Below are 57,360 nucleotides of genomic sequence, written 5' to 3' on the forward strand. Positions count from 1 at the left end.
GGCAACCGGAAGCTCAGCCGGCGTCGGCGGTCGCGGCCGGCACCTTCACGCCATACTGGGCGGCGAAGCCCTCGAGCGCGCCCCAGGTGACGTTGTCGACCGGAATGCCTTCGACAGCGCGCTTCTTGGCTTCGCCCTTCTCGATGTCGGACGGCGCATAGACCTTCTGGCCGGGCTTGGCCGGCTGGGCGCGCAGGTCGGCGAGGAAGTCGCTGATGCGCGCGTCGAAGGCGGAGAGCGCCTGGAACACGGCCGGCGACAGCACGATGAAGAAATGGCCGATCTGGATCGGCTTGGAGAAGTCCGGGCCGTTGAACGAGGCCATCGTCTTGCCATGGCCCATGCCGGTGAAGGCCGAGCAGAGCAGGTCGACCATGCCGGCGAGGCCCGAGCCCTTGTAGCCGTAATCGGCGCCGCCGACCGGGGCGACCCAGACCGCCGCGTTGGCGTCGGTGGTGAACTCGCCCTTGTCGTCGACCGCAACCTCTTCCGGCAGCGGCTGGCCGGTGGCGCGGCGCAGGCCGACGCGGTTGAACGGGATCGAACTGGTGGCCATGTCCAGCACCATCGGATCCTCGCCCTCGACCGGAACGGCGAAGGAAAGCGGGTTGGTGCCGAAGAAGGCCGAGGCGCCGCCATGCGGGATCACCATCGCGTCGGCATGCGTCATGCCGATGGCGACGAAGCCCTTGGTCGCGGCATAGCGCGTGTAGACGCCGGTGGCGCCGTGATGGGTCGAACGGCCGACGGTCGCGACCGCCACGCCGGTCTTCTCGGCAAGCTTGGCTGCCTCGTCGATCGCGCGGTAGCTGGCATAGTGGCCGAGGCCGTCATCGGCGTCGACGTGGACGGCGGAAGCCGCCTTTTCGGTGACGGTGAGCGAGGGCGTCTTGTTGATGCGGCCGCCGGCGAGGCCCTGCATGTAGAACGGGATCAGGCGGACGCCATGCGTGTCGTAGGCGCGGGCCGAGGCGTCGACCACGGCGCGGGCGCAGGCTTCGGCGCTCTCGCGGTTCACGCCGGCTGCGGTGAACAGCTCAGCGACGAACGGTTCGACGTCACGGGCTGCGGCGCGAACGCCCGCGATCTTTTCCAGGGCCATTTTCTCTTCCTCGAGCAAGCGCAGAACCGGTAGCCGCCGGGTCGGCGTCAGGGTTCGCCAGATGACAATCCTCGGGATGCGCGCATGCCTTCGCGGGCCCGCGCAACCGCGCACCCTCGTCTAAGGCGAATCCGCTTTGCATTCAAACGATGATTGGCAGGGAAGGTATGGCCGACGCTGGGGAAGGTGCGAGAATTATGCGCGGTGGTCTGATTGTATGACAATTCGCCCACATATGGCGCGGCGCATCCGGGTGGGGCAGGGTCCTTCCGGCCGGAGGCGTCCGGCCGGAAGGGGCATTCAAGGGATCAGCGCAGCGAGTTGACCTTGTCCATGAAGCGCTTGACGCGGTCGCCGTCGACGGCGTTCCAGGTGTAGCCGTCGACCTTGAAGTGCGTGCCGATGACGACGCCCGAGGCGAAGTTGAAGATGTCGGTGACGTTGTCGATGTTGACGCCGGTATTGGCGAAGATCGGCACGTTCTTGACCGTCTCGGCGACCTTGCGCAGGTTCGACGCGTCGGCCGGCTCTCCGGTGATCGGGCCGGAGACCAGGATGGCGTCGGCGAGCGACGAGAAGACGGCGCTCTTGGCGCGCAGCTCGATCGGGCGCTGGTCGAGCGAGTGGGCGAACTCGGCGTTGATGTTGAAGAGCAGCTTCATGTCATCGCGGCCGAGATTGTGGCGCAGCCGCGAGGCCTCGGCGCAGTTCGGCTCCCAGATGCCCATGTCGGAGGCGAACACGCCCGTGAAGATCTCGCGCACGAAGGACGCGCCGGTGACGGCGCCGATCGAGACCGAGGCGATCGGATCCCAGAGGTAGTTGACGCCGAACGGCACCTTCAGCTCCGGCTTGATCGCCTGGACGATGGCCGACATGGCGGCGATCGATTCAGGCGAGCCCTTGAAGACGTAGGGGCGGTCGTTCTCGTTGCCGAACATGATGGCGTCGACGCCGCCGGCCTGCAGCTTTTCCACGTCGGCGAGGGCGTCGTCGATGAGCTTGTTCAGGCCACCCTTGGCGTCATAAAGCGGCGCACCCGGCAGGGCGCCGATATGCGACATCGAGATGACGACCTTCTTCTTGTCGCCGAAAAAGTCAAAAACCATGGTCTGCTCCATTGCGAGAGAAACGGGGGAAGGGTGAACCTCAGGGGGCGACGTGGACGTCGACCCTGGCGGCCTTGAGCGCCGCGGCGATTTCGGGGGGCGGCGGCGCGTCTGTGATCAGAACATCGATCTCGGTAAGCGGGGCGACATGCACCAGCGACATGCGCTGGAACTTGGACGAGTCGCACAATGCAACCTTCAGGCCGGACCGGTTGAGATAGACCTGCTTCAGGTCGACATCCTCGAACGAGTAGTCGAACAGCCCGCTTTCCGTCAGGCCGGACAGGCCGATGAAGCAGATGTCGAACCAGAGCTTCTCGAACTGGGCGACCGCCTCGGCGCCGCCGACGGAGAGTTCGTCGCGCCGGACCCGGCCGCCGGCGAGATAGACCTCGGCCTGGCTCGAGCCGAGCAGGGCGGCGACGCGCACGCTGTTGGTGAAGACCTTGGCATGAGCCCGCTCGCGCAGATGGTCGGCGATCAGATAGGTCGTGGTGCCGACATCGAGCGCGATGGTACGATGCGCCATGGAAAGGGCGGCGGCCGCGGCGGCGATGCGTTCCTTGGCTTCATGCTGGCGGCGGAGCCTGGCATCGAAGCTCGGCTCCTCGCTGTCCATCGATACGGTGGTGGTGCCGACGGCGCTGACAGCGCCGCCATGGGTGCGGATGAGCCGGCCGGCGCGCTCGAGTTCGACCAGGTCGCGCCGCACGGTCATGTCGGAGACCTGCAGCTGCGCCGCAATATCGGCGACCAGCACGGCTCCGGTCGAGCGGAGCGCGTCGAGGATGGCGGCATGGCGCATTTCCGGCAGGATGCGGGCGCGCGCCGCGGCGCTTGGATCGGGTTTCCGGCTGGTGATCGGCGACTGGGTCACTCAACTTCCCTGCATGTTTCCGCTGCCTTGCGGCGGCGGACGAGGCCGCGGTGGAGTCGCTTCATGCATAGCAGGTATATAAACAAATTCAAACACGATTCATGTTTTCTTGTTCGAACGTGTTGATGTTGACTGGCGTCGGAAATTTGAACAGAATTGTCACAAACCGTCGCTCCATAATTTTCTTATATTGTACAATGGGTTGGATTGTGGCTAGCGATGCCGTTCCGTTAGTTCGGGTAAAAAATAAACACGATCGCCCAAAAATCATTCTTGAGGCGTTTGAATTTGTGCGCATACAATCGGCTCGCTTGCGCTGGAAGGTGTCGGCCATGGGCCGGCAAATTGCGGAGGGCAGAACGGGAGCCGAGAGGTTCTCACCCTACGAGGGACGAAGATGGCATCCATCGAGCTCGATCAAGTATCCAAGATCTACGCCAACGGCGCCTACGGTGTGCGCGACGTTGATCTGAAGATCGAGGACGGCGAATTCGTGATTTTCCTGGGCCCGTCCGGTTGCGGAAAGTCCACCACGCTCCGCATGATCGCCGGCCTTGAAAGCATATCGTCGGGCGATCTCCGCATCGGCGGTCGCAGCGTCAACAACGTCGCCCCGCGCGACCGCAATGTCGCCGTCGTGTTCCAGAGCTATGCGCTCTATCCGCATATGTCGGTCTGGCACAACATGGCCTTCGGCCTGAAGATGCGCGGCGTCGGCCTCGCCGAGATCGACAGCAAGGTGGCCAATGCCGCCGAACTGCTCGGCCTCAAGCATCTCTTGCAGCGCAAGCCCGGCGCGCTTTCCGGCGGCCAGCGCCAGCGCGTGGCGCTCGGCCGCGCCATCGTGCGCGAACCGGAAGCCTTCCTGCTTGACGAGCCGCTCTCCAATCTGGACGCGCAGCTGCGCGCCGAGATGCGGCTCGAACTGGTCAAGCTGCATCGCCGCCTCGGTCGCACCATCGTGCATGTCACGCATGATCAGGTCGAGGCGATGACGATGGGCGACCGCATCTGCATCATGAAGGAAGGACGGATGATCCAGTCCGGCCGTCCGCTCGACGTCTACGCCAATCCGGCCGACACCTTCGTGGCGCGCTTCCTGGCGACGCCGCCGATGAATCTGATCCCGGCCGAGCTCGATCACGAGGGCGAGAAGCTGGTCGTGCGGATCGATTCCGAGACCAAGATCACCGTCCCCGACAAGCACTATCTGCCCTATGTCCAGAAGGCGGGCGGCCCGATCACGGCCGGTATTCGCGCCGAGGACATCTACGAAGCCCAGCTGCGGCCGGAATGGCAGCGCATCACCGTCAAGGTGGTGGCCGTCGAGGCTCTGGGGGCGGAAAACATCCTGATCGGCCAGCTGGGTCGCGACAAGCCGATTGAAATCCAGGCGCGACTGGGCCGGCATGTGTTCGCGCCGGTGGACTCGATGATCGACCTCTATGTCGACGCCGAGCCGATGCATCTCTTCGATTCCGAAACCGGCAAGGCGGTCGCGCGGCCGCCTCTGCCGGTCGGTCGCTAAGGCGAGGGTTCCATGCGCAAGTTCGGCCTGCATTTCGGTTTGATTCTGGCATGCGTGGTCGTGCTACTGCCGCCACTCTGGGCGCTGCGCACCAGCTTCGTGCCGGAATCGATGTCCTACAGCACGGAGATCCTCCCGGCCTTCACGCTGGACAACTACGCCGGCCTCTTCGCCAAGAACCGGTTCGGCACCTTCTATGTGAACAGCCTGATCGTGGCGCTTGGCTCGGTCATCGTGGCGCTGCCCTTCGCCGCCTGCACCGGCTACGCCTTCGCCCGGTTCCGCACCGGCGGGCGCTTCGCCCGCTTCGTCGTCCTGGCGACGCAGATGCTGCCGCCCGTGGCGCTGGTCCTTCCCGCCTTCGCGCTTCTGCGCGGCGCCGGCCTCACCAATTCGCTGCCCGGCCTGATCCTCGTCTATTCCGCGCTCAACCTGCCGTTCCTGACCTGGATCCTGATGGGCTTCTTCGAGGGCGTGCCGGTCGACATGGAATGGGCGGCGATGACGGATGGCGCCACCGCCTGGGGCGCCTTCTGGCGGATCGTCATCCCGATCTCGCTGCCGGGCCTTGCCGCCGCCGGCGTGCTCGGCTTCATTCTGTCGTGGAACGAGTTCCTGTTCGCCCTCGTCTTGAGCGGGCCGCAGACCGCCACGATCCCGGTTTCGCTGGCTGCCTTGCAGACATCGAATGGCGTGCAGATCGCCAAGGTTTCGGCGGGTGTGGTGCTGGCCATCCTGCCGCTCGTGATCGCGTCGCGTTTCATCCAGCGCTTCATCATTCAGGGATTGACGTTCGGCGGTGTCAAATAAGCCGCAAGGCACCCACCACCGGCACAATGAGGAGATAGTTATGACGCTGAAACGGATTCTACTCGCGGCCGCCGGTGCTGGCGCGCTGATGGCGACGGCTCCCGCCTACGCCGACGACATCGTCCTGCGCGCCCTCATGGAGGATGTGCCGGAGACGCAGATCATCGAGACGCTGCTGCCCGATTTCGAGAAGGAGACCGGCATCAAGGTCGAGTTCGAGAAGATCGGCTACCCCGACATGCACGACAAGCTCGTGTCGCAGCTGGTCTCGCCGCAGAGCTACTACAACCTCCTCGAGGTCGACTTCCTCTGGGCCGGCGAGTTCCCGGCCGCCGGCTGGCTCGCCGACCTGAAGCCCTTCATCGAGAAGTCGAACTACGATCTGAAGCCGTTCATCCCCTCGACGCTCGACCTGCTCGGCCGCACCGAGGACAGCCTCCAGATCCTGCCGATGTACAATTACTCGATGGGTCTGATCTACCGCACCGACCTGCTCGCCGATCCGAAGCTGCAGGAAGCCTTCAAGAAGGCGACCGGCAAGGAACTGGCGCCGCCGAAGACGCTCGCCGACTATGTCGAGATCTCGAAGTTCATGAAGGCGAATGCCGGCGTGGCGGGCGCGGCCATGCAGGGCCAGCGCGGCGACCCGAACAGCATGGAATTCTCCAACTACCTGTTCGCTTCGGGCGGCGCCTATCTCGGCGACGGCAAGAAGGTCGTGCTCGACAGCCCAGAGGGTAAGGTCGCGCTCGATCTCTATGTCGACAACATCAAGAACGGCGCCCAGCAGGGCGCACTGTCCGCCAATCTCGACGACACGCTGCGGCTAATGTGCAGCGGCAAGGCGTTCAGCATGGTCACCTACTGGTGGATGCTGCCGCAGATCGACAATGCCGAGAAGTGCCCTGATGTCGCCGGCAAGGTCGCTCTCGCCACCATGCCGGGCGGCCATGGCGAAAGCGGCGGCTGGGGCTGGGGCATTCCGAAGAATGTCAGCCCGGAAGAGCAGGAAGCGGCCTGGAAGTTCATCCAGTGGGTGCAGAGCAAGGACATCTCGGTCGCGCGCGCCCTGCAGGGCCACGCGCCGGTTCGCTCCGACGTCTACAGCGACCCGAAGGTGCTTGAGAAGTACCCCTACTACAAGGCGGCCGAAGAGATCGTCGCGACCGGCAAGTCGTTCCCGATCTTCGCTTATTCCGCCCAGTATGAAGACGTGCTCGGCACGCATGTCTCGCAGGCCGGCGGCGGCGAGTCGACCACGGAAGACGCGCTGAAGGGCGCGGCCAAGGGTCTCGAGGAACTGCTGGCCAAGTAGTCAGCCGAGTAGCCGGGGTCGTCCGGCCACTCAACGTGAATGCGGGAGCGCGCCGGGCGCGCTCCCGTTACCGGGCAACCGGCAAGGCTGCGCCTCGGCGCTCGACAGGCAAACATCGGACGGACCCTCATGACAGGCTGGATGAACTGGGCGCATCGCGAAGCGCGGACGGGGTGGGCTTTCGCCTCGCCAGGCCTGATCCTGCTTGCCGTCGTGATGGGCTTTCCGCTGGTCTATGCCTGCATTCTGTCCGTCTCGTCTTACACGCTGCTTAAGCCTGCGATCCTGCCGATCGTCGGCGTCGACAACTTCGCCAAGATGATGGCGAGCGAGCGGTTCTGGAACGCCACCTGGCTGACGGTGAAGTACTCGGTCATCACGGTGACGGGCGAATTCGTCATCGGCCTGGGCATCGCGCTGATGCTGAACCGCGTCGTCCGCACCAAGCCGATCTACTTCGCCATCCTGACCATCCCGATGGCGATGTCGCCCGTCAGCGTCGCCCTGATTTGGCGCATGCTGCTGCAGCCCAATCTCGGCATCGTCAATCACGTGATGGAAAGCATCGGCCTGCCGCGGCTCGACTGGCTCGGCTCGCCCGACCTGGCGCTCTGGACCATGGCCGGCATCGATATCTGGCAGCAGATGTCCTTTGTCGTGCTGATCCTGGCGGCGGGCCTTGCCTCGCTGCCGCGCGAGCCCTACGAGGCGGCCGAAGTTGACGGCGCGCTGGGCTGGCAGCAGTTCTGGTTCATCACCCTGCCGATGCTGCGCCCTGTCGCGGCGATCACGGTGATCATCCAGCTGATCAATGAATTCCGTACCTACGACTTGCCCTATGTGCTGACCAAGGGCGGCCCGGGTACCTCGACGGAAGTGCTGAGCTTCTTCGCCTACCGCCAGGCGTTTCTGGGTCTCTCGATCAACGAGGGCGCCGCCGCTGCGTTCGTGCTGCTGGTGATCGTGCTGGCGATGACAGTCATCTTCTTCGCCCTGCTGGAGCGCCGCGCCAAGGCGTAGGGATCTTCCTCTCCCGCGAGCGGGAGAGGAACTGCAGCCTCAGCCCTTCAGGCCGAGACCGTCATTGCCGCTGCCGCACAGCACGACGACCGTCTTTTCGCCGGGGGCGACCTTCACATGCCCGTTGAGCATGGCGGCCGCCGCAGTCGCGGCCCCCAGCTCCACGGCCAGGCCGGTGTTCTTCCACATCCATTCCGCGGCGAGGATCGGTTCTTCCTCCGGCACCAGCACGAGTTCGTCGACGCAGCGCTCGATGATCTCGAAATTGATCGGCGCCGTGGCGCGCGCCGCCAGGATCGGCACGTTGGTGACGACGTTCTCGATCATCACCGGCTTTCCGGCCTTGCGGGATTCGTAGAGCGTCGGGCATCCGGCGGCTTCGACGCCGACGATGCGCACGCCGGGTTTGCGCTGCTTGATCGCCTCGGCGATGCCGGCGATCAGCCCGCCGCCGCCGATCGAGATCACCACCGTATCGACATCCGGCATGTCCTCGAGAATCTCGAGGCCGATCGTGCCCTGGCCGGCAATCGTCGCCTCGTCGGCGAACGGGTGGAGCAGGGCGCCGCCGCGCTCCTCGGCCAGCTTGCGCCCGTGCTCCCAGGAGAGATCCCAGAACGCGCCGACGACATGCAGCTCCGCGCCATAGGAAGCGATGCGCTGCCGTGCCAGTTCGGTCGAGGTGGTCATGACGCAGATATTGGCGGGAATGCCGAGCTCCTGGCCGGCATAGGCGATCGCCGCGCCGAAATTGCCGCCCGAGGCGGTGACCACGCCGCGATGGCGCACCGCTTCCGGCAGAGACAGCACCGAATTGAAGGCGCCGCGCGCCTTGAACGAGCCGGACACCTGCAGGCATTCCGGCTTGAACCACAGCTCGGCCGCGTCGCCCTGGCGGCGGGACGGGGCTGCCGGCACCAGCGGGGTGCGGCGGACATGGCCGAGGATGCGGGCGGCGGCGTCGGTATAGGCGGAGGGCTGCATGGGATTACCGTTTTCGAGAAGCGGAGGCCAGGGCGTCAGCCCTTGACCGCGCCGGCAAGCATCGACTTGCCGATATAGGGATAGGCGAACAGGCCGAGGATTAGCGGCGGCAGGATGCCGATCGTCATGGCGGCCGCCGTCGGACCCCATTCGATGCCGCGCGAGGTGACGAAGAAGGTGGCGCCGACCGTCACCGGCACCGCGTTCTTGGTGGTCAGGATCAGGCCGAACAGGAACTCGTTCCAGCTGTAGATGAAGGAGAGCAGGAAGACGGCGAGCATGACCGGCCGGCTCAGCGGCAGCACGACATGCCAGAGCGTCTTCCACATCGAGGCGCCGTCGATCTTGGCCGCGTCGTCGAGTTCGCGCGGCACGTCCTGCACGAAGCCGACGAACATCACCAGGGCGATCGGGATGTTGATGATGCAGCTGATCAGCGCGAGGCCGATGCGCGTGTCGAGCAGGCCGACCTGCTTGTACATGAAGTAGAACGGAATCGCGAAGATGATGAGCGGCAGCGCGCGCAGATTGGTGATGACGGGCAGCAGCCAATTGCGACCTACGCCCTGGCGCACCATGGCGTAGGCGGCCGGCAGCGTCAGCATGATGGCGAAGAGCGTGCCGATGGTCGCGATGAAGACGCTGTTCATGATGTAGTGGACGTAGTCGACATTCGGCGAGGCAAGTACGGTCCGGTAGTGCTCGAGCGACGGCGAGAAGATCCACTTCGGCGGATAGGCGTTGATGTCGGCATTGGTCTTGAACGAGGTCAGGACGGTCGACAGGATCGGGAAATTGACCAGCAAGGCGACGGCGACGAACACCACCCAGCGCAGGGCGTGGATGACGCTGTCGAACCGGCTGCGACGCGAGACGATCATGTCAGCTCCTCCGGACCACGAGACGCATCGCCACCACGATCAGGGTCAGCGACATCAGGAGCAGCAGGATCGAGACGGCGACCGCCTCGCCCAGCGTGTTCTGCACGAAGAACAGCTTGTAGATGTAGATGCTGATCGAGGTGGTGAGGTTGCCGGGGCCGCCGCCGGTAAGCACGTAGATGTGGTCGAACACGCGAAAGCTGTCGATGAAGCGGACGAAGAGCACGATCACCAGCGCCGGCTTCATCATCGGCAGCAGGATGTGGAACGTCGAACGGAAGCCCGTGGCGCCGTCGACGGCGGCAGCCTCTTCCAGTTCGTAGGAAACCGTCTGGCGCGCCGTCAGCAGGATCAGGAAGGCGAAGGGCGTCCACTGCAGCACTTCGATGGCGATCACGGTCTTGTAGATGTTGCCGCGGCCGAGGAAGTTCACGGCATAGCCCATCATTTCGAGATAGACGGGCACGGCGCCGGTGAATTCGTTGAGGATCAGGCGGTACATGACGCCCATCAGCGCCGGCGACACCATCATCGGAAGCATCAGGATGGCGGTCATCCAGGGCCGCTTGACCAGCAGCGGATGCAGGATGAACACAAGGATCAGCGCGGCGGCGACTTCCAGCGCCGTGCAGATGACCGCGAATTGCAGTGAAAAGCGCAGCGCCTGCCACATCTTCGGATTGGTGACGGCGGAGACGTAGTTCTCCACGCCGACGAAGCTGCCGAGCATGTTCTGGAACGAGACGTCGCTGAACGAATACCAGAGATTGATCAGCGTCGGGAAGCCGAGCAGCGCGCCCAGAAACAGACAGAGGGGGACGAGCAGGGCACGCGCCGAGGCTTGCTCCTTGGTCTCGAAACTGGCGTAGGACATGCGGGCTCCTGGGCGCGGAGACTGTCGCGGAACGCCCGCGACAGTCTGTGTTCACCGGGCGGGAATTACGGGGCGAAGGCCTTCTTCATGTCGGCGACGACATTGGCGATCGCTTCGTCCTGCTCGATCTCGCCGGTCCAGTAGCCGGTGAAGTTCTCGGCCATGTTGGTGTAGATCGCCAGCGCCTTGGCGCTGGTGGCGCCGTCCATGACGAAGCCGTACTTGGCCGCATGCTCGCCCATCAGCAGCATTTCCGGCCGGTCGCCGGCGATCTCGGCCATCAGCCCCTCGGCGAGCGGCGGCGAGCCGCCTTCCTTGGCATAGAGCTTCATCGGCTCGGCCGTCGCAAGCCAGGCAAGGAACGCCTTGGCCTCGTCCTGCTTGGCCGAGTTCTTGTTGATGCCGAGGCCGAGGCTGTGGAAGTGGGTCTTGGGCCCTTCCGAACCGGCGGGCTCGTGGCTGAGGCCGAGCTTGCCGGCCACTGCCGGATACTTGGTGGCGTCCTTGAATTCCGGGACGGCGGCATTCCACTGCAGCATGAAGGCCACCTGGCCGGCGCCGAAGACGCTGTTGGCCTCGCCATATTCATAGGTCGAGCTGTCGCCCGGCGTCGCCTCGTTGTCGGTGATGATCTTGTAGATCTCGAGGCCGCGCTTGTAGGCGGGCGAGTCGACTGTGATGTTGCCGTCCTTGTCGCGCCAGTTGCCGCCGTTCGAGGCGACAGTGCCCTGCCACAGCATGATGTTGTAGAGCAGGTTCTTCATCTGAAGAACGGTGCCGTAGCGCGTCGGGCTGTCGGGATTGATCGACTTGGTGAAAAACAGGGCCGAGGCGATGAAATCGTCCCAGTCCCACTGGTCGGCCGGCTTCGGCGAAAGCTTCTTGCCGAGGATCTTCTCCGAGATCTCCTCATACTTCGCCTTCCAGGCCGGATCGGTGTTGAGCTGGTCGATCAGGTCGTTGCGGTAATAGAGGAAATGCAGGCTCAGGTCCGTCGGGATGCCGTAGGTCTTGCCTTCATATTTCTGCGTCTCGATCGAGTTCTTCGAGACGACCTTGTAGACGTCATCGGTGACGAGATCGTCGATCGGCGTCATGAACGGCGCATAGAGGCCGACGTCATAGGTCGCCGTCAGCATGACGTCGAATTCCTTCGAGCCGGCGGCGACGTCGGCCAGCATCTTCTCCTTGAAGCCCTGCTGGCTGAAATAGATGACCGAGGCCTTCGAATTGTTCTTGGCGCCCTCGGTCGAATTGTAGAGGTCGAGCACCTTGCGGAAGGCGGACTCGGCCGGTTCGCCCGGCCATGCCAGGATGGTGATGTCGGCGAGCGCCGTGGTTGCGGAGAGAGCGGTCGCGAGCATCGCGGCGCCGGCCGTCAGGAATCTGGATCTCAACATGTCGTTCCCCGTTGCTGGTCTCTGGACTTGCATGCGCCGTGCCGACCCCGGATCCGGCGTGCCGGTCTTCTGCGAGCCGGTCTGCCGGTGGGGCCGTTCTGGCCCGGCGGTGGAATTGATTATTCTATAGTTATAGAATTGAATTCATTACAACAGAAGCCTACCATTGTGACCTGCCGGGTCAAGGCCCGGGATGCACGAACTGTCACCGCAGAGGCCTCCGCGATGCCCCGCCGCCTTCCGCCCGCCTCGACCCGGCCGTCCTTCATGTGCTGCGCCGGCTCATTCGAAGCGGGCGAGGTTCATCAGGCAGTCGCCCGATTGGCTGTGCGTGTGCAGGCGCCGGGTCAGCACGATGCCGCCTTCCTGGAAGCGCAGCACCTGCGGCTCCTCCAGCGGCCGTTCCAGGTCGTGCAGCCAGCCGCAGATGTCGCCGGCCGCGACCGTGTCGCCGATGTCGACCGCGGGCTCGAACCAGCCTTCGCGCTCGGCATAGACGAACAGCGACTGTCCGCCGGTCGAGAGCACCACGGTCTCGGGACCGCGATCGTCGTCGAGATAGAGGATCGGCCGGCTGGTGATGCCGAGTGCCTGCAGCAGGTTGTCGACGGCGCGCTGGGTGACGGCCATGCTCGCCTTGGTGGCGGTGGCGCCGCCGCCGAATTCGCCCGACAGCGCGATGCAGCCGGCCCGCAGCGCCGCCGCCATCGAGGTCGGCGAATCCGGGCCGTTGTCGGCGATCATGCCGTAGGGCAGTCGCATCGACCGCATCAGCTCCAGCCCGCGCGCGTAGCGCTCGCCATCGCCGAGCCGCTCGATCAGGCTGCAGATCAGGTGATCCATGCTGGTGCCGCCCGAATGCAGGTCGAGCACGACGTCATGGCGCGGGAAGATCTCGTGCTCGATGAAATGCGCCATGCGCTGCGTCGGGCCGCCGAACGGATTGCCGGGAAAGGCGCGGTTCATGTTGCCGCCGTCGAAGGGCGAGCAGCGCTTGGCCGCCATCACGGCCGGCGTATTCGCGGCGGTGAGGATGGTGAGCGAACCGCGGATGTCGGAAGCCTCGATCAGCCGCGTCGCCTTCAGCAGCGTCAACTCGCCTTCGTACTCGTCGCCATGGTTGCCCGCCATCAGCACCAGACTCGGTCCATCGCCGTTCCGGATCCGGCAGACCGGCATCTTGATCTGGTAGTAGGGCGAGCGGTCGATCGAATAGGGGAAGCTGAAGAAGCCGACCTGCTTGCCGTCCTGGTCCCAGGATATGTCGGAAAAGGCACCCGTATGCATTCTCTAGATCCTTCGTGATTCAAGCCTTGGCGACGTTGCGGGCACGCGCCCGTTCCGTCGCGATTTCCAGAAATTCGTAAGCCCGCGGTGGCCGCTGCCATCGCTCCTTCAACCCTGAGCGAGAGCCGAGACGGACGTGCGCATCGAAGAGGGACTGCACCTGGTGATGAGTGGCGGCGGCGGGTTCGACCTGACCGACGCTTTCGACTGCAATGTGTTTCTGGTCGGGGCGGAGGACGGCTGGTTGATGTTCGACGCCGGCGCCGGCCGCGATCCGGATCTCGTCTTCGATGTCCTCGCCGGTGACGGCATCGATCCGGCCAGCATCCGGCATCTGCTCCTCACCCATGGCCATGCCGACCACTCCGGCGGCGCGGCGGCGCTGCGCGAGCGGCTCGGGCTGGCGGTCCACGCGGGAGCCGCGACGGCGGCGATGGTCGCCAAGGGTGACGAAGAGGGCATCAGCCTCGGCAAGGCGAAGCGAGGCGGCGTCTATCCGCCCGACTACGCCTATCGCGCCTGTCCGGTCGACGGCGTCTGGCAGGCGGACGAGGTGCGGCACTTCGGCGATGTTTCGGTCCAGCTGATCGAGACGCCCGGCCATAGCCGCGACCACGTCTCCTACCTCGTCACGACGCCGCGCCGAAAGATGCTGGTTGCGGGCGACGCGCTGTTCCATGGCGGCAAGGTCGCGATCCAGGACATCTCCGACTGCGACGTCGGCGCGATCTGCGAGACGGTCCGCAAGCTCGCGGCGATCGAGTTCGACACGCTGCTGCCGGGGCATCACGGCTTCACGCTGAAGGATGCGCGGCGGCATGCCGATCTTGCGCTCCAGTGTGTGAACCGTATGCAAATCCCGCCCTCCATCATCTGATGCCCCGCTCGGCGAGGCGTGTCGTGTCAGCTTCCCCGCATGCCGCCGAAGATCATCGCCGACATGCCGCCGTCGATGGTGATGGTCGAGCCGGTGATGAAGCTCGATCCGCCTTCGGCCAGGAAGACGGCGGCGGTGGCGACTTCATCCGGCAGGCCAGGGCGGCCGAGCGCCACCTCGTCGCGCACCTCGCCGGCGAGCTTCGGCTCGCTGTAGCCGGTATTGTTGCCGGTCACGTCGACCGGCCCGGGCGCGATCATGTTGGCGAGGATGCCGTATTTGGCGAGGTCGACCGCCATGGCGCGGGTCAGCATCGCGACGCCGCCCTTGGCGGCGACATAGGCGGCGGCTTCCGGTTCCGACAGGAACGAGTTGACCGAGCCGATGGTTATGATCCGGCCGCCCTTGCCGCCTGCGACCATGGCGCGCGCGGCGGCGCGGCAGGCGAGGAAAGTGCCGGTCAGGTTGACGTCGATGTAGCGATCCCAGTCCGCGTCGCCGAGATCGACGAAATTGCCGGTGCCGCCCTTCAGCGCGCCGCCGGCCACGAGAATGTCGAGGCCGCCGAGCTTCGCGACCGCCTCCTCGGTTGCCGCGCGGATCGCGTCGCGGTCGGCGAGGTCGCAGGCGATCTTGATGACGCCGGATGCGTCGAACCGCGCCGCGGCCAGCGGGGCGGCGAGGTCCATCGCGACGACCATCGCGCCTTCGCGATGGAAGGCATCCACCGTCGCGCGGCCGATGCCGCCTGCGGCGCCGGTCACGATGGCGGCCTTGCCGGCCAGGCGGCCGACGGGCGCAGATTGTTCGTGCATCTTCTTCGTCCCCGTCCGTCCGGTCGGCGATCGGCGTTGCCGGAGCATCCGGTCGCCGGGCTTGACCTCGTCGAAGAGGATGCTAACGTTCCGCTTTAATGAGCGCAATTACGTAGTTATGGAATTGCATCGCGATCGGACAGGTGGCTGGCGGTCGGTCTCCGGCGTCGTCAGGTGTTGGTGGCGCGGTGCGGGTCAAGCTCCGACGCGGGGCAGGAAACGGGTCATGGAATGAGCGACAATCTCTCTGCCGTCCTCCTTGCCGGGGAGGGCTCTGCGTCTGCCCGCCTGCGCAGCCTGGGCATCGAACTGCCGAGCCCGCCGCCGCCGGTCGCGAATTTCGTCACCCATGTGCGCGAGGGAAATCTGCTGTTCCTGTCCGGGCAGGGTCCGATGCAGCCGGACGGCTTCGAGCATCATGGCCGCGTCGGCGAGGACGTCACGGTCGAGCAGGCCTATCAGCACGCCCGCATCACCGGCATCAATCTGCTCGCGGTCATGCAGGATGCGCTCGGCTCGCTCGATCGGGTGCGGCGGGTGGTCAAGCTGCTCGGCATGGTCAACGCCGTGCCGGATTTCACCCAGCATCCGCAGGTGATCAACGGCTGCTCGGACCTCTTCCTCGACGTGTTCGGCGAGGCGAGGGGGCGTCATGCCCGCTCCGCCGTCGGCATGGGGTCGCTGCCGAACCGGATCACCGTCGAGATCGAGGCAGTGATCGCCGTCGACTGAAGGCCGGCGCCTCAGCGCTTGCGCCAGCCCAGCTTGCGCTCGATCGCCTCGGAGGCGTCGCAGACCGCCTTGCCGTAGAGCTCGGGGTTGGCGACGACCTTGTGTTCCGGCAGCACGATCGAGATCGTCGCCACGCAGGCGCCCGACGCGTCGCAGATGGGCGACGCGACGCAGGAGACGAGAAAATCCGTCTCGCTGATCTGGATCGAGAGGCGCTTCTTGAACGCTTCTTCCGCAAGTTCGGAAAGCGCGGCGGCGTCGGTCATGGCCCGCTCCGTCGGGGAGGCCTTGGCGCTGCGCTTGAAGACGGCGATCCGCTCGGCATCCGGCAGGTGGCCGATCAGCAGCCGGCCCGACGCGGTCCAGTTCAGGGGAACCCGCGTGCCGACCTCCGACATGACGCGGAAATGGCCGGGTCCGTCCGCCATCGCCAGCACCACCATGTGGTCGCCGTCGCGGCCGCAGATCTGCACGGTTTCGCCGATTTCGCGGCCGAGTTCATGCATGACATGGCTGGCTTCGCCGAGAAAATCGAGCGTCCGCGCATAGGCCAGTCCGTAGTGGTAGAGCCGGGGCCCGAGCCAGACGAGGCCGTCCGGACGCCGTGACAGCAGATCGCGTTCGACCAGTTCGTCGATGATGACATAGGCGGTCGAGAGCGGTGCGCCGACGGCTTTGGCGATGGCGTAGCTGCCGGCTGGTTCGCCGGAGGTGTAGAGATGGTCGAGGACCTGCAGCGCGCGATCCATCCCGCTGACGCGCGAGCGGCGCGGAGCGCTGGTCTCCTCCGGACTGGCGTCGGTGGCCTTCGTTCGCGGTCCGGACTTCATTGCGGGATCCTTCGCTACACTGAGCGCTATTGCATATATGTGGAATAGGAGGCCGTCTGTCCGGCGTCAATGCCTCGACGCCGGAGCGGCCGCCGGCATCGCTTCCCGATGCAGGAAACGGCATCGGGGCGGAAATATTTGTCACGAATTCGCGCGTATTTGAAACCGAAGATGTTAGTTATTCCGCCAATCCGCGCCAATCATGGTCTGCGTTGAAGTACATTATTGGCATGGAAAACAAATATGTCGGAAGAATTTGACGAAGAGGAAAATAATACTGAAAAGGGTCCGGCGCGCGGATTGCGACGGCGAAGCTTTATTACTTCAGCTGCATTGGCGACGGTGGCGGTTGGCGGCGTGCTGCGGCCATCCGGGGCAGCGGCCCAGTCCGTGGCCTGGAAGCAGGCCGGCAACAACAACCACGTCATCGACCTGCAGAACGCGAGCGCAGCCGGCAAGGCCGGTCCGGTGATCTTCGACTATTTCGGTCACAGCGCGTTTCGCATCACCAGCCCGTCTGGCTTGACGCTTGCCTTCGATCCGTGGCGCAACGACCCCTCGGGCGCATGGGGCATCTGGTTCCCGGGCGAATTCCCGCGCATCACCGTCGATGTCGGCCTGTCGACCCATACTCATTTCGATCATGACGCGCTCGACCGTCTCGACGCCACCGCGATCCTGGATCGGCTGGTCGGCACCTGGGCCTTTGCCGACGTGACGGTCACGGGCATCGCGGACAAGCACGCGACGGATCAGCCCGGCTGGTACAAGTGGATCAACGCGGTGAAGGAGAGCGGGCAGGACCCCTATCCGCCGAACAATCCCGGTCATCTCGACAATGTCACCTATCTGGTCGAGACCGGCGGGGTGCGGATCCTGGTCTGGGGCGACAACCGGCACAATCCACCGGAGGACGTCTGGCAGCGCTGGGGCCGGGTCGATGTGCTGACTTTGCCGGTAGACGGTTCGCAGCACATTCTCAGCGACGCGCAGGCGACGGCGATCGTCGACCGGCTGAAGCCGAAGATCGTCATCCCGATCCACTATCTCGCCAAGGGCACGTCTTCGACCCTGAGCACGTTGCAGGATGCCGATGGCTGGGTCGCGGCGCAGAAAGGCGAGAAGCGGCCGGTCGACGGGCCACGGCTGGTGCTCGACGTCGCGGCGATCGCGCCGCTGGACCGGGCGATCCACTATTTCGCCGATCACGCCGCCAAGGCATGACCTTTCTGGGCCCGCGCTCCGGCGCGGGCTCCTTCGGCGGGCCTGGTGCCTTCAGGCCGAAGCCAGGCTGAGTTCGCCCGGGAAATGGCAGGCGACCGTGTGATCCTCCGCGCCGTGTGGCCGGAGTGCGGGCCGTTCCTCGGCGCAGATCGGGCGGTTCCTGCCGACCGGGCAGCGGGCGCGAAACACGCAGCCCTGGCTGGCGCCGCTGCCGAGCGGCGAAACCTCGCCCTCCAGCACGATGCGGCTACCCACCTTGGCGCCGACGCGCGGCACGGCGGAGAGCAGGCTGACGGTATAGGGGTGCTGCGGATCGGCGAAGAGCGTCTTCGCGCTGCCGCTCTCCATCACCTGGCCGAGATAGAGCACGGCGAGGCGGTCGCAGAAGAACTCGGCGATCGTCAGGTCGTGCACGATGAAGACGTAGGAGAGGCCGAGCTTGTCCTGCAGGTCCTTGAGAAGGTTCAGGATCTGCGCCTGCACCGAGACGTCGAGCGCCGAGATCGGCTCGTCGAGCACGACCAGCTCCGGCTCCAGCACGAGCGCGCGGGCGATGCCGATGCGCTGGCGCTGGCCGCCGGAAAACTGATGCGGCCGGCGATCGGCGAATTCCGGCCGGATGCCGACCAGTTCCAGCATGGCGTCGACCTTGGCGCCGCGTTCTTTGCCGTCGCCGATGCCGTGCACGATCAGCGGTTCCTCGACGAGGTCGCGCACGCTCATGCGCGGGTCGAGCGTGCCGGTGCTGTCCTGGAACACCATCTGCATGCGCCGGCGCAACTGCCGCATCGGCTCCGGCGCGAGGGCGGCGACATCGATGCCGTCGAAGGTGACGCGGCCGCCGGTCGGCTCGACGAGGCGCAGGATGGCGCGCGCCGCCGTCGACTTGCCGCAGCCGGATTCGCCGACGAGGCCGAAGGTCTCGCCACGCCCGACCGAAAACGAGATGCCGTCGACGGCGCGCAGTTTCTCGTGGCTCGGCTTGAACGGGTTGGCGCTCCGGGCGGCGAAGCTCTTTTCCAGCCTGTCGACGACGAGGAGGGGTGTGTCGCGTCCGGTCATGATGCGACGACCTCGTTCGTACGCGCGGCCCGTTCGGCGGCGAAATGGCATTCGACCAGCGACGGCCCGGCCGAGGTTTCGATCGCGACCGGCGCGGGCTGGCGGTTGCGGCAGATCTCGCGGCCGTTACCGAAGAAGCAGCGGGGCTCGAAGGCGCAGCCGGTCGGCATGGCCGAGAGATCCGGCGGCATGCCGGGAATGGCGCGGAGCCGGGTGCCGATCCGGGCCGGATCCGGAATGCTCTCGAGCAGCGCCTGCGTATAGGGATGGGTCGGCTTGGCGAGGATCGCCTCGGTCGGGCCGCGCTCGACGATGCGACCGGCGTACATGACCTGCACCACGTCGCAGAATTCGGCGACGACGCCGAGATTGTGGGTGATCAAAAGCACCGCCACGCCATGGTCGGCGACGACGCGCTCCAGCAGCGACAGCACCTGCGCCTGCGTCGTCACGTCGAGCGCCGTCGTCGGCTCGTCGGCGATGATCAGGTCGGGCGAATTGGCGAGCGCGATGGCGATCATGACGCGCTGGCGCATGCCGCCGGAATAGTGGTGCGGATAGTCGTCGAGCCGACGCTCGGCTGCCGGCACCTCGACCTCGCGCAGCAGCTCGACCGCGCGGGCGCGCGCCGCCTTGCGGGAGAGGCCGGGCTGGTGGCGGCGCAGCGTGTCGATCATCTGCGCGCCGATCGTCTGGATCGGGTCGAGCGCGCCCATCGGATCCTGGAAGATCAGCGACACGACCTTGCCGCGGATCGACTTCATGGCACTTTCGCGGAGGCCGACGAGGTTCCGGCCGTCGAGCTCGATCTCGCCGGCGGCGATGCGGCCGGGCTTGTCGATCAGGCCGAGGATCGAGAGCGCCAGGGTGGACTTGCCGCAGCCGGATTCGCCGACGATCGCCACCTTCTCGCCGCGCCGGACCGTGAGCGAGACGTCGCGGACGGCCGCAACCGCGCCGGTGCGGGTGGCGAATTCGGTGGTGAGGCCGCGCACGTCCAGCAGCGGCGCGGCGTTGGTCGTCGTGCTCATCGGCCGCCTCCCTGGCTCTGGGCGATGCGCGGGTCGAGCATCGCCGCCAGAATGTCCACGATCAGGCTGGTGATCACATAGATGAAGGCCGAAAGCAGGATGAAGGCCTGCACGACGGAAAAATCCTGCTTCAGCACGCCGTCGGTGACGAGCGCGCCGGCGCCCGGCCAGACGAAGACCCGTTCGACCAGCACGCTGCCGGCGAGCAACTGGCCGAACAGCAGGCCGGCGGCGGTCAGCGTCGGCAGGAAGGCATTGGGCAGCGCGTGGCGGACATAGGCGGCCCAGCGTGTCAGACCGCGGCCGCGCGCGACGGTGATGAAGGGTTCGCGCGTCACCCCTTCGAGATTGGCGCGGAGCAGGCGGTAGAGGAAGCCGAACGGCATCAGGCCGAGCGTGATCGCCGGCAGGATCAGGTGGCGGATCGCGTCCCGGAACGCGGCCCAGTCGCCGGCGAGGAGCGAATCGACCGTGAGCAGCCCGGTGACGGTAGGTGGCGGGATGATGCGCAGCCCGAGCCGTCCCTCCGGACCCGGCAGCCAGCCGAAGCCCTCGAAGAAGATCAGCAGCATCATCAGGCCGAACCAGAAGGGCGGCACGCCCTGGGCGAAGAAGGAGGCCGCCCGGGCGCCGGAGTCGGATATCGGGCCGCGTCGGTAGACGGCGACGAGCGCGCAGGCGACCGCCGCGACGAAGGCGAACAGGAAGGCGAAGAGGCCGAGTTCGACGGTGGCCGGGAAGCGGGCGAGGAGCAGGCCGGCGACCGACTGGCCGGTCGAATAGGAAAAGCCCCAGTCGCCCATGAGGAAGCGCTGCATGTAGATCAGGTACTGGCTGAGGATCGAGCCGTTCAGGCCGAGTTCGGCGCGCAGCGCCTGCACCGCTTCCTCGCCGGCGAACTGGCCGAGGAAGAGCCGCGCCGGATCGCCGGGCGTCAGGCGCAGCAGCACGAAGGCGATCAGCGACGCGCCGACGAGCGAGATCAGCGAGGTGACGACGCGGCCCGAGATCAATCGCAGCATGTCAGCGCACCTGGTTGCGCGCGGAGCGCGGGTTCAAGGCTTCCTCGAGCCGGTCGGCGAGGAGGTTTGCAGCGATCACCGCCAGCAGCACGCCAAGGCCGGGGAAGAGCGCCAGCCACCATTGCCCGGTCAGCGCATATTGCATGCCGTCGGTGATCATCGCTCCCCATTCCGGCTCGGGGATCTGCGCGCCGAGACCGATGAAGCCGAGGCCCGCCAGCGTCAGGATGGCGTAGCCAAAGACCGAGGCGCATTGCACCAGCATGGTCGGCGCGGTGTGCGGCAGCAGGTGGCGGCCGATGATGCGGCCGCGCTTCGCGCCCATGGCCACGCTCGCCTCGACGAAGGGCATGGTGCGGATCTTCAGGATGTCGCCGCGCATCAGGCGGGCGAAGAAGGGCACGGAGGAGAGTGCGATGCCGATCGCCGCCGTCCCCAGGCCGACGCCGAGGCCGACCGTCACCGCCATGGCGAGGATCAGGGGCGGGAAGGCGGCGAGCGCGTCGATGATGCGCATCAGGACGGTATCGACGGCGCGGCCGCCGATACCCGCCGCGACGCCGATCGCGCCGCCGACGATGAGGCCGGCCAACACCACGACGGCGCCGACAGCGAGCGAGATGCGGGCGCCGGACAGGAAGCGGGCGAGGACGTCGCGGCCATTGCTGTCCGTGCCCATGGGATGGGCGAGGGAGGGGGCGGCGAGCGGGGCGCCGAAATCCATGTCGAGCGGGCCGAGCGGCCAGAGCCAGGGGCCTAGCAGGGCGCCGAGCACCAGGAGGGCGGCAATCAGGATGGCGAGCGCGAACGCCTTGTCGTCGCCGATCCGCCGCAGCGCGGTGCCAACCCAGGCTCGTTTCAAGAATGTGCTCCGCATGCAAAGGACGGCGCGCGGCCCGTGGACCGCGCGCCCGTATTCGAAGGCGCCGGCCGGGGCGTGCCCGGCCGGCAAGCTGACGCTAGCGACCCCAGAGGTTCAGGTCGAACGGACCGTCCTGGGCGAAGTGCCAGTCCTTGACGCCGTCCGAGACGACGGCGGTGTAGACGTCGGCATAGACCGGAATGCGCGGGCTGTCGGCCAGCCAGATCTTGGCGATCTTGTCCCAGAGCGCCTGCCGCTCGGCATCCGTCTTCAGGTCATGACGGGTGTCGAGAAGGGCTTCCGCTTCCTTGCTGCAGTAATTGCTCGTGTTGTAGAGCGACGCGCAGCGCATGTCGTAGTCGAGCAGCCAGGCCGGATCGTCGACCGAGGGGCCGTCGAAGCGGACGATCGCCGCGGTCTTGGTCTTGGCGCCGACGGCTTCCTGGTAGCCGGAGGCCGGCAACTTGCGGATCGTCAGGTTGACGCCGATCTGCGACCACGCGCCCTGGGCGATGGTGGCGATCTGCTCCTGGTCGTTCTGGCCTTCGCGGATGATGATCTCGGCCTTGACCGGGGTCTTCACGCCGGATTCGGCGAGCAGCGCCTTGGCCTTTTCGAGGTCATAGGCGCGCGGCGCGCCGAGCTCGGCCTTGAAGGCCGGGAACTGCGGCGGGTACGGGCCGTAGAACAGCTCACCATAGCCATGCGCGACGTTCTTCAGGATCGCCTCATAGGGCAGGGCGTAAGAGAGCGCCTCGCGGAACTTGGCGTTGTCGAACGGCGCCGTCTGGTTCGGCAGGCCGATCAGCTGCCAGCGCGCGGTCGGGACCTCAATGATCTTGAGGCCATCGGCGCCCTTCAGGCTCTCGACCGAGGCCTTCGACAGGCCGAGCGTCACGTCGGCCTGCTTGTTGCGGGCCTGCAGCAGCAGCGTGGCGTTGTCGGTGATGAAGTTGACGATCACGTCCTTCTCGCGCGGCGCCTCGCCGAAGAAGTCCGGATTGGCCTTGAAGACGGCGCGGACGCCGGGCTGGTAGTCGGCGAGCAGGTAGGGGCCGCTGCCGGCCGCATGACCGGCGAGCCAGGCCTTGCCGCCATTCGCGTCCACGGCCTTGATGTCGATGATGCCCGTATTGGGCTGGGTCAGTGCATGCGGCAGCAGCGGCTCGCCGCGCTTCAGCTTGATCACCAGCGTCGTCGCGTCCGGCGCTTCGATCGCCTCGGTGTTGCCGAACTGGGCCGCCTCGAGGAAGTAGGTGCCGCAGGTGCCGCTCTTCAGCGTGAATTCGAGCGAAGCCTTGACCGCCGCGGCGTCGAGCGGATTGCCGCTCGGGAACTTCAGGCCGTCGCGCAGCTTGAAGGTGAGCACCTTGCCGTCGTCCGAGACCGAGTAGCTCTCGGCGAGGTAGCCGACGATCTTGGTCGTGTCCTCGGTTGTGACCTTCACGCCTTCCGGCGCGTTGGCGACCGGCTTCGCCTCGTAGCGCAGCAGCGGCGTGTAGAGTGGTGCGATGAAGCCGTCATCGGCGATGTCGCAGACGATGGTGGGATCGAGCGTTGGCGGCGGCAGGGAGTAGTTGATGACGAACGGGCCCTCGGCAGCGTTCGCGGCGAGCGGCACGGCGGCCGTCGCGGCGAGCGCGAGAGCCAGGGCACCGGCCCGGACGCGCGCGGAAATTCCAGACATGAGTCAATCCTCGATTGGCTTGCGGATCTCGATCGCCACATCCGTCGCCAGCCCGGGTGCGTAGCCTGGTCGGGGCGAATATATGCGAGTTTGGGGCACAATAGGCTCACAAAGGACGGCTGACACCGTCTATCGTTTCAAAACAAACGTCAATTGTAGAAGTTCATATCGAAATCACAATTTTTGTTGAAACGAAATTCCTTATGTTGCTAGCGTGCCTCTGGTAGAACGGCCGCGCTATCGCTGCGGCGATAATTTCTATGCATCGAACTTATTATTTAACCACTCGATGCCTATAAAGCGGTCAGGAAGTCGTGATGTCGAATTGGAATGTCGGTATTGACGTTGGTGGAACCTTTACGGACCTTGTCGCCATCGGCCCCAATGGTGAGTTCCGGTCGACAAAGACCCCTTCGACGCCGGATCAATCTGACGGTGTACTGAACGCGCTGGAACGACTTGCAGGCGAGTTGGGCCGCTCGCTCACCGAGTTGCTCGGCGACCTGCCTCTGATCGTGCATGGCACGACGGTCGCGACCAACTCGTTGCTCGAATATAACGGCGCCAAGGTCGGGCTGATCACCACCAAGGGCTTTCGCGACGAGATCGAGTTCCGCCGTTCCTACAAGGAGAGCGTGTTCGACCCGCGCCTGAAACCGCCGCACGCCATCGTGCCGCGCCGTTCGCGCATCGGCGTTGCCGAGCGCGTCGACCATCTGGGCAATGTGCTGACGCCGCTCGACGAGGCCGAGGTGCGCGCCGCCTGCGAGGAATTCCGCCGCCAGGGCGTCGATGCGGTGGCGATCTGCTACCTGTTCTCCTTCGTCAATCCCGCGCATGAGCGCCGCACCGCCGAGATCGTGCGCGAGATGCTGCCGGATGCCTTCATCTCGCTCTCCTGCGACGTGCTGCCGGAGATCCGCGAGTTCGAGCGCGTCTCGACCACCACGGTCAACGCCTTCGTCGGCCCGCGCGTCAACGCCTATCTGACCCATCTGGAAGAGCGCCTGCGCAGCCAGGGCTTCAAGGGCGAGCTCTTCATCATCCAGTCGAATGGGGGCGTGCTCTCGGCCGAGGAGGCCGGCCGCTATGCCGTCAACACGCTGCTGTCGGGGCCGGCCGGCGGCGTCACCGCCGGCTCCTATCTCGGCGAGATGGCCGGCTATGACAACCTGATCACCGTCGACATGGGCGGCACCAGCTACGATATCGCGCTGATCGAGAACCTGCAGCCGGCGGTGACCACCGAAAGCTGGATCGGCCGCTACCGCATCGCGCTGCCGATGCTCGACATCCACACGATCGGCGCCGGTGGCGGCTCGATCGCCTGGGTCGATGCCGGTGGTGCACTGCAGGTCGGCCCTGCCAGCGCCGGCTCCTATCCGGGCCCGGCCTGCTACAGCCGTGGTGGCACGCGCCCGACCGTCACCGACGCCAATGTCGTGCTCGGCCTGCTCAATCCCGATTTCTTCCTCGGCGGCGAGATGGTCCTCGACCGCGCGAAGGCGGTCGATGCGGTGCGCCGCGAGGTGGCCGAGCCGCTCGGCCTTTCCGTCATCGAGGCAGCGTCCGCCATCATCGAGCTGGTCAATTCCAACATGGCCAACGCCACCCGCCTGGTGACCACCAAGCGCGGCCGCGACCCGCAGCAGTTCGCGCTCGTCGCGGCGGGCGGCGCCGGCGGCATCCATGCCGGCAAGCAGGCCGAGGAGCTCGGCATTCGCACGGTGATCGTGCCGGGCCTGGCGCCGGTGTTCTGCGCGCTCGGCGACAATGTCGCGGATCTGAAGATCAGCGAGAGCCGCACCCATATCGGCCGCGTCGACGAGCTCGATTTCGAGGCGCTGAACGCGCTGTTCCAGGAGATGGAGCAGCGGGCGCGCGGCCGCCTCGCCGGCCAGGCCGTGGCCGGCAATTTCGAGATCAAGCGCAGCCTCGACATGCACTATGTCGGCGAGGTGCATGAGGTGACGGTGCCGATCCGCTCGCGCACGCGCCGCATCACCAAGCTCAACCTCGACGCCACGCTCGGCGATTTCCACGAGCTGCACGAGCGGCTGTTCGCGCACAAGGATCCGAGCCAGCCGGTGGAGATCCTGACGCTGCGCCTCGACCTGATCGGCGTGCGTGAGCGGCCGCGCATGATCCCGCAGGAGTTCGGCGACGAGGATGCCTCGGCGGCGAAGAAGGGCGAGCGGCCGGTGCATTTCGACATCGAGCCGACCATCGTGCCGGTCTATGACGGCGGCAAGCTCAGGGCCGGCAGCTTCATTCCCGGCCCTGCCATCATCGAGCAATGGGGCACGACGATCGCCGTCTATCCCGGCCATGAATGCCTGATCGACGCCTATGGCAACGTGATCATCGAGATCGGCCAGGCGCGCTCCGCGGCGGAGCGCGCGGCCTGATGATCCGCTCGCAGATCATCTACAGCCGCATCGCGGCGATCGCCCGGGAGCTGGCCGAGACGGTCGGCCGGACCGCCCGCTCGCCGGGCCTGACCGAGGGCCGGCGCTATGCCGCCGCCCTCCTGACCGGCGAGCCGCAGCTCGTAGCCCAGGCGCAGTACGACGCCAGCCACGTCTTCCTGATCCGCGACAGCGTCGCGGCCCTGCTCGACCGCTTCGCCTTCAATCTCGGCGAGGGCGACATCGTCCTTGTCGGCGATCCCTATAGCGGCGGCTCGACGCCGCAGGCGCTCACCATCGCGGCGCCGCTGTTCTACGAGGGCGAGCTCGTGCTGTTCCCGGCCGTCCGCGCCGAGATGGCGGATCTCGCCGGCGAGTTCCCGGGATCGCTGCATCCCTTCGCGTCCGAGACCTGGCAGGAGGCGGTGCGCTTCACGCCGCTGAAGCTCTATCGCCACGGCTTGCTGCAGCGCGACGCGCTGCGCTTCATGCTGCGCAACAGCCGCGCCGAGAGCCAGGTCCGCGCCGACATCGAGGCGATCGTCTCGGCGCTCCGCGCCGCCTCGGCCTCGCTCGTCGCGCTGATGGACGAGAAGGGCCGCAAGGCGACCGAGGCGGCCATCGCCTACACGATCACGCACAGCCGCGCGCTCGGCGCCGCGGAGATCACCGAGCGCTACGGCGCCGTCGACCGGACCGAGACGGCTCCGATCTCCATTTCCGCCGACCAGGCGGTCGATCTCGCCGTGAATGTCCGGACGACGGACGGGCAGCTCGCGCTCGATTTCGCCGGGACGGGCGCCAACCGCTCCGGCCCCTACAACCTGACGCCCGGCCAGGCGAAGGGTTATGCGCTGGTCGCGGCGCTCGCCGAGACGCTCGACACGACGACGCTGAACGACGGCCATCTGCAGCTCGTCAGCATGACGGCGCCGAAGGGTTCGCTGGTCGATCCGGTGATGCCGGCCGCGACCGGGCTCTCGGACGCGGTGACGGCGCATCATCTGGTGCGGCTGGTGCGCGCGGCGCTGCATGGCGGCGTGGCCCCTGACGAGGCTCGGCTCGACGGCGTGCAGCCGGCCGTGCTCGCCTTCCTGCCGATCGGCGCCGAGGACAACCCGCCGATCAGCCTCGATCCCGGCTTCGCGCTCTCCGCCCAGGGCTGGGGACCGCCGGTGCTCGCCGGTCGCCGGCAGATGCCGTCGGCCGAGGTGCTGGAGGCGCGCGAGCACTTCAACCTCGTCAGCCGCGAGATCGGTGATGACGGCCTGATCCACGCGGTCATCCGCAATGACGGGCCGGAGCTCGAGGGCAATTTCTTCGTGCCGCGCGACCAGGGCGGCCCGCGCGGCCGGCTGACATTGGTCGTCGAAGGCGTGCGCCGGGTCCTGGAGAGTGCCGTGCTGGTGGTGATCCCGCCGGGCGGCCTGATCGAATTCGTCTATCCGGCCTATGCGGAGCGCGTCGATGGATAAGAGAAGCTTTGTTCTGTCGCAGGTCGTCGCCGGCTCGCTGAACACGATCGCCGACGAGATGAGCGCCACCGTGACGCGTACGGCGCGGTCGCCGGTGTTCAACGAGGCGCACGACTTCACCACCGCCATCTTCGAGATGAAGGACATGAAGTCCCGTCTCGTCGCCCAGTCGCCGGGCTGCACGCTGCATCTCTACGCCGTGGCCATGGCGGTCGACCGCGCGATCGACGCGTTCAAGTACGATCTGCAGCCGGGCGACGTCATCCTCGCCTCCGACCCCTACAATGGCGGCACGCATATCCCGGATCTGGTGATCGTCACGCCGGTGTTCCACGACCGCAAGCCGATCCTGTTCCCGGCGGTGCGCGCCCATATGGGCGATGTCGGCGGGCCGGTCGCGGGCGGCTATAATCCGCATGCCCGCGACGTCTGGCAGGACGGGCTGGTCATGCCGCCGGTCAAGATCGTCGAACGCGGCGAGAAGCGGGCCGACATGTTCGACCTCATCGTCGCCAACAACCGCATCGCGCACTGGATCAACGGCGATCTCGATTCGATGATCGGCGCCTGCCAGCTGGCGAGCCGGCGCATCGGCGAGCTGTTCGACCGCTACGGCCTCGACACCGTGCGCACCGCCATCCAGTCGAATGTCGATTATTCCGAGCGCCGCGTGCGGGCCGAGATCGAGAGCTGGGCCGACGGCGAATATTACGCCGAGACCTTCGTCGACCACGACTACCAGGGCCAGCGCGACGTCAAGGTCGCCTGCAAGGCGATCGTCAAGGGATCGGACCTGACGCTCGATTTCACCGGCACCGATCCGCAGGTGAAGGGCTTCATCAACAGCCCGATCGCCAACACGATGTCGTTCATCTTCATCGGGCTGACGACCTGCTGCGACGAGGACATCCCGATCAACGAGGGCTGCATGGCGCCGGTGACGGTGATCGCGCCCGAGGGAACGGTGATCAACCCGAACCGGCCCGCTCCGGTCGGCACCTGCACCTGCTCGGCCGGCGCCGAGGTGACCGAGGCGGTGCTGCTGGCGCTGGCGCAATGCGCCCCCAAGCGCGTCGGCGTCAATGCGCACAAGATGCCGCTCGCCATGTCCTATGGCAGCTATGACGACGAGCGCATGTGGGTGTTCCTGAACTTCATCGGCTTCACCGGCGGTGCGGGCGCCGCCTACGAGACCGATGGCTGGGGCCTCTATCCGCCGCTGATGACGGGCGTGATCCTGCCTTCGATCGAGATGACGGAGATCCAGTACCCGACCCGGATCCTGAAGCACGAATATGTGTCCGACGCGACCGGCGCCGGCCGTTGGCGCGGCGCGCCCGGCCTCGAGACGATCACGCAGCACCTGGTTCCCAACCAGACCAGCGTGATGATGGAGGGCGTGCGCCATACGGCCAAGGGCATGGTCGGCGGCGAGCACGGCGCCTCGAACCGCGTCTACCTGGCGACGCCCGACGGCGTCGAGACCGAGATCCCCGAATACGCCTTCATGCACCCGCTCGAGGCCGGCGGCGCCATCCGCACCATTCGCGGCGGCGGCGGCGGCTGGGGCGAGGCCATGGAGCGCCCGCCCGAGGCGGTCCGCGAAGACGTCATCGACGGCTATGTCACGCGGGATGGCGCGTTCGCGGACTACGGCGTGGTGATCGGCGAGGACTTCGCCATCGACGAGGCGGCGACCCGCGCCGCCCGTGCGGAACGGCTGTCGCGCGCCGCCTGATCGATCGTCCATGCTCGGGCCCCGGTCCGGGCATGGCTCCCGGATCCGTCCGGGCTCCCATCATGCGCCGCTGTCGCGGCTGGAATCGGTTGCCATGACACGCTTTGCCCGGCTTGCCTTCGATATCGGCGGAACCTTCACCGATGTCGTCCTCGAAAGACCGGAGGGCGCGCTCTCGACCAAGGTGCTGACGACGCCCGACGCGCCGGAGCGCGGCGCGATGGAGGGCATTTCCTTCCTGCTCGGCGAGGCGGGGATCGCGGCATCCGAGCTGACGCTGATCGTGCACGGCACCACGCTCGCCACCAACGCGATCATCGAGCGCAAGGGCGCGCGCACCGCGCTGATCACGACGGGCGGTTTCCGCGACAGCGTCGAGATCGCCTACGAGAATCGCTTCGACCAGTACGACGTGTTCATCGACAAGCCGCAGCCGCTGGTGCCGCGCCGCCTGCGCTTCACCGTGCCGGAACGCATCAACGCGCGCGGCGAGACGCTGGAGCCGCTCGACGAGGCGGCCGTCGCGGCGCTGGTGCCGGTGCTCCGGGCCGAGCGCATCGAGAGCGTCGCCATCGGTTTCCTGCATTCCTATGTCGATGCCCGGCACGAGATCCGCGCCGCCGAGATCCTCGCCGAAAGCCTGCCGGAGCTGCGCATCACGCTGTCGGCCGAGGTCTGCCCTGAGATCCGCGAATATGAGCGCTTTTCGACCGCGAGCGCCAACGCCTATGTGCAGCCGCTGATGGCGTCCTACCTGGCGCGGCTGGAGGCGCTTCTGGACGACGCCGGCGCGACCTGCCCGAAATTCCTGATGACCTCGGGCGGCGGGCTCACCACCTTCGAGACGGCCGGCCGTTTCCCGATCCGGCTGGTCGAATCCGGCCCTGCCGGCGGCGCCATCCTCGCGGCGCAGCTCGCGGCCGAATGCGGCCTCTCCGAAATACTCTCCTTCGACATGGGCGGCACCACCGCCAAGATCTGCCTGATCGACGATCACCTGCCGCAGAAGTCGCGCTTCTTCGAGGTCGACCGACGCTACCGCTTCGCCAAGGGCAGCGGCCTGCCGGTGCGCATCCCCGTGATCGAGATGGTCGAGATCGGCGCCGGCGGCGGCTCGATCGCGGCAGTCGACACGGCGCGCCGCATCACCGTCGGTCCCGAGAGCGCCGGCTCCTCGCCGGGCCCCGCCTCTTACGGTCTCGGCGGCGCGGAGCCGACGGTTACCGATTGCGACGTGTTGCTGGGGCGCATCGCGCCAAAGGGTTTTGCCGGCGGACGGCTGACGCTCGACGCGGCACTGGCCGGGAAGGCGCTCGACCGCGCGGTCGGCGCGCCGCTTTCGCTGTCGACCGAGATCGCCGCCTATGGCGTCAGCGAGGTCGTCGAAGAGAACATGGCGAGCGCCGCCCGCGTGCACGCCGTCGAGCGCGGCAAGAGCCTCGAGGCGCGCACCATGATCGCCTTCGGCGGCGCGGCGCCGCTGCATGCCGGCCGCGTCGCGGAGAAGCTCGGCATCAGCGAGGTGATCATCCCGGCCTCGGCCGGTGTCGGCTCGGCCGTCGGGTTCCTGCGCGCGCCGATTGCCTTCGAACTGGTTCAGAGCCTGTTCACGCGGCTTTCCGCCTTCGACGCCGCGCCGATCAACGCCACGCTCGCCGACATGGCGGCGCGGGCGCGGGCCGAGGTGCAGAAGGGCGCTCCGGACGCGCGGCTGGTCGAGCTGCGCAGCGCCGACATGCGCTATCGCGGCCAGGGCCACGAGGTCGTGGTCGCCATGCCGGTGCGCGATTTCGGGCCCGACGACGCGGCAGAGCTCCGCGCCGAGTTCGAGCGCAACTACCAGGCGCTCTATGGCCGGGTCATTCCGGGCCTCGATGTCGAGATCCTGACCTGGACCGTGACCGTCTCGACCGAGCCGGGCGCGGTGACGCCGGTTGCGATCGGCGCGACGCGCGAAGCGCCGCCGCCGGCCGCCACGCGCGACGTGTTCGACCCGGCCGTCGAGGCCTTCGTCGCCATGCCGGCGCATGACCGCACGGCGCTGGCGCCGGGCGACCGGGTCGCCGGTCCGGCCGTCATCACAGAGGCGCAGACGACGACGATCGTGCCGCGCAGCTTCGACGCGGTGATCGACGCCGCGGGCCACATCCGCCTCAAGGCGAAGCAGCAAGCGGGAGCCGCAGCATGAGCCGGGCCGTGCATTCCGAAATCCAGCTTCAGGTGATGTGGAGCCGCCTGATCTCGGTCGTCGAGGAGCAGGCGCAGACGCTGATCCGCACCGCCTTCAGCACCGCGACGCGCGAGGCCGGCGACCTCTCGGCCGGCGTGTTCGACGTCGAGGGCCGGATGCTGGCCCAGGCCGTCACCGGCACGCCCGGCCACGTCAATTCGATGGCGAAGTCGGTGTCGCATTTCCTGGCGCGCTTCCCGGCCGCGACGATGAAGCCCGGCGACGTCTTCATCACCAACGATCCCTGGATGGGCACGGGACACCTGAACGACGTCGTGGTGGTGACGCCGGTGTTCCTCGACGGGCGTCCGGTCGCGCATTTCGCAGCGACCGTGCACATCGTCGACATCGGCGGCCGCAACACGGCCATCGAGAGCCGGCAGGTCTATGAGGAGGGGCTGAACATCCCGATCTCGCGGATCGTCGACGGCGGCGCGATCGTCGAGCCGCTGTTCGAGCTGATCTCGGTCAATGTCCGCGATCCCGTCGCCGTGCGTGGCGACCTCTATTCGCTGATCGCCTCGAACGAGGCCGGCGGCCGGCAATTGCTGGGCCTGATGCGGGAATACGGCCTTGCGAACCTCGACGAGATCGGCGGCTTCATCTTCGCGCGCAGCCACGAGGCGAGCCTCGCCGCGATCGCGGCGCTGCCGAAGGGCACCTGGCGGCACAGCCTCACCGCCGACGGCGTCGACAGGCCGATCCGGCTGGAGGCGGCGCTGACCGTCACCGAGGACGCGATCCTGGTCGACTTCGCCGGCACGGACGGGCCGTCGCCCTACGCCGTCAACGTTCCGATCTGCTACACCGAGGCCTATGCCTCCTTCGGCGTGAAGTGCATCGTCGCGCCGACCGTACCGAACAATGCCGCCTCGCTCGCGACCATCCGCGTCACGGCGCCGGCCGACAGTATCCTGAACGTGCAGCGCCCCGCGCCCGTGGTGTCGCGCCACATACTGGGGCAGCTCTTGCCCGATCTCGTCATCGGCTGCCTCGCGCAGGTGCCCGGCCTCGCCGTGCCGGCCGAGAGCGCCTCGCCGCTCTGGCCGATCGTGCTCAGCGGTGGCCCCGGCCGCGTCGACGCCACGGCCGAGGAACTGCGCGGTGCGACCAGCTTCATCGTCGCGAGCTTCCACAATGGCGGCACGGGCGCGCGGCCGCGCGCCGACGGGCTTTCGGCGACGGCGTTTCCGAGCGGCGTGCGCAACGTGCCGGTCGAGATCACCGAGACGATCACGCCGGTGGTGTTCCGCCGCAAGGAGTATCTGGTCGACAGCGGCGGCGCCGGCCGCCAGCGCGGCGGGCTCGGCCAGGTGATCGAGATCGAGAACGGCGAGGGCAAGCCCTTCGCCATCAACGCCGCCTATGACCGCACCGTCTATGGTCCGCGCGGCCGCGACGGCGGCGCGGAGGGGCGGCGCGGCCTGCTCCGTCTCGACGACGGCACGGTGCTGCGCTCGAAGGGCAACCAGACGATCCCGGCCGGCCGCCGGCTGATCCTGGAAATGCCGGGCGGCGGCGGCCATGGCGATCCCGCCGGCCGCGATCCAGCCAAGATCCGCGACGATCTTCGCGATGGCTTCATCTCGGCCGAGGCGGCGCGCGCCGATTATGGCTATGAGGGGGAGGGCTGATCATGGCTGACCTTGACCGGCAACGCGCCCGGCGCCTCCTGAACGAGCGCCGGCTGGACGCCTTGGTGCTGACCCAGCCGGAGAATTTCACCTATGCGACCGGCTTGCCGGCCGGGGTGCCCGCCATGTGGCGGCGAGCCGGTGGTGCGACGGCGCTGGTGCCGTCCGATCCGGCGGCGCGGATCGGCGCCGTGGTCGGCGATCTCAATGCCGACGTGCTGGCGCGCCGTGCGCCGGAGATCGCCCTGCGGACCCATCCGCTCTGGATCGATCTGGTCGATATCGAAGGCCTGGACCCGGCCGGCGTCGATACGGCGGCGCTGGTGACGGAAGCCTATCGTCTCGAGAATGGCGGCGAAGCGAGCTTCCCGCCTCGTCCGACCACCTATTCCGCTTCCGGGGCCTTCGCCGTTCTGGGCGACCTGCTGCGCGAAATTGGGCTCGACCGGGCGCGGATCGGCGTCGATCTCGAATTCATGCCGGCCGCCGATTTTGCCATCCTGAAGGAAGCGGTGCCGGAGATCGAATGGGTCGATGGCTCGGAGGTGCTGCGCCGGTTGCGGATGGTCAAGTCGGCGCGGGAGATCGATTGCGTCCGCCGCGCCTGCGCGTTGTCGGACGCGGGCTTCCACGCGCTTGCCGCCGGGATCGAGGCCGGCCATACGCCGAAGGACATGACCCGGCTCTGGCGCGATGGCGTCGCCGCGGCCGTCCTGGCGCGTGGCGAGCCCGGCTTGACCGGCCTTTGGGACTACATGTCGGTCGGCCCCGATCCATGGAGCGGCGGCGGAGCGGTGGTCCCCGGCGCCATCCTCAAGGCGGATGTCGGCTGCATCGTCGAGGGCTATAATTCGGATACGGCGCGCAGCTTCGTGTACGGCGAGCCGGACCGGATCGCGCGCGACGTCCATGCCGCGCTGGAAACCGCCTACGAGGCCGGGCTTTCGGCGATCCGCCCGGGCGCGCTGATGCGTGACGTCTTCGAGGCGACGGTCGGCGCCATGCGCGCCGCCGGCTACCCTGGCTATCGGCGCGGCCATTACGGCCATTCGATCGGCGCCAGCGTCGGTTCCGAGGAGTGGCCATTCTTCGCCGCCGACAGCGATGTCGTCCTCGAACCCGGCATGACGCTCGCCTTCGAGACGCCGTTCTACGGCAAGGGCATCGGCGCGCTGACGATCGAGGACAGCCTCCTCGTCACGGAGACCGGCATCGAGATCCTGAACGATTTGCCGCGCCACCTCGTCCGGCTTGGGTAGGCCGGTCGCGCGGTGCGGCAGGGGGCGATCAGGCGTCGCGCGGCAGAACCTGCATTACCCGCGCGATGAAGATGTGGAAGGATTCCATGTAGCCGCGCAGGAAGGTCTCGGTCGATTCGTCCGTGACCTCGCCCTGGTCATCGATCAGGCCCGGCTTGAATTGGATATAGGCCTCCGGCGCGTTCATCTGCGGCGCGTTGCAGAAGGAGAGCACGCTGCGCAGGCTCTGCTGCGCGACGGCGGTGCCGATGGCTCCCGGCGAGGTGCCGATCACCGCCGAGGGCTTGCGGGCGAAGGAGTTGGTGCCATAGGGCCGGCTTGCCCAGTCGATGGCGTTCTTCAGGCCGCCGGGGATCGAGCGATTGTATTCCGGCGTGACGAACAGCAGCGCGTCGTTCTCGGCGATCGCCGCCTTGAACGCCTTGGCGACCGGGGGGAAATCGGCGTCGTAATCATAGCTGTAAAGCGGCAGGTCCTTGAACGAGATCTCGGTGAACTGCAGGTTCGGCGGCGCCAGCTTGATCAGCGCGCCGGCGAGCTTGCGGTTGATCGAGCCCTTGGCGAGGCTGCCGATGAAGTAGCCGACCTTGTAGGTTTTCATGATCCATCCCGATGGAAGACGTGTTGCTGCACGCCGGAACGTGGCCCGGCTTCTCCTTAAAGAGAGCGCCGGGGCGCCGTTTCAAGGCGGCCTCGGGACGGAAGGAACGTCAGGACGTCACGGGTTCGCCGACCCGGATCTCGCCCTCGAAGCGCTGGATGCGCGACGGTTCGGGCTGGTTCGAGGCCGAGAAATACTCCGGGTAGCGTTCCTGGACCCGGCCGAGCACGGAGAAGACGCGGCGCAGATGGTGGCGCATCGCCGCCTCGGCCGCTTGCTGGTCGCCGCGCTCGATGGCGGCGGCGATGGTCCGGTGCTGCTCGATGACCTCGGCCACGCTGTCCATGCGCGGAAAGCTCAGATGGCGGAAGCGGTCCATGTGCAGCTTGGCGGCGCTGATGTCGGCCCAGATGCCGGGGAAGCCGGCATAGGCGGCGATGTGCTGGTGGAACAGTTCGTCGGAGCGAAAGAAGCGCTGGTCGTCGGATATCTGCAGCAGCGTGTCCTGGATCGCCAGCTCGTTCCGGAGCTTGCGGACCAGTTCGTCGCGCTCCGGGCTTTCGATGGCGCGGGCGATCAGGCCGACCTCCAGCGCCTCGCGCAGGAACTGCGACTTGCGCAGGTTGGCCAGGCGCAGCGGCGCGACGACGCTGCCGCGCTGGGCGTAGATGTCGATCAGGCCGAGGCTCGCCAGCCGGGCGAGCGCCTCGCGCACCGGCGTGCGGCTGACCCCCAGCGCCTCTGACAGGCCTTTTTCAGAGATCAACTCGAACGGCTTCAGGCGGAACGCCATGATCTCGTCGAGCAGGATGTCGAAGGTCCGTTGCGCCACGGATCCGGCAGCCGTCGTCTCGGGATAGAAGACCGAACTGGGTCGGGCCACGCTGTCTCGCGCCATTTCCGGGATCCTACAGGCTCTGCAGTTTCAGACCATTCATGAAGTGCCTGCGCAGCAGCAGGAACAGCAGGACGCTGGGCAGGCTGGCGAGCAGGGTCGCCGTCATCACGACGTTCGGCGTGGTGTTGGCATAGCTGCCTTGTAGCACCATCAGCCCGTTCATGAGCGAGCGTGCATCCTCGCGGTTGGTGAGAACCATGGAAAAGATCAGGTCGTTCCAGATCCAGGTGAACTGGATCAGGAACAGGGTCGCCATCGGCGCCCAGCAATTCGGCAGGATGATCGAGCGGAAGATGCGGAATTCCGAGCAGCCGTCGATGCGCGCCGCCTCGTCCATCTCGCGTGGCAGGCCGGCCATGTAGTTGCGGAGCACCAGCACGGGGAAGGGGATGCAGACGGCGGTGTAGAACAGCATCATGCCGAGGCGTGAATTGGTCAGCCCGAGCTTATTGTAGCCCATGAAGAGCGGGATCAGGTACATCTGCAGCGGGAAGATGGTGCCCGAGAAGATCAGCATGAACCAGAAGCCCTTGCCGCGGAAATCGATCCGGGTCAGCCCGTAAGAGGCGAGCGCCGCGATGAAGATCGCCGCCGCGCCGCCGACCACGCCGTAGAGCAGCGAGTTCAGCATGCCCGAGCCCATCTTGGCCTTGGTCCAGGCCTCGGCGACGTTCTCCAGCACCGGCGCGAACGAGGTCGGCAGCGCGAGCGGGCTGCCCATGCCGTATTCGGCGTTCGATTTGAAGATCGAGATGGCGAGGTAATAGAACGGCGTCACCCAGGCGAGCGCCAAGATGGCGGTGATCGCGAACATCACGACGCGCTGGGAGCGCGCCTGGTCGCTACGGCGTGCGATGGCGTCGAAGTCGAGGCTGGCGAGGTCGAAGGTCGTTGCGGACATGGAGAAACCTCAGCGCTTGTCGAGGCGGTGCTGGAGCGCGCCGAGCGACCAGGAAATGCTCATCGCGATGATGCCCAGGACGACGGCGATGGCCGAGCCATAGGCCCAGTAACCGGCGCGGAACGATTCCCAGTACTGGTTGACGGAAAGCGTCAGCGTCGAGCGGTTGGGGAAGTCGCGGCCCATCACCCAGACCAGGTCGAAGGACGTGAAGCCGGCGAGCACCGAGACGGTGGTAACCATGATCAGCGTCGGCATCAGCAGCGGCAGGATGATGTGGCGGAAGATCTGGCCGCGCGAGGCGCCATCGACCTTGGCCGCCTCCATTGGCTCGCTCGGCAGTGCGTTGAGGCCGATCAGGAGCAGCACCATCATCAGGCCGACCTGCTGCCAGATATGGGTGACGATCATCGCCGGGGTGGCGAGGTGGCTCTCGTAGAGCCAGCGATTGGCGAGGCCGCCGAGGCCGACGGCGCGCAGGCCGGAATTGATGATGCCCTCATTGGCATAGACGTAGTACCAGACGACGCCGACGGCCGTGGCCGAGAACATGCGCGGCAGGAAGAAGATCGACTTGAACGTCTCCTCGCCCTTCACGCCCCGCACCAGCATGGCCAGCGACAGGCCGATGGTGGCCGGCAGCACGAAGGACACGGCGACCCAGATCATCGTGTTCCAGGTGGCGTCGAAGAATTTTGGGTTGGAGGCGAGGCGCTGGTAGTTGGCGAGCCCCGCGAACTGGTTGAGGCCGGAGAATTTCGCCCATTGCGTCAGCGACGCGTAGAGATTGAAGACGACCGGCAGCAGCAGGAAGATCGCGACGAAGCCGATCGCCGGCGCCATGAAGGCGAGCGCCGTCCAGAGCCTCTTGCGGGCGCGGCGGCGTTCGGCGGCGATCATCGTGTCGATCGACGGTGCGCCGGGCGGCAGGACAAAGGCTCTTGGATCTCGCGTCACGTCGTGTCTCCCCTGCAGGTACCGGCAGGGCCGCGCGGGGCGGTCCTGCCGGGGATCGTCGGTTACTGGTGGCTGGCCCAGTATTGCGAGGCGATCGCCTCGATGTTCGCCATGGCCTTCTCCGCCTGTTCCGGCGACGGGTTGGTCATGAAGCGGTTGAACTCCTCGACCGCCGGCAGGACGATCTCGGACGGCGAGGCCTCCCAGTAGCGGGTGATCGAGTTGTACTTGCCGTCGGTCGCGATCTTGGCGAGGTCGGTGATGATGGGGTTCGGCGTCTTGGCCTTGAGGTTGCCCGCGTAGAGGCCGGGATCGGTCGCCCAGCTGTTCATGGCGTTCTCGCCCATGTACCAGTCGGCGAACTTGACGACGTCGGGGTTCTCCATGCCGGCCTTGGTGATGACGATCGGCGCGCCTTCGACGATGACGGAGTTGGGCAGCGACGGATCGACGTTCGGCATGATGAAGGCGCCGAAATCGGTGCCGGCTTTCACGCCGCCCTTTTCGACGAGGCCGATGACCCAGTCGCCGAACAGGTACATGCCGGCCTTGCCGCGGGCGAAGTCGAGCGGCTCCTCCTGGCTGGTCGGGTCGGTGAAGTAGCCCTTCTGGTAGAAGTCGGTCCAGATCTTGAAGACGTTCTTGACCGGCTCGTCCGTGTATTTGAGCTTGCCCTGGTTGAGGGCTGCATAGGCTTCCGGATTGGTGCGGATCAGGAGCTCCTGGAACCAGACGAAGCCGCGCCAGCCGTCCTGGATGGTGGCGTTGAAGGGCGTGATGCCGGCGGCCTTCAGCTTGTCGGCGGCGGCGATCAGTTCCTCCCAGGTCGCCGGCGGCTTGGCGATGCCGGCCTTCTCGAACAGCGCCTTGTTGTAGAGCACCACCCAGCGGTTCAGGCCGGTCGGCATGCCGTAGATATGGCCGTCGACGGTGAACGGCGCGGCGCTCGAGGCGTCATATTCGCCGGATGCGATCTTCTTGGCCCAGAGGTCGTCGAGCGGCGCCAACTGGCCGCTGTCGACGATTTCCTTCAGCTTGGTGCCGTTCCACCAGGTGAAGGCCTGCGGCGCCTCGCCCGACATCAGGCTCGACTGGATATAGGCCTGGAACTGGTCGGTGGCGTAGGCGCTGAAGTTGAGGTCGATGCCGTCCTTCTTGGCGGCGGCGGTCAGGCCGTCCCAGCCGGACTGGTAGAACGGCTTGTCGTGGAAGACCGTGACGGGATCGGCCGAAGCGGCCGTCGCCGTGAAGGCGAGGCCCAGGGCCGCCGCGGCCAGGAGCTTGGTCAGTTTCTTCTGCATGGCTCTCCTCCAGAGCGTTTGCGTTTTCGTTCTGTTATCTGCGCAACGAGCGGCCTGTATCCGCATCGAAGAGGTGCAATCGTTCCGTGTTCAGCAGGAAGGTCAGGGTCTCGCCCTCGGAGACCGGCCTCGGCCGCTGCATCCGGCTGGTCACGTCCGTGCCGCCGAATTCGGCGAAGATCAGGGTTTCGTTGCCGAGCGACTCGGTCAGCGTGACGCGCGCGTCGAAGCGGTGCGCCCTGTCGGGCGGCATGCCGTGCCCTTCCGGCACGATGTCCTCGGAGCGGATGCCCAGCGAGACCGGGTGGCCGGGTTCGAGCGGCGCGAAGCCGTCCGGGTCGATCGCGATCACCGGACCGCTGTCGACAGCGACGGCGACCTTGCCGTCGGCATCGCGGGCGATCCGGCCGGCGAGGATGTTCATGGCGGGAGAGCCGATGAACTGGCCGACGAACTGGGTCGCCGGGCGCTCGAACACGTCGAGGGGCGCGCCGGCCTGCTCGATCAGTCCATCGCGCATGATGACGATCTTGTCGGCCATGGTCATGGCCTCGATCTGGTCATGCGTCACGTAGATCGCCGTCGTGCCGAGGCGCTGGTGCAGCCGCTTGATCTCGACCCGCATCGCCGAGCGCAACTGGGCGTCGAGATTGGAGAGCGGTTCGTCGAACAGGAAGACCTGCGGCTCGCGGATGATGGCGCGGCCCATCGCGACACGCTGGCGCTGGCCGCCGGAGAGCGCCGTCGTGCGGCGGTCGAGGTAGTCCGTCAGGCGCAGGATGTCGGCGGCGTGGCGGACGCGGCGGTCGATTTCCTCCCGCGGGACTTTCGCCACCTTGAGGGCGAAGGCCATGTTCTCGTAGACGGTCATGTGCGGGTAGAGCGCATAGGACTGGAACACCATGGCGATGCCGCGGTCGCGCGAGGGCACGTCGTTGACGCGTCGTCCGCCGATGACGATGTCGCCATGCGAGACGCTTTCGAGGCCGGCGATCATCCGGAGCGTCGTCGACTTGCCGCAGCCGGAAGGGCCGACGAAGGCGACGAAGCTGCCGGCCTCGATCTCGAGGTCGATGCCTTTGACGGCCACCTGGCGGCCATAGACCTTGACCAGTTCGCGAAGGGTGACGTTGGACACGGGCTTAATCCTTGCGCGGGGAGCCGCCGATGCGGGACAGCAGGCCGCCATCGACGCGGACGACTTCGCCCGTCACGAAGGAGGCGGCGTTCGAACCGAGGAAGGCGACCACCTCGGCGATTTCTTCCGGCCGCGCCGTGCGCCCGAGCGGATGCATGCCGTCGAGCACGCGCCAGAGCGCCTTCGGGTCGTCGTTCAGCGCCACCGCGTCGCGCAGCATAGGCGTGTTGACGGCGCCGGGCGCGACGGCGTTGACCCGAACGCCGAACGGCGCGTAGTCGACGGCCATGGATTTCGTCATGCCGATCAGGCCGTGCTTGGCGACGGAGTAGGCGAGCACGCCCTCCTGGCTGGCGAGGCCCTGCGCCGACGACATCAGCACGATGGCGCCATGGCTCTCGCGCAGCATCGGCATCGAGGCGCGCGAGATCAGGTAGGCCGCCTTGAGGTTGACGTTCATCACCTCGTCCCAGAGCGCATCGTCCGTCGTCTCGACCGTGCCATAGCGCTGGATGCCGGCATTGTGGGAGAGCAGGTCCAGCCCGCCGAATGCCTCCCTGGCGACGGAAGCCGCCTGTTCGCAGACGGCGCGGTCGGCGACGGAACCGATGACTACATGCACGTCGCATCCCTGCTCGCGCAGCTCGCCAGCCAGCGCCTGCAGCGGCTCGGCGGCGAGATCGAGCAGGACCATGGACGCCTTTTCGCGCGCCAGCCTTTCGGCGACGGCGCGGCCGATGCCCATGGCGGCGCCCGTAACCAGGGCTCGTTGTTGCTGTGCTGCCGTCATGCGGCGTTCCCCTCATTCGTTCGCTTCATTCGACTACCATGGTAGTCAGATGGGCGGATTCTGGCATTGGAAGCGGCCGGCCATCGCTGGCCGGCCGGATGTCTTGTCAGCCGCGGACGCTGTGCATGGCGGCGAGCGATGCCGCCATCCGGTCGCGCACGCTTTCGGTCGAGCCCTCGGCATACATCCAGGAGCCGCCGACCGAGGTGATGTTGCGAAGCCTGGCGTAGCCGGCGAGATGCGAAAGCTGGATCTTGCCGCTCGGCATGAAGGTGGCCGACGTGAAGATGTTGGCGAAGTCGGCGAGCACGACGGTGCCGCCGGCGGGCTCGGACGGGTAGAACTTCAGGAGATCGAAGCCCGCGGCCTGCGCGGCCATCACCTCGCTCGCCGTCTGCACGCCGGGGACCAGGGTGATGGGCCCCTTGCTGGCATGCGCGCAGACGGACGGCAGGAAGCCGGGGCTGATGCCGAACTGCGCGCCGGCCTGGACGGCGGCGTCGTAGTGTTCGTTGGTCAGGATGGTGCCGGCGCCGATCAGCAGTTCCGGGAAGGCGCGACGGCAGGCTTCGATCGCCGGCAGCGCCGCTTCGCTGCGCATGACGATCTCGATCGCCTCGGCGCCGCCCGCCGCCAGTTCGGCCACCAGCGACAGCACGAAATCGACCGAGCGCGGCTGCACGATCGGCATGATCGCGGCCCGGCGCAGCTTCGGTTCGAGGATATCCGGGGTCATCAGGCGACCTGTCCTTCCAGCATGGCGAGCGTTTCGGCCCGGTTCGGGGCGCCGAGGCGGCCACCGAACTTCAGGCATTTGAGCGCCGCCGCGGCGCTGGCGAAGCGGATGGTTCGCTCCATGTCCCAGCCTTCGGCGAGGCCGATGGCGAAGCTGCCATGGAAGACGTCGCCGGCGGCGAGCGTATCGACCGGCGTGATCTTCGGCGCGGGCGTATGGCGAATGCGTCCGGCTTCGGTATCGAGCCAGAAGGTGCCGTCGCCGCCGGCTGTCACGGCCACGAACACGCCGGTTCGGGTATGCAGCGCCTGCACCGCCTCCGGCGCGGAAATCTCGTCGCCGCAGAGGATCGCGGCGGCGGGTTCCGAGGCGACGATGTGGCTGGCGAAGGGCAGCAGGCTCTCCAGAACCGGCCTTGCCGCCACATCGGCATCGAGGATGGCGGGAACGCCGGCGTCCCGGGCTGCCCGCAGCGCCATCGTGGCGGCGGCCGGCCAGCGGACATCCGCCAGAACGGCGTCGAAGCCGGCGATGTCGAAGGGTAGCGATTCCGGCGCCGTGGTGGCGCGCGGGTCGTAGAAGGGCACGATCATCCGCTCGCCGCGGGCGTCGACCAGGATGGTGGCGATCGCCGAGCGCGCGCCGGCGACGCGGCGGACGCCGGAGCAGTCGATGCCCTCGGCCGACAGTTCGGCGATCAGTTCCTGGCCCAGCATGTCGTCGCCGACGCTGGCCCAGAGCGCCACCTCGGCGCCCTGACGCTTGGCGGCGGTGGCGGCGCTCGACGCCATGCCGGCGGCGTTCTGCACGGCTTCGATCGGAATGAACTTGCCCGGCCCGCGCGGCAGGTCGTCCAGCCGGTAGATCGTGTCCTGCGTCAGCGCGCCGACGGAGAGGATGCGGGGAGGGCGGCTCATCTAGAGGACATAGCCGCGCTGGTGGGCGAGGGCCGCCATGACGCCGCGCAGTTCGGCGAGGCCGCGCAGGCGGCCGATGACGGGATAGCCGGGATGGGTGGGACGGGTGACATCGTCGATGAGCTCGTGGCCATGGTCGGGCCGGAACGGTAGCAGAGAATTCGGCAGCCCGGCATCGCGTCGACGCTGTTGTTCAGCGAGAAGCACGTCGCAGACGGCGACCATGTCGACATCGCCGCCGAGATGCTCGGCCTCCATGAACGAGCCGTCCGGATATTTGGTCACGTTGCGCAGGTGGACGAAGAAGATCTTGCTGGCGAAGCGCTTGGCGATCGCCGCGACATCGTTCTGCGGATTGGCGCCAAGCGAGCCGGTGCAGAGCGTCAGCCCGTTCGAGGACGACGGCACGGCGTTCAGGATGAAATCGATGTCGTCGGCGTTCTTGACGATGCGCGACAGGCCCATGAGGTCGCGCGGCGGGTCGTCCGGATGGATCGACATCACCACGCCGGCCTCTTCCGCCGCCGGCAGGACGTTTTCCAAGAACCGCACCAGGTTGGCGCGCAGCTTCGGGTGGTTCATCTCGGCCTGCTCGGCGAGCACGTCCCGCAGTTCCTCGATGCCGTAGCGCTTGAAGGCGCCCGGCAGGCCGGCCATGATGTTGGCGAGCAGCTTCGTCTTCGCCTCGGGCGGCGTCGTGTCCATCCATTCGCTGGCCCGCTGCAGCACGTCCTGGCCATAGTCGCGCTCGGCGCCGGGGCGTTGCAGCACATGGCAATCGAAGGCGGCGACCTCGTGGATGTTGCACTTCAGCGCCCGCGCACCGCCCGGCAGCGGCACGGCGAGATCGGTGCGGGTCCAGTCCAGCACGGTCATGAAGTTGTAGCAGACGGTGCGCACGCCGGCCTGGCCGAGATTGCGCAATGTCTGGCGGAAATTCCCGTAGAGCCGGTCGAGATCGCCGCGGCCGAGCTTGATGTCGTCATGCATCGGCACGCTCTCGACGACGCTCCAGGTGAGGCCGAGCGACGGGTCGGCCTCGATCATCGCCTTGCGCTCGAGGATCGCCTCCAGCGGCCAGACCTCGCCATAGGGAATGTCGTGCAGCGCGGTGACGATGCCGGTGGCCCCTGCCTGGCGCGCATGGGCGAGCGTGGCGGCATCGTTGGGGCCGAACCAGCGCCAGGTCTGTTCCATGGAATCCATCCGTCTCTGCGTGTCTGTCCGGCGCTTGGCGCGCCCCTGGGGTGGCGGTCGCGTTGCGCCGCTTTCGGGCGCTTGCTCGCGAGCCGTGGCATCTAACGGTAGGCTACCATGGTAGTCAACTGAGTCTTTCACGATCGGTCTGGGGGGCGGCGCGAAGGGGCGGCAGCCGGTACGGCGAAGCGTCTCGAACCGGGCGCGGGAGCGTGCCGCGGGGCCGGATGGCGACAAGCCTCGGTCCGGGCCCTATGCTGACGGCGGAAGCTGGCCAAACGCGCCTGAGTCGCGCCGATCTTCTCGTGCCCGACCGGATCGCCGGGCCGGCGACAAGGCCACGGGGATCCATGACGTTTCGCTTCATTCACGCCGCCGACATCCATCTCGACAGCCCGCTGCGCGGCCTGGCGCGGCGCGGCGAACTGGCCGGCGTCTTCCGCGAGGCCTCGCGCCGCGCGCTGGAAAACCTCGTGCAGGCGGCGATCGATGCGAAGGTCGCCTTTCTCGTCATTGCCGGCGACGTCTATGACGGCGACTGGAAGGACTATGCGACCGGCCAGTTCTTCGTTCGCGAGATGGGACGGCTCAATCGCGAGAACATCCGCGTCTTCCTGATCCGCGGCAACCACGACGCCGATTCCGTGATCAGCAAGAGCCTGACGCTGCCGCCGAACGTCTTCAGCTTCTCGGTCCGCGCGGTGCAGACCGAAGTGATCGCAGAGCTCGACGTCGCCTTGCACGGGCGTGGTTTCGCCAACCGCCATGTGCCGGAAAACGTCGCGCGCACCTATCCGCCGGCCGTGCCCGGCCATTTCAACATCGGCGTGCTGCACACCTCGCTGACCGGCCACGATGGCCACGACGTCTATGCGCCCTGTTCGGTCGAGGACCTGAAAGCCGCCGGCTACGACTATTGGGCGCTTGGCCACATCCACAAGCGCGAGGTCGTTTCGCAGGATCCGGCGATCGTCTTCCCCGGCAATCTGCAGGGGCGGCATGCGCGCGAGACCGGTCCGAAAGGCGCGACGCTGGTCACCGTCACCGATGGCCGGATCGAAAGCCTGGAGCCCCTGACGCTCGACGCGGCGCGGTTCGAGGCGGTCGAGATCGATGCTTCCGGGATGACCGAGCCGGCAGCCCTGCTAGCCGAGGCCCGCCGGGTCATCGCCGCGGCGCGCGACGGCGCCGACGGTCGCCCGCTGGCGCTGCGGCTGACGCTTTCCGGCGAAACCGCGCTGCACGACTATCTGTCGGTCCAGGCCGAGCAGGTCCGCGAGGAGATGCAGGCGCTGGCCTGGGAGGCGGGTGCCGACGTCCTGATCGAGAAGGTGCGTGACAAGACGACGTCGAGGGCGGACGGGACCCGTCTTTCGGCGCTGCTCGGCTTCGACGCCATTCTCGCCGACGTCGCCGCCGATCCCGGCTTTCGCGCCGAGATCGCCAGGACGCTGGGCGATCTTCGCGCCCGCACGCCTGCCGATGCCTTGGCCCTCATCGACGCGGAGAACTCGGATCTCGACGCCCTGGCCAGCGCGACGATCGACATGGCGGCGGAGGCCATCCTCGCCGGCCTCGGCCAGGTCGGCGGCGAGACGGAGGGGACGCGATGAAGCTCCGTTCGCTGGGCCTCGAGCGCTATGGCCGCTTCACCGGCCGCGTTCTCGAATTCGATCCCGAGGCGCGCGTCACGGTGATCGTCGGCGCCAACGAGGCCGGCAAGACGACCGCGCTGGCGGCGGTCGCCGACGCGCTCTATGGCATCGAGACGCGCTCGCGCTACAACTTCCTGCATGATTACAAGGCGATGCGGCTCGCCGCCACGGTCGAGGCGCCGGATGGGCGCTCGCTCTCCTTCGCCCGGCTGAAGCGGCAGAACGCGACATTGATCGATCCGGCGAGCGAGACGCCGCTCGCCGACGACTCTCTGGCGGCCTTTTTGGGCGCGCATGACCGACAGGCCTTTCTCGACATTTTCGGATTGAACCAGCGGCGCTTGCGCGAGGGCGGCGAAAAGCTGCTCGCCGGCGGCGGCGATCTCGCCGAGACGCTGCTGGCGGCGGCGCCAGGCCTCGGACAGGTGGCCGCGTTGCGCGACCGCTTCCAGGAGAGTGCGGCAAAAATCTTCAACCCGGCCCGCAGGACGGCCAGCCACACCTTCCACGTCGCGGTCGACAAGAGGACCCAGGCGCAGAAGGCCGTCCGCGAGCAGGAACTTCGCGTCGACGAGGTGAAGAAGCTGCGCGAGGCGGCGGAGCGGGCGGCTGGAGCGCGGCGCGATACGGAGATGGCCGAGCGGGCAGCCGACGCGGCGCTGGCGCGGGCGCGCGCGTTGGTGCAGGCGGCGCGCGAGCTTCGCCTTCTTGATGGCCAGGCGTTGGCGCTCGCGGCCTTGGGGGAGCTCCCGGTCGTCGCCGCCGGTTTTGTCGCCGGCGCGCGCGATGCGTTGCAGCATCTCGCCTCGGCGCGTGAGCGGCATCGCTTCGCCTCCGACGAGGTGGAGCGTGTTGACGCGGAGCGCGCGGGCATCGGTCTCGATGACGGGATCCTGCCTTTTGCCGAGACGGTGGAGGCCGTCGATGGCGAGCGCACCGCCGTCGCTAAGGAACTGCTCAGCCTGCCCAACCGGCGGGTGGAGGCGGGCGAGGCCCGTGCCGCGCTCGAACGCATCGCCCAGTCACTCGGCCTCTCCGACGTGGCGCGCTTGCTCGCCGCGCTGCCGGACCTGCCACTCCTGGCACGGGCCGAGGATCTCGCCGACCGCAAACGGATGGCCGCCGCGACGACGGAGGCACTTTCGCGCGAACGGTCGCGGCAACTCGCGGACCGGCAGCTTGCCGAGACGGCGCGGGCGGGGCTCGGCCATGTCGCCGACCCGACGCCGCTGCAGCGGCGCCTGGCGCTGCTCGACGGCGCCGAGGAACGTGAGCGGGCGCTTCGTCAGCTGGAGCACCGGCTCGATGCGCAGCGGGCGCAGCTCGGCGAGCGGGTGGCCCGGCTTGGTCATGGGCTTGCCGACGCCGATGCGCTCGCCGCCTTGCCGCTGCCGTCGCTCGGCGCCGCCGAGGCGACCTTGCGGGATCTCCGCCTGGTCGACGATGCCCTCGGCCGGCTGCACGAGGCCTTCTCCGCGCTAGAGGAGCAGGCCGGCCAGGCCGAGGCGCGACTGGCGCTGCTGAAGTCCGGGCGTCCGGCCCCGACCGATGCGGCGATCTCGGCGGCCCGCCGCGACCGGGATATCGCCTGGTCGGCGCTCCGGCCGCTGGCGCTCGGCGAGCGGGGGCGCCGCGATGGCGATGTCGAAAGCGTCGTCAATCTGGACCGGGCGCTGGTCGCGGCCGATCAGCTCGCCGACGAGCGGCAGGTCGAGACGCAACGCCTTGCCGAACTGGCCCAGGCCGAGCGCGACCTTGCCGATCTCGCCGTGCGCCAGGACGCGGCGCGCAAGCGCCTGGCCGAGGCGACGGCGCGGCATGGGGCCGTCTTGCGCGACTGGTCGGGGCTGTGGGCGCTGTCGGGGCTGCAGCTTTCGGCCGATGACCGCGCGCTTGCGCTGTTGCGCGAGGTCGAGAGCATCCGCCAGGCGCGCGATCAGCTGCGTCAAGAGGCGGCGCAAGCCGCGGCGCAGCGCGATTCGATCGCTTTCGAGCGGGCCGAGACCGACCGCTTGCGCGCCCAGCTCGACCTGCCGGCGCTCGGCGAGGCGCCGCTGCGGATGGCGGATCTGCGCGACGCAATCGCTGTCGCCGAGGCGCGCTTCCTGAAGGCGCGTGATCATGAACGTGACCTGCGGCAGCTGGACGAGGGGCAGGTCGATCTGGCGGCACGCGAACAGGCTGCCGCCGCCGTGCTGGCGGGACTTGTCGCCGAGGCGGACGAGGTCTTTGCGCGTCTCGCAATCCGCGCCGAGGCCTCGGCCGGCGAGGCGCGCGCGGCGATCGATCTCTGGCGGGATGCGCTGCAGCTCTATGTCAAACTTGAGATGGCCGAGCGCCGCATCGCCGGCATCGAGCGCGACCGCGATCAGTTCGCGTCACGCGTCGCGGCGCTGCTGGAAGAACTGGGCGCCGCGGCCGAGGACGATCCCTTTGCGGCGGCCAGACAGCTGCGCGGCCGTCTCGACAGGGCGCGGCAGCTTCGTTCGCGGGCCGACGCCGTAGATGAGGCGGTCGAGGCCCGGAAGCGCGCCCTCGCGGTCGCGGCCGAGGCGCTTGAGGCGGCCGAGGCGGCCATGGCCGAGTTGCTCGCAGCCGCGGGCTGCGCCGACGAGGCGATGCTGGCGCCGCTGCTCGACCGGCTCGACCAGGCGGAAATCCGTGCCGGACGCATCGCGGAGGCGCGCGAGCGGCTTGCCGGCCTCGGCGATGGGCGGAGCGAGGACGAGATCCGCGCCGCGATCGACGGCCGCGACGACGCGGGGCTGGCGATGGCGGCGGCCGAGACCGAGGCGGCGCATGCCGAGGCGCGAATCGCCCGCGACGCGGCGATTGAGTCGGACACGCAGGCCCGGTCGGCGCTCGCCGCGCTGGACGGACGCGAGGGCGCGGCTGCGGCGGCACAGGACGAACAGGATGCGGTGGCCGAGATCGCCGAGGCGGTCGAGCGCTTCAGTCGCGATCATGTCGCGGCGCGCCTGTTGTCGGCGGCGATCGAGCGCTACCGGGCCGAACACCAGAACCCCATCGTCGAACGCGCCTCCACCGCCTTCCAGATGCTGACGGACGGGCAGTGGAGCGGAATTGGCATCGACTATGACGAGGATCCGCCGCGCCTTGCGGCCATGCGCGACGGCGGTCATTTCTCGCCGGAGACGCTTTCCGAGGGGACGCGCGACCAGCTTTTCCTGGCGCTGCGCATCGCGGCGATCGAGGAGCATGCCCGCCGCGCCTCGCCGCTGCCCTTCATCGCCGACGACCTCTTCATCACCTTCGATGAGAAGCGCACGGCAGCAGGCTTCCGGCTTCTGGCCGAGCTCGGCGCGGTGACGCAGGTGATCGTGTTCTCGCACCACCTTCACGTCGCCGAACAAGCCGTCGCCGTGCTGGGCAAGCAGGCGGCGGTGATCGAGCTTTGAAGGTGTTTTTCCCTTCTCCGCTTGAGGGGAAGGGGCGCCTTGCTCTGCCCTTTGCCGCCCGCCCTCCGTCATCGTGGCCACCGAGCCGGGATCCATGCAGCCGCCGTCGGGGTAAGCAAGGGGCAGGGGCCAAGCGAAATCAGGGTTGCGGATGCATGGCTCCCTGCCTTTGCAGGGATGACGGCCAGGCGTGGGCGGTTCCTGTGTCTGGCTGGCCCCGAACCAGGCGTGAATCTCGCTGCCCGTCCCGGGACAATGGGCGGGCAACGAGGCTCGGCAGGCCTAACCTGCTGCCGTCGTCCATTCTCCAAAGCTGCGGATGAAGCGGTCGACCTCTTCTGCCGTGTTGTATTGGGCGAGGCCGACGCGGACCACGCCGCCCTTGTCCATCAGGCCCAGGCGGGTCGTGGGCTCGATGCCGTAGTTGTGGCCGTGCCAGAGCGAGATGTTCTTCCTGGCCATCGCCTTGCAGATATCGGCCGGGTCGGTGCCCTCATAGGTGAAGGAGACCGTCGGCACGCGGCGAGACAGCGCCTGCTTCTCCGTCAGGCCCTGGATCTTGAGCTTCGGGAAGGATTGCAGCCCTTCGATCAGGCGCGCCGTCAGCACGCGCTCATGCGCGTCGACGGCGTGCATGCCGGCGACAAAGCGTTCGCGCCGTGTCGCAGCGTTGGAGGCGTTGCCGAAAGTGGTGCCGATCCATTCGAAATGCTCGATCGCGCCGAGCACGCCGGCCAGCGACTCGCGATTGGTGGTGCCGGTTTCGAACTTGCCCGGCGGGATCGTCGACGAGGCGCGCACCTTGTAGGCCTCGAGCCGGTCGAGCACGTCGCGCCGTCCCCAGAGCACGCCATGATGCGGTCCGTAGAACTTGTAGGCGGAGCAGACGAGGATGTCGCAGCCGAGATCCTGCACGTCGATGACGCCATGCGGGGCGAACTGCACGGCGTCGACATAGACGAGCGCGCCGACGGCCTTTGCAGCCTTGGTGATCGCCTTGACGTCGTGGATGGTGCCGGTGACGTTCGAGGCATAGCCGATCGCCGCCACCTTGAGCCTGTCGGTGATCACATCGTCGAGTTGGGTCAGGTCGAATTCGAAGGCCTCGGGGTCGAAGTCGATCCAGCGGACGACGAGGCCCTTGTCCTCGGCCAGCATTAGCCAGGGTGCGACATTGGCGTCGTGATCCATGCGGGTCAGCAGGATCTCGTCGCCTTCCTTCAGCGTGCGGCCGATGGCGCGCGACATCGAGAAGGTGAGGGTGGTCATGTTCTGGCCGAAGATCACCTCGTGCCAGTCATTGGCGTTGAAGAGGTCGCCCATCGCCTTGTGGGCCTCCTGCGCCTGGGCTACGGCGCGCTGCGAGGTGTCGAAATAGCCGCCGAGATTGGCGTTGTCCTCGATCAGCGCGTGGTTGATGCGGTCGATGACGCGGCGCGGCACCTGGGTGCCGGCCGGATTGTCGAAGAAGACGGGGGCGGCGTCGCCGCGATTGGCGATCGCCGGAAACTCATGGCGTATGGCGTCGATATCCAGGCGTGAATCGGCCATGGCCGCTCTCCCGTTCTCTTGTTCTTGTTGGTTCAGCGATGAATGGCGACGACGCGGGCCGGGAAGCCGGAACCGCCGCGGGCCTTGGGCCAGCTCGCGAGGATCAGCGCGCCGGCCTCGGGCACCTTGTCGAGATTGTTCATCAGCTCGATCTGCCAGCGGTCGAGCGAGAGAATGTAGTGTTCGAGCGCGTAGATGCCGGCCGAGGTGGAGAGACCGGGATCCGTGTCGATCTGCTCATGGCCGACCGCGGTGATTCCGCGTTCGGTGAACAGATGCTCGAGAACCTCGCGGCTCCAGCCGGGCGTATGGACGATGCCATCGGTCGAGCGGTTGTAGAAGCGGTCGGAATCCGGCCAGCGCTTGTACCAGTCGGTGCGGAGCGCCACGAATGCCTTCTCGGGGATGCGGCCGTTGCGCGCCTCCCATTCTGCCACGTCATCGAGCGTCGGCGTGGCGTCGGCATCCGCCGCCACGCGTTCGCTGATGTCGAGGACGACGAGCGGCAGCAGCATCTCCGAGACCGGGATCTCGTCGAGCGTCCTTCCACCTTCGATGAAGTGGACGGGCGGATCGACATGGGTCCCCCACTGCCCGGGAATGCTGTAGCGATGGACTTGAAATCCATGACCCTTGGCAAAATCGAACAGGAGTTCACGTTCCTCGTCCGGGAATGACGCGAAATGCGGCTGGCCCGGATGAAAGGCGTGAGTGAGGTCCGTGAAGGTCGCATCGGCAAGGGTGCGATAGAGATCCCAGAGGCTGCTGCTGCCGTTCATGGTTCCTACGGCTCCGGAACGAAGGTCGGAGCGGCTTCGCCGGCGAGCACGAGCTTGCCGTCCTTGACGCCGATGACCGAGACGGACTTGTCCGGAACGGCGACGCCCGGGCGGTAGCTGATCGTGCCGGTGACGCCGGCGAGGCCCTGGGTCGCGGCAAGGGCGTCGCGGATCTTGGCCGGATCGGGCGAGCCGGCGCGCTTGATGGCGTCGGCCATCAGCTTGGTGGCGTCGTAGCCGAGCGCCGCGAAGGAGTTCTCGGGAGCGTTGCCGGTCGCCTTCTTGTAGGCCTCGCTGAAGGCCACGACGGCCGGGCTGCCACCTTCGCCCATGAAGGCGTGGGTGGTGAAGTAGGCGTCGTTCGCGGCGGCGCCGCCCACTTCGAGCAGCAGCGGCGTATCGTAGCCGTCGCCGCCGACAACCGGCAGATTGATGCCGGCCTGGCGCAGCTGCTTCAGGATCAGGCCGATTTCCTCGGCGTTGGACGAGGCATAGATGAAGGCGGGCTGCTCGGGCAGCGCCTTGATCTTCGCGATCTGGGCGGTGAAGTTCTTGTCACCGATCTTGTAGGTGTCCTTGCCGAGCAGCTTGCCGCCACCATGCTCGTAGGCGGAGACGAAATAGTCGGCCAGAAGGGTCGTGTATTCGGAACCGATGTCGGTCAGCAGGTAGCCGGTCTTGGCATTGAGCTTGTTCAGCGCGAATTCGGCGCCGACGGCGGCCTGGACGTTGTCGCCGAAGGCGGCGAGGAAGACCTGGTCACCGAGCTGGCTCGGCAGCTTGGGCGAGGTGGCGCCCGGCGTGATGAAGGGGATCTTGGCCTTGTCGACCTGCGGACCGATCGACAGCACGCTGTCGGAGTCGGCGAAGCCGATGATGCCGACAACCTTGTCGCTGTCGATCAGCTGCGAGGCGACGGTCGAGATGACGGTGGCGTCGCTCTTCGAGTCATAGGTGATGAGTTCGATCGGGCTGCCGAGCACGCCGCCGGCGGCGTTGATCTCGGCGACGGCCAGCTTGGCGCCGTTCAGCATCGGGCCGTCGAGCGAGGCCTGGATGCCGGTGACATTGGCCGGGAAGCCGATCTTGATCGGATCGGCGGCGTAGGCGGCCGAGGTCGAGAAGGCAAAGGCGGCGCCAAGCCCGAGGCCGATGGCCGCCCGTCGTGAGAGCTTCATCATCTGTCTTTTCCCTCTTTATGATTATTGGTCGCCGATCTTCCGGAGAGACCGAATGTCAGCTCGCGGTCTCCCATGATCCCCTTCGGCCGGAAGATCATGATCAGGATGAACAGGAAGCCGAGCACGATCTGGCTGGCTCCGAAGAGAGCAGGCACGGTGATGTCGCCGATCGTGAAGCCGCGCTCGACCGAGCGCAGCAGTTCCGAAAGGATCGACACGCAGATGACGCCGATGATCGCGCCGGAAAGCGAGCCCATGCCGCCGAGGACCAGCATGGCGATCAGGTTCATCGTCATCGCGAAGTAGAAGGTGTTGGGCGAGAACGAGCCGAGATAGTGGGCGTAGAGCGAGCCGCCTACGCCGGCGAAGAAGGCGCCGATGACGAAGGCGAGCAGGCGCGCCCGCAGCACGCTGATGCCGACGGCGCTGGCGGCGATGGTGTCGTCGCGCACCGCCTTCATTCTTCGCCCGAAGGGCGAATAGACCAGCCGTGCCAGCACCAGCAGGGTGATTGCAAGCCAGCCGAGCACCCATGGCAGGGTCGTCGCCAGCGGCACGCCGGTGAAGGTCCGGGCGCCGCGGGTGAAGTCGGAGGCGTTGATCAGGACGACGTTGACGATGATGAGGAAGCCCATCGTCGCGACCGAGACGAAATAGCCGGAGAGCCGCATCAGCGGATAGCCGACGATGACGGCGAGGATCGCCGCGAACAGGCCGGCGGCAAGCGTCGCCGGGAGGAAGGGCAGGCTGAACCAGTTCAACAGGTCCGGCAGGTGCGGCAGTAGCGCCTTCTTCTGCTGCACTGTCAGCGAAAGGATGCCGGCGGCATAGGCGCCGGCGCCTATGAAGCCGACATGGCCGAGCGAGAACACGCCGGTGAAACCGTTCGAGAGCGACAGCGACAGCACCAGGATGCTGTTGAGCGCGATCAGGAGCAGGATGCGGACGAAATAGTCGCCGACCACATGCGGTGCGCCGAAGGCGACCACGGCGGCCAGTACGAGCGCTGCGCCGACGACGAGCGGAATACGCGGATCGGTCTTCACAGCTTGATCTCCCGGTTCGGCTGCAGAAGACCGCCCGGCCGGAACAGCAGGAAGGCGATCAGGAGCGCAAAGACGATGGCATCGCGATACGGGACGACCGTGTCGGGCAGGAAGGCGATGATGAAGATCTCCAGCGCGCCCAGCATGTAGCCGCCGAGCAGGGCCCCCGAGATCGAGCCGAAGCCACCGATGATGGCCGCGACGAACGCTTTCAGCAGGGGCGTGAAGCCCATCTGCGGCTGCACGACGCCGGCCTGCGCCGCCCAGAGCACGCCGGCGAGGCCGGCATAGGCCGAGGCGACCACGAAGGCGACGACGATGACCTTGTTGACGTTGAGGCCGACGAGCTGCGCCGCCGCCATGTCCTCGGCCGCCGCCCGCATGCCGAGGCCGATGGTGGTTCGGGTGATGAACCAGCCGAGCCCGATCAGCGACACGAAGGTGAGCGCCACCGTCAGCACGTTGATGTTGGTGAAGGTTATGGCGCCGCCGGCGAGCTGCCAGGAACTGTTCAGGAGATCGGGCAGCGGGAAATTGCGCGGCGATGAGGTTAACAGCAGGATGCCCAGGTTTTCCAGGATGTAGGTGACCGCGAGACTGGTCAGCAGCCGCGTTACATCGGGAGCGTTGCGGATCGGCCGGTAGGCGATGCGCTCGATCAGGAAGCCGGCGATCGCCGAGGCGGCAATGCCGCAGATCATCGCCGGGACGAAGGGCATGCCGGCGGCGATCAGCAGGACCGTGGTGAAAGCGCCCACCATCATGACGTCGCCATGGGCGAAGTTGGTCAGCTTCAGCACGCCGAAGACGATCGAGAGGCCGACGGCCACCAGGGCGTAGAGACTGCCCAGACTGATGGCGTTGATCACCTGCTGGATGATGTATTCAAGCTGGCTCATTCCGCCGCCCCCAGATAGGCCTGAGCCACGCGGTCATCGCTCCGAAGCTCGGAGGCGATGCCCGAAAGCGCCACCTTGCCGGTGCGCAGGACATAGGCGCGGTCGGCGAGTTCCAGCGCCAAGGCAATATTCTGTTCGACCAGAAGCATGGTCATGCCCTGGCGTTTCAGTTCGGCGAGCGCGTCGAAGATGTGGCGCACCAGGAGTGGAGCGACGCCGAGCGACGGCTCGTCGAGCAGCAGCAGCTTCGGCGCCGCCATCAGCGCCCGGGCGAGCGCCAGCTGTTGCTGCTCGCCGCCGGAAAGCGTGCCGGCGAGCTGGCGCCAGCGCTCGCGCAGGATCGGGAACAGCACGAACATCCGTTCCGTGTCGCGCGCGACGCCATCGGGATCCGTGCGCGTGCAGGCGCCGAGGCGCAGGTTTTCCGCAACCGAAAGACCGCCGAACAGGCGCCTTCCTTCCGGGCTGTGCGCGATGCCGAGGCGGACGATCTGCGGCGCGGTGCGCTTGTTGATGACCGTGCCGGCGAAGGTGATCGTGCCCGATTTGGCGCGGGCGAGGCCGGATATGCTGCGCAGCGTCGTGCTCTTGCCGGCGCCGTTCGCGCCGACCAGGGCGATCACCTCGCCTTCGCGGACGTCGAGCGATATGCCCTTCAGCGCGCGCACGGCGCCGAAGCTCACTTCGAGATTGTCGATGCGCAGGAGCGGATCAGCTGTGGCCAAGATACGCCTCCCGCACGCGCGGATGATTGCGGACTTCTTCCGGCGTGCCGACGCATATGACCTCGCCGGTGGCGAGCACCTGGATGCGTTCGCAGAGCCCCATGATCAGGTCCATGTCGTGCTCGACGACGACCACTGCGACGCCGTAGCGGTCGCGGATCGTGCGGATGAGGCTCGCGAGCACTTTGGTTTCGTGGGAATCGAGGCCCGCCGCCGGCTCGTCGAGCAGCAGCAGCTCCGGCTTGGTAGCCAGCGCGCGGGCGATCTCGAGGCGGCGCTGGTCGCCGTAGGGCAGGTCGGCGGCAAGGCGGTGGGCCTGGCTGGTCAGCCCCATCAGGTCGAGGAGTTCGGTCGCCACTTCCTGCGCGGCGGCGACCCGGCGCTGGTAGAGCGAGCCGCGCACCACCGAGGCGATCGGGCCGATCGGCTGGCGCAACTGCGCCGCCGCCAGCACGTTCTCGGCCACGGTCAGCGTACCGAACAGGCGGGAGCCCTGGAAGGTTCGGGCGATGCCGAGCGCGACGATGCGCGACGTGCGCATGCCGACGATCGAACGGCCCTTGAATTCGATCTGGCCGGAATTCGGCTGCGAAAAGCCGGTGATCAGGTTGAAGAAGGTGCTCTTGCCGGAACCGTTGGGGCCAATGACCCCCACGATTTCCCGCGCCCGGAGCGTGATGGCCTGGTCGCGCAAAGCGACGAGGCCACGGAACGACTTGGTCAGCCCCGTTGTCTTGAGCAGAACCTGCTCGTCCGATCTGCCTTCCCGCAATGCCAAACTCGACCCCTCAAGAGATGCTCGCGTATTCTCTGTTTCCGTAGAGTTGTATCTGCGGAATTCCCATTTTTATTTGACGACTTTTCGTCGCATCTTGTCGTTCTAAGATCGATATTTCGCATATCGACCGTATTCAAGGAGCTGATAGTCGGAGTGTCAAGCGTTTGCGATCAAATTTGTTCAAGTTTCGATCGTTGCGCGGCCTTGAGTTCTTCGATCAGCGTATCGGAATCGGTCAGCCGGCAGTAACCCTTGAAGGCGGACAGGGCGCCGTCATGTCGTTCGCGGCTATCCGTCGTGCAGGCATCGGTCGGGCAGATCATGCGAAAGCCCCGGTCGGCGCCGTCGCGGACGGTATGGTCGACGCACTGGTCGGTCAGGAACCCCGTGACGATGACGGTGTCGATGCCGATGTTGCGCAATAGGTATTCGAAGATCGTCGAGTTGAAGAGGCTCGATGACGTCTTCGGCAGGATGATCTCGTCGTCGCCCGGCTTCAGCGCCTCGATGACGCGTGTCTCCGGCGAACCGGGCGCGAAATGGAAGTTCGTCTGCTTGTAGTCGAGGCTGCGGTCGCGGCCGTCGCGCGTCAGGCTCTCGATGACGGTGAAGACGATCTCCGCCCCCGCGCTGCGGCCGGCTTCGAGCAGGCGGGCCATGCCGGGGATGGCGACGTCGCGCGCGCTCCTGAAGAAATACGGCCGCGCCGTCTCGGCGCCGGCGTGGAAGATGCCGTCCTGCGTGTCGATGAACAGGATGGCGGTCCGTGACGGGTCGATGGGCGAATGTCGGTCGAGCGGGGCGGCCCGGGTCATGATGCGGCGACCGTGAAGCGGCGATGGGCGGCGGGCAGCACGCGGCCGAGGCGCGTTGCCCATTCCGCCTGGCCGCTCGCCTCGCCGATCAGATCCTGGCGGATCTCGAACTCGACATAGGGAAGGCCGCGTTCCTCGCCATGGACCGGGATGGAGTAGTCCTTGTTCAGGTCGACGCCATAGGGCTCGTTGCGGCCGACGACGAGATCCGTCTCGTCGTCGAGCGCCTCCAGCACCGGCGTGGTGAAGCGCGTGTCGGCGCCGTAGCAGAGGCCGATCTGCCACGGACGCTGGAATGGCCTTGCCCGCAGCGACGGTGTGAAGGAATGCATCGAGACGAGGATCGTCGGGATGCCGGCTTCGGCGCGCCGGTCGAGGATCGTCTCGATCTGCCGGTGATAGGGCACGACGATCTCGTCGAGGCGCAACGAACGCTGAGCCGGCGTAAGATCGGCATTCCCCGGCACGACGGTGCCGTCGGAGACGAGCGCGATGCTGTCCGGCGAGGTGACGCGGCGGTTGCATTCGACGACGAGGCGCGAATAGCGCTGGAACACGAGCGAGGCGCCGAGTTGCTCGGCCAGCCGCTCGGATACGCCGAGGATGCCGATGTCGATGCCGATGTGACGGTTGAGTTCGGCGGGCTCGAGGCCGAGGCCGTCGAGCACGGCCGGAACGGCATTGCCGGCATGGTCGCAGATCAGCACGAAGGGCGAGGCATCGCCCCGGTCGATGATGCCGACCGGCTCGGGATCGTCGGGGCCGAGCAGTTCGTTCGGTTTGCCGAGGGCTTGGCTCATCTCAATAGGCTCGCGCATAGATGCGGCAGAGTTCGTCGATGTCGATGCCTTCCGACATCGAGATCTCGCCGCGCTTGTGGATCAGGTAGGCCTTGGAAAGAACCGGGCCGAGCCAGCCCATCGCGACGCTGTCTTCCTCCAGCGCCTGAAGCGCCTCCGGCAGGCTGCGGGGCAGGTCGCCAATGCCGCGCGCGTCGCGCTCG

50 protein-coding genes (1 of these 50 only partly in view) are annotated in these 57,360 nt (G+C 67.1%); 15 read left to right on the forward strand and 35 right to left on the reverse strand.

The annotated features are described in order from the left end of the window. Window positions 1-13: 13 nt before the first annotated feature. The 3 genes from OSH07_RS21980 to OSH07_RS21990 form a co-directional block, all read right to left on the reverse strand. Window positions 14-1,102 carry an Ldh family oxidoreductase gene (locus tag OSH07_RS21980; protein WP_266340848.1) on the reverse strand — a complete coding sequence of 363 codons (1,089 nt, stop codon included), beginning with the start codon at window positions 1,100-1,102 and terminating at the stop codon, window positions 14-16. A 308-nt stretch (window positions 1,103-1,410) separates the two neighbouring features. After that, on the reverse strand, window positions 1,411-2,211 hold the full coding sequence (locus tag OSH07_RS21985; RefSeq protein ID WP_266340849.1) for a BtpA family protein: 801 nt from the start codon (window positions 2,209-2,211) through the stop codon (window positions 1,411-1,413). Window positions 2,212-2,251: 40 nt separating this feature from the next. Continuing rightward, on the reverse strand, window positions 2,252-3,016 hold the full coding sequence (locus OSH07_RS21990; protein WP_266340977.1) for a DeoR/GlpR family DNA-binding transcription regulator: 765 nt from the start codon (window positions 3,014-3,016) through the stop codon (window positions 2,252-2,254). Between the two features lie 469 nt (window positions 3,017-3,485). Here OSH07_RS21990 and OSH07_RS21995 point away from each other — a divergent pair, with 469 nt between their 5' ends. The 4 genes from OSH07_RS21995 to OSH07_RS22010 all read left to right on the forward strand — a co-directional run bounded on the left by OSH07_RS21995 (window position 3,486) and on the right by OSH07_RS22010 (window position 7,761). Continuing rightward, entirely contained in the window at window positions 3,486-4,616 is a 1,131-nt protein-coding gene (locus tag OSH07_RS21995) for an ABC transporter ATP-binding protein (protein WP_266340850.1), read from the forward strand. Between the two features lie 12 nt (window positions 4,617-4,628). Further along, a complete protein-coding gene (locus OSH07_RS22000) occupies window positions 4,629-5,426 on the forward strand; it encodes a carbohydrate ABC transporter permease (RefSeq protein ID WP_266340851.1) in 798 nt (265 codons plus the stop codon). A gap of 40 nt (window positions 5,427-5,466) precedes the next feature. Beyond that, window positions 5,467-6,741, forward strand: a complete 1,275-nt coding sequence (locus OSH07_RS22005) for an extracellular solute-binding protein (protein WP_266340852.1) — start codon at window positions 5,467-5,469, stop codon at window positions 6,739-6,741. Between the two features lie 129 nt (window positions 6,742-6,870). Then, complete coding sequence (locus OSH07_RS22010; protein ID WP_266340853.1) at window positions 6,871-7,761, forward strand: carbohydrate ABC transporter permease; 891 nt, start codon at window positions 6,871-6,873, stop codon at window positions 7,759-7,761. 39 nt (window positions 7,762-7,800) lie between these two features. Here OSH07_RS22010 and OSH07_RS22015 read toward each other — a convergent pair whose 3' ends face one another. From OSH07_RS22015 to OSH07_RS22035, 5 genes are all read right to left on the reverse strand, one after another. Continuing rightward, window positions 7,801-8,745 (reverse strand): threonine ammonia-lyase, encoded by a 945-nt coding sequence (locus tag OSH07_RS22015; RefSeq protein WP_266340854.1) that lies wholly within the window; start codon window positions 8,743-8,745, stop codon window positions 7,801-7,803. Window positions 8,746-8,780: 35 nt separating this feature from the next. After that, on the reverse strand, window positions 8,781-9,626 hold the full coding sequence (locus tag OSH07_RS22020) for a carbohydrate ABC transporter permease (protein WP_266340855.1): 846 nt from the start codon (window positions 9,624-9,626) through the stop codon (window positions 8,781-8,783). A 1-nt stretch (window position 9,627) separates the two neighbouring features. Continuing rightward, window positions 9,628-10,500: a carbohydrate ABC transporter permease gene (locus tag OSH07_RS22025; protein WP_266340856.1), complete on the reverse strand. Its 873-nt coding sequence runs from the start codon at window positions 10,498-10,500 to the stop codon at window positions 9,628-9,630. 65 nt (window positions 10,501-10,565) lie between these two features. Continuing rightward, on the reverse strand, window positions 10,566-11,900 hold the full coding sequence (locus tag OSH07_RS22030) for an extracellular solute-binding protein (protein WP_266340857.1): 1,335 nt from the start codon (window positions 11,898-11,900) through the stop codon (window positions 10,566-10,568). Between the two features lie 282 nt (window positions 11,901-12,182). Next, window positions 12,183-13,187: a succinylglutamate desuccinylase/aspartoacylase family protein gene (locus OSH07_RS22035; protein WP_266340858.1), complete on the reverse strand. Its 1,005-nt coding sequence runs from the start codon at window positions 13,185-13,187 to the stop codon at window positions 12,183-12,185. A 136-nt stretch (window positions 13,188-13,323) separates the two neighbouring features. Here OSH07_RS22035 and OSH07_RS22040 point away from each other — a divergent pair, with 136 nt between their 5' ends. After that, window positions 13,324-14,064 carry an MBL fold metallo-hydrolase gene (locus OSH07_RS22040; protein WP_266340859.1) on the forward strand — a complete coding sequence of 247 codons (741 nt, stop codon included), beginning with the start codon at window positions 13,324-13,326 and terminating at the stop codon, window positions 14,062-14,064. A gap of 26 nt (window positions 14,065-14,090) precedes the next feature. Here the strand turns inward: OSH07_RS22040 and OSH07_RS22045 are convergent, their stop codons facing one another. Next, on the reverse strand, window positions 14,091-14,879 hold the full coding sequence (locus OSH07_RS22045; RefSeq protein WP_266340860.1) for an SDR family NAD(P)-dependent oxidoreductase: 789 nt from the start codon (window positions 14,877-14,879) through the stop codon (window positions 14,091-14,093). Between the two features lie 231 nt (window positions 14,880-15,110). Here OSH07_RS22045 and OSH07_RS22050 point away from each other — a divergent pair, with 231 nt between their 5' ends. Then, a complete protein-coding gene (locus tag OSH07_RS22050; protein WP_266340861.1) occupies window positions 15,111-15,611 on the forward strand; it encodes a RidA family protein in 501 nt (166 codons plus the stop codon). Between the two features lie 11 nt (window positions 15,612-15,622). On the opposite strand, the gene OSH07_RS22055 is transcribed toward OSH07_RS22050, so the two are convergent. Further along, complete coding sequence (locus tag OSH07_RS22055; RefSeq protein WP_266340862.1) at window positions 15,623-16,441, reverse strand: IclR family transcriptional regulator; 819 nt, start codon at window positions 16,439-16,441, stop codon at window positions 15,623-15,625. A gap of 390 nt (window positions 16,442-16,831) precedes the next feature. Here OSH07_RS22055 and OSH07_RS22060 point away from each other — a divergent pair, with 390 nt between their 5' ends. Then, window positions 16,832-17,665: an MBL fold metallo-hydrolase gene (locus OSH07_RS22060; RefSeq protein ID WP_266340863.1), complete on the forward strand. Its 834-nt coding sequence runs from the start codon at window positions 16,832-16,834 to the stop codon at window positions 17,663-17,665. Between the two features lie 51 nt (window positions 17,666-17,716). Here the strand turns inward: OSH07_RS22060 and OSH07_RS22065 are convergent, their stop codons facing one another. The 5 genes from OSH07_RS22065 to OSH07_RS22085 all read right to left on the reverse strand — a co-directional run bounded on the left by OSH07_RS22065 (window position 17,717) and on the right by OSH07_RS22085 (window position 23,329). Then, window positions 17,717-18,727, reverse strand: a complete 1,011-nt coding sequence (locus OSH07_RS22065) for an ABC transporter ATP-binding protein (RefSeq protein ID WP_266340864.1) — start codon at window positions 18,725-18,727, stop codon at window positions 17,717-17,719. Continuing rightward, a complete protein-coding gene (locus OSH07_RS22070) occupies window positions 18,724-19,758 on the reverse strand; it encodes an ABC transporter ATP-binding protein (RefSeq protein ID WP_266340865.1) in 1,035 nt (344 codons plus the stop codon). The genes OSH07_RS22065 and OSH07_RS22070 overlap by 4 nt, the downstream gene beginning before the upstream one ends. Continuing rightward, window positions 19,755-20,780, reverse strand: coding sequence for an ABC transporter permease (locus OSH07_RS22075; protein ID WP_266340866.1), 1,026 nt, complete (start codon window positions 20,778-20,780; stop codon window positions 19,755-19,757). The genes OSH07_RS22070 and OSH07_RS22075 overlap by 4 nt, the downstream gene beginning before the upstream one ends. Window position 20,781: 1 nt before the next feature. Beyond that, complete coding sequence (locus OSH07_RS22080) at window positions 20,782-21,642, reverse strand: ABC transporter permease (protein ID WP_266340867.1); 861 nt, start codon at window positions 21,640-21,642, stop codon at window positions 20,782-20,784. A 97-nt stretch (window positions 21,643-21,739) separates the two neighbouring features. Next, window positions 21,740-23,329 (reverse strand): ABC transporter substrate-binding protein, encoded by a 1,590-nt coding sequence (locus tag OSH07_RS22085; RefSeq protein ID WP_266340868.1) that lies wholly within the window; start codon window positions 23,327-23,329, stop codon window positions 21,740-21,742. A gap of 317 nt (window positions 23,330-23,646) precedes the next feature. Between OSH07_RS22085 and OSH07_RS22090 the strand changes: the two genes are divergently transcribed. The 6 genes from OSH07_RS22090 (at window position 23,647) to OSH07_RS22115 (ending at window position 34,073) form a co-directional block, all read left to right on the forward strand. After that, window positions 23,647-25,737, forward strand: coding sequence for a hydantoinase/oxoprolinase family protein (locus tag OSH07_RS22090; RefSeq protein WP_266340869.1), 2,091 nt, complete (start codon window positions 23,647-23,649; stop codon window positions 25,735-25,737). Next, window positions 25,737-27,212, forward strand: a complete 1,476-nt coding sequence (locus tag OSH07_RS22095; protein ID WP_266340870.1) for a hydantoinase B/oxoprolinase family protein — start codon at window positions 25,737-25,739, stop codon at window positions 27,210-27,212. The genes OSH07_RS22090 and OSH07_RS22095 overlap by 1 nt, the downstream gene beginning before the upstream one ends. Next, a complete protein-coding gene (locus OSH07_RS22100; RefSeq protein WP_266340871.1) occupies window positions 27,205-28,950 on the forward strand; it encodes a hydantoinase B/oxoprolinase family protein in 1,746 nt (581 codons plus the stop codon). The genes OSH07_RS22095 and OSH07_RS22100 overlap by 8 nt, the downstream gene beginning before the upstream one ends. A gap of 94 nt (window positions 28,951-29,044) precedes the next feature. Beyond that, entirely contained in the window at window positions 29,045-31,138 is a 2,094-nt protein-coding gene (locus tag OSH07_RS22105) for a hydantoinase/oxoprolinase family protein (protein WP_266340872.1), read from the forward strand. After that, complete coding sequence (locus OSH07_RS22110) at window positions 31,135-32,814, forward strand: hydantoinase B/oxoprolinase family protein (RefSeq protein ID WP_266340873.1); 1,680 nt, start codon at window positions 31,135-31,137, stop codon at window positions 32,812-32,814. Before OSH07_RS22105 ends, OSH07_RS22110 begins: the two co-directional genes overlap by 4 nt. 2 nt (window positions 32,815-32,816) lie before the next feature. After that, window positions 32,817-34,073, forward strand: a complete 1,257-nt coding sequence (locus tag OSH07_RS22115; protein ID WP_266340874.1) for a M24 family metallopeptidase — start codon at window positions 32,817-32,819, stop codon at window positions 34,071-34,073. Between the two features lie 28 nt (window positions 34,074-34,101). Here OSH07_RS22115 and OSH07_RS22120 read toward each other — a convergent pair whose 3' ends face one another. The 10 genes from OSH07_RS22120 to uxuA all read right to left on the reverse strand — a co-directional run bounded on the left by OSH07_RS22120 (window position 34,102) and on the right by uxuA (window position 43,509). Then, the gene (locus OSH07_RS22120; protein ID WP_266340875.1) at window positions 34,102-34,674 is read right to left on the reverse strand and encodes an NADPH-dependent FMN reductase; all 573 of its coding nucleotides are present in this window, start codon (window positions 34,672-34,674) and stop codon (window positions 34,102-34,104) included. 109 nt (window positions 34,675-34,783) lie between these two features. Beyond that, complete coding sequence (locus tag OSH07_RS22125; protein ID WP_266340876.1) at window positions 34,784-35,557, reverse strand: FCD domain-containing protein; 774 nt, start codon at window positions 35,555-35,557, stop codon at window positions 34,784-34,786. Window positions 35,558-35,582: 25 nt separating this feature from the next. Next, complete coding sequence (locus OSH07_RS22130) at window positions 35,583-36,473, reverse strand: carbohydrate ABC transporter permease (RefSeq protein ID WP_266340877.1); 891 nt, start codon at window positions 36,471-36,473, stop codon at window positions 35,583-35,585. Between the two features lie 9 nt (window positions 36,474-36,482). Beyond that, window positions 36,483-37,430, reverse strand: a complete 948-nt coding sequence (locus OSH07_RS22135) for a carbohydrate ABC transporter permease (protein WP_266340878.1) — start codon at window positions 37,428-37,430, stop codon at window positions 36,483-36,485. 62 nt (window positions 37,431-37,492) lie between these two features. After that, window positions 37,493-38,731: an ABC transporter substrate-binding protein gene (locus OSH07_RS22140; RefSeq protein ID WP_266340879.1), complete on the reverse strand. Its 1,239-nt coding sequence runs from the start codon at window positions 38,729-38,731 to the stop codon at window positions 37,493-37,495. Window positions 38,732-38,765: 34 nt separating this feature from the next. Continuing rightward, complete coding sequence (locus OSH07_RS22145; RefSeq protein WP_266340880.1) at window positions 38,766-39,869, reverse strand: ABC transporter ATP-binding protein; 1,104 nt, start codon at window positions 39,867-39,869, stop codon at window positions 38,766-38,768. 4 nt (window positions 39,870-39,873) lie between these two features. Next, entirely contained in the window at window positions 39,874-40,659 is a 786-nt protein-coding gene (locus OSH07_RS22150) for an SDR family NAD(P)-dependent oxidoreductase (RefSeq protein ID WP_266340881.1), read from the reverse strand. A 106-nt stretch (window positions 40,660-40,765) separates the two neighbouring features. Continuing rightward, complete coding sequence (gene eda, locus OSH07_RS22155) at window positions 40,766-41,395, reverse strand: bifunctional 4-hydroxy-2-oxoglutarate aldolase/2-dehydro-3-deoxy-phosphogluconate aldolase (protein ID WP_266340882.1); 630 nt, start codon at window positions 41,393-41,395, stop codon at window positions 40,766-40,768. After that, on the reverse strand, window positions 41,395-42,312 hold the full coding sequence (locus OSH07_RS22160) for a sugar kinase (RefSeq protein WP_266340883.1): 918 nt from the start codon (window positions 42,310-42,312) through the stop codon (window positions 41,395-41,397). Before OSH07_RS22160 ends, eda begins: the two co-directional genes overlap by 1 nt. Continuing rightward, window positions 42,313-43,509 (reverse strand): mannonate dehydratase, encoded by a 1,197-nt coding sequence (gene uxuA / locus OSH07_RS22165; RefSeq protein WP_266340884.1) that lies wholly within the window; start codon window positions 43,507-43,509, stop codon window positions 42,313-42,315. A 350-nt stretch (window positions 43,510-43,859) separates the two neighbouring features. Between uxuA and OSH07_RS22170 the strand changes: the two genes are divergently transcribed. Both OSH07_RS22170 and OSH07_RS22175 read left to right on the forward strand, forming a co-directional pair. Continuing rightward, the gene (locus tag OSH07_RS22170) at window positions 43,860-45,122 is read left to right on the forward strand and encodes a DNA repair exonuclease (protein WP_266340885.1); all 1,263 of its coding nucleotides are present in this window, start codon (window positions 43,860-43,862) and stop codon (window positions 45,120-45,122) included. Continuing rightward, window positions 45,119-48,583, forward strand: coding sequence for an ATP-binding protein (locus tag OSH07_RS22175; RefSeq protein ID WP_266340886.1), 3,465 nt, complete (start codon window positions 45,119-45,121; stop codon window positions 48,581-48,583). Before OSH07_RS22170 ends, OSH07_RS22175 begins: the two co-directional genes overlap by 4 nt. A gap of 282 nt (window positions 48,584-48,865) precedes the next feature. Here OSH07_RS22175 and OSH07_RS22180 read toward each other — a convergent pair whose 3' ends face one another. From OSH07_RS22180 to OSH07_RS22225, 10 genes are all read right to left on the reverse strand, one after another. Continuing rightward, window positions 48,866-50,134 (reverse strand): cysteine desulfurase-like protein, encoded by a 1,269-nt coding sequence (locus OSH07_RS22180; RefSeq protein ID WP_266340887.1) that lies wholly within the window; start codon window positions 50,132-50,134, stop codon window positions 48,866-48,868. A gap of 32 nt (window positions 50,135-50,166) precedes the next feature. Then, entirely contained in the window at window positions 50,167-50,913 is a 747-nt protein-coding gene (locus tag OSH07_RS22185) for a cyclase family protein (RefSeq protein WP_266340888.1), read from the reverse strand. A gap of 5 nt (window positions 50,914-50,918) precedes the next feature. After that, complete coding sequence (locus OSH07_RS22190; RefSeq protein WP_266340889.1) at window positions 50,919-52,094, reverse strand: ABC transporter substrate-binding protein; 1,176 nt, start codon at window positions 52,092-52,094, stop codon at window positions 50,919-50,921. Continuing rightward, complete coding sequence (locus OSH07_RS22195; RefSeq protein WP_266340890.1) at window positions 52,091-53,140, reverse strand: branched-chain amino acid ABC transporter permease; 1,050 nt, start codon at window positions 53,138-53,140, stop codon at window positions 52,091-52,093. The genes OSH07_RS22190 and OSH07_RS22195 overlap by 4 nt, the downstream gene beginning before the upstream one ends. Beyond that, the gene (locus OSH07_RS22200; RefSeq protein WP_266340891.1) at window positions 53,137-54,039 is read right to left on the reverse strand and encodes a branched-chain amino acid ABC transporter permease; all 903 of its coding nucleotides are present in this window, start codon (window positions 54,037-54,039) and stop codon (window positions 53,137-53,139) included. The genes OSH07_RS22195 and OSH07_RS22200 overlap by 4 nt, the downstream gene beginning before the upstream one ends. Further along, complete coding sequence (locus tag OSH07_RS22205; RefSeq protein ID WP_266340892.1) at window positions 54,036-54,764, reverse strand: ABC transporter ATP-binding protein; 729 nt, start codon at window positions 54,762-54,764, stop codon at window positions 54,036-54,038. Before OSH07_RS22205 ends, OSH07_RS22200 begins: the two co-directional genes overlap by 4 nt. After that, entirely contained in the window at window positions 54,751-55,536 is a 786-nt protein-coding gene (locus tag OSH07_RS22210) for an ABC transporter ATP-binding protein (protein ID WP_266340893.1), read from the reverse strand. Before OSH07_RS22210 ends, OSH07_RS22205 begins: the two co-directional genes overlap by 14 nt. Before the next feature lie 176 nt (window positions 55,537-55,712). Beyond that, complete coding sequence (locus OSH07_RS22215; RefSeq protein WP_266340894.1) at window positions 55,713-56,357, reverse strand: cysteine hydrolase family protein; 645 nt, start codon at window positions 56,355-56,357, stop codon at window positions 55,713-55,715. Further along, window positions 56,354-57,157: an N-formylglutamate amidohydrolase gene (locus OSH07_RS22220; protein WP_266340895.1), complete on the reverse strand. Its 804-nt coding sequence runs from the start codon at window positions 57,155-57,157 to the stop codon at window positions 56,354-56,356. The genes OSH07_RS22215 and OSH07_RS22220 overlap by 4 nt, the downstream gene beginning before the upstream one ends. Window position 57,158: 1 nt before the next feature. Next, window positions 57,159-57,360: the 3' end of a type I glutamate--ammonia ligase gene (locus OSH07_RS22225; protein WP_266340896.1), read on the reverse strand. Its footprint extends 1,118 nt past the window's final position; the window shows 202 of its 1,320 coding nt (coding positions 1,119-1,320); its start codon lies off the right edge, out of view; its stop codon occupies window positions 57,159-57,161.

This window comes from Kaistia nematophila, from assembly GCF_026343855.1.
In the GTDB taxonomy this organism is placed as follows: Bacteria; Pseudomonadota; Alphaproteobacteria; order Rhizobiales; family Kaistiaceae; genus Kaistia; species Kaistia nematophila.

Bases quoted from the DNA above. Each gene is read 5' to 3' on its own strand.
- OSH07_RS21980 (WP_266340848.1), bottom strand. From the start codon at position 1,102: ATGGCCCTGGAAAAGATCGCGGGCGTTCGCGCCGCAGCCCGTGACGTC.
- OSH07_RS21985 (WP_266340849.1), bottom strand. From the start codon at position 2,211: ATGGTTTTTGACTTTTTCGGCGACAAGAAGAAGGTCGTCATCTCGATG.
- OSH07_RS21990 (WP_266340977.1), bottom strand. From the start codon at position 3,016: ATGCGCCATGCCGCCATCCTCGACGCGCTCCGCTCGACCGGAGCCGTG.
- OSH07_RS21995 (WP_266340850.1), top strand. From the start codon at position 3,486: ATGGCATCCATCGAGCTCGATCAAGTATCCAAGATCTACGCCAACGGC.
- OSH07_RS22000 (WP_266340851.1), top strand. From the start codon at position 4,629: ATGCGCAAGTTCGGCCTGCATTTCGGTTTGATTCTGGCATGCGTGGTC.
- OSH07_RS22005 (WP_266340852.1), top strand. From the start codon at position 5,467: ATGACGCTGAAACGGATTCTACTCGCGGCCGCCGGTGCTGGCGCGCTG.
- OSH07_RS22010 (WP_266340853.1), top strand. From the start codon at position 6,871: ATGACAGGCTGGATGAACTGGGCGCATCGCGAAGCGCGGACGGGGTGG.
- OSH07_RS22015 (WP_266340854.1), bottom strand. From the start codon at position 8,745: ATGCAGCCCTCCGCCTATACCGACGCCGCCGCCCGCATCCTCGGCCAT.
- OSH07_RS22020 (WP_266340855.1), bottom strand. From the start codon at position 9,626: ATGATCGTCTCGCGTCGCAGCCGGTTCGACAGCGTCATCCACGCCCTG.
- OSH07_RS22025 (WP_266340856.1), bottom strand. From the start codon at position 10,500: ATGTCCTACGCCAGTTTCGAGACCAAGGAGCAAGCCTCGGCGCGTGCC.
- OSH07_RS22030 (WP_266340857.1), bottom strand. From the start codon at position 11,900: ATGTTGAGATCCAGATTCCTGACGGCCGGCGCCGCGATGCTCGCGACC.
- OSH07_RS22035 (WP_266340858.1), bottom strand. From the start codon at position 13,187: ATGCATACGGGTGCCTTTTCCGACATATCCTGGGACCAGGACGGCAAG.
- OSH07_RS22045 (WP_266340860.1), bottom strand. From the start codon at position 14,879: ATGCACGAACAATCTGCGCCCGTCGGCCGCCTGGCCGGCAAGGCCGCC.
- OSH07_RS22050 (WP_266340861.1), top strand. From the start codon at position 15,111: ATGAGCGACAATCTCTCTGCCGTCCTCCTTGCCGGGGAGGGCTCTGCG.
- OSH07_RS22055 (WP_266340862.1), bottom strand. From the start codon at position 16,441: ATGAAGTCCGGACCGCGAACGAAGGCCACCGACGCCAGTCCGGAGGAG.
- OSH07_RS22065 (WP_266340864.1), bottom strand. From the start codon at position 18,727: ATGACCGGACGCGACACACCCCTCCTCGTCGTCGACAGGCTGGAAAAG.
- OSH07_RS22070 (WP_266340865.1), bottom strand. From the start codon at position 19,758: ATGAGCACGACGACCAACGCCGCGCCGCTGCTGGACGTGCGCGGCCTC.
- OSH07_RS22075 (WP_266340866.1), bottom strand. From the start codon at position 20,780: ATGCTGCGATTGATCTCGGGCCGCGTCGTCACCTCGCTGATCTCGCTC.
- OSH07_RS22085 (WP_266340868.1), bottom strand. From the start codon at position 23,329: ATGTCTGGAATTTCCGCGCGCGTCCGGGCCGGTGCCCTGGCTCTCGCG.
- OSH07_RS22090 (WP_266340869.1), top strand. From the start codon at position 23,647: ATGTCGAATTGGAATGTCGGTATTGACGTTGGTGGAACCTTTACGGAC.
- OSH07_RS22095 (WP_266340870.1), top strand. From the start codon at position 25,737: ATGATCCGCTCGCAGATCATCTACAGCCGCATCGCGGCGATCGCCCGG.
- OSH07_RS22100 (WP_266340871.1), top strand. From the start codon at position 27,205: ATGGATAAGAGAAGCTTTGTTCTGTCGCAGGTCGTCGCCGGCTCGCTG.
- OSH07_RS22105 (WP_266340872.1), top strand. From the start codon at position 29,045: ATGACACGCTTTGCCCGGCTTGCCTTCGATATCGGCGGAACCTTCACC.
- OSH07_RS22110 (WP_266340873.1), top strand. From the start codon at position 31,135: ATGAGCCGGGCCGTGCATTCCGAAATCCAGCTTCAGGTGATGTGGAGC.
- OSH07_RS22115 (WP_266340874.1), top strand. From the start codon at position 32,817: ATGGCTGACCTTGACCGGCAACGCGCCCGGCGCCTCCTGAACGAGCGC.
- OSH07_RS22120 (WP_266340875.1), bottom strand. From the start codon at position 34,674: ATGAAAACCTACAAGGTCGGCTACTTCATCGGCAGCCTCGCCAAGGGC.
- OSH07_RS22130 (WP_266340877.1), bottom strand. From the start codon at position 36,473: ATGTCCGCAACGACCTTCGACCTCGCCAGCCTCGACTTCGACGCCATC.
- OSH07_RS22140 (WP_266340879.1), bottom strand. From the start codon at position 38,731: ATGCAGAAGAAACTGACCAAGCTCCTGGCCGCGGCGGCCCTGGGCCTC.
- OSH07_RS22150 (WP_266340881.1), bottom strand. From the start codon at position 40,659: ATGACGGCAGCACAGCAACAACGAGCCCTGGTTACGGGCGCCGCCATG.
- eda (WP_266340882.1), bottom strand. From the start codon at position 41,395: ATGACCCCGGATATCCTCGAACCGAAGCTGCGCCGGGCCGCGATCATG.
- OSH07_RS22160 (WP_266340883.1), bottom strand. From the start codon at position 42,312: ATGAGCCGCCCTCCCCGCATCCTCTCCGTCGGCGCGCTGACGCAGGAC.
- uxuA (WP_266340884.1), bottom strand. From the start codon at position 43,509: ATGGAACAGACCTGGCGCTGGTTCGGCCCCAACGATGCCGCCACGCTC.
- OSH07_RS22170 (WP_266340885.1), top strand. From the start codon at position 43,860: ATGACGTTTCGCTTCATTCACGCCGCCGACATCCATCTCGACAGCCCG.
- OSH07_RS22175 (WP_266340886.1), top strand. From the start codon at position 45,119: ATGAAGCTCCGTTCGCTGGGCCTCGAGCGCTATGGCCGCTTCACCGGC.
- OSH07_RS22180 (WP_266340887.1), bottom strand. From the start codon at position 50,134: ATGGCCGATTCACGCCTGGATATCGACGCCATACGCCATGAGTTTCCG.
- OSH07_RS22185 (WP_266340888.1), bottom strand. From the start codon at position 50,913: ATGAACGGCAGCAGCAGCCTCTGGGATCTCTATCGCACCCTTGCCGAT.
- OSH07_RS22190 (WP_266340889.1), bottom strand. From the start codon at position 52,094: ATGATGAAGCTCTCACGACGGGCGGCCATCGGCCTCGGGCTTGGCGCC.
- OSH07_RS22200 (WP_266340891.1), bottom strand. From the start codon at position 54,039: ATGAGCCAGCTTGAATACATCATCCAGCAGGTGATCAACGCCATCAGT.
- OSH07_RS22215 (WP_266340894.1), bottom strand. From the start codon at position 56,357: ATGACCCGGGCCGCCCCGCTCGACCGACATTCGCCCATCGACCCGTCA.
- OSH07_RS22220 (WP_266340895.1), bottom strand. From the start codon at position 57,157: ATGAGCCAAGCCCTCGGCAAACCGAACGAACTGCTCGGCCCCGACGAT.